Origin of the sequence: Rhizobium hidalgonense (assembly GCF_002914525.1) — a bacterium.
GTDB lineage: Bacteria > Pseudomonadota > Alphaproteobacteria > Rhizobiales > Rhizobiaceae > Rhizobium > Rhizobium hidalgonense.
The window spans coordinates 111476-168604 of the sequence record NZ_LODW01000042.1; the positions used below are offsets into that span (position 1 = coordinate 111476).

Annotated in this window: 49 protein-coding genes and 1 pseudogene (1 of these 50 running past the window's edge); 27 read left to right on the forward strand and 23 right to left on the reverse strand. The window is 61.5% G+C overall.

All coding sequences use genetic code 11. From position 1 onward, the window contains the following. Positions 1-265 (reverse strand): annotated as a pseudogene (locus ATY29_RS05210) (DMT family transporter) (it extends 625 nt beyond the left edge of the window). 96 nt (positions 266-361) lie between these two features. Between ATY29_RS05210 and ATY29_RS05215 the strand changes: the two are divergent. Further along, positions 362-835, forward strand: a complete 474-nt coding sequence (locus ATY29_RS05215) for a DUF3052 domain-containing protein (protein WP_097535426.1) — start codon at positions 362-364, stop codon at positions 833-835. 4 nt (positions 836-839) lie between these two features. Here the strand turns inward: ATY29_RS05215 and ATY29_RS05220 are convergent, their stop codons facing one another. From ATY29_RS05220 to ATY29_RS05235, 4 genes are all read right to left on the reverse strand, one after another. Beyond that, entirely contained in the window at positions 840-1982 is a 1143-nt protein-coding gene (locus tag ATY29_RS05220) for a PQQ-dependent sugar dehydrogenase (protein ID WP_025416725.1), read from the reverse strand. A gap of 58 nt (positions 1983-2040) precedes the next feature. Next, the gene (locus ATY29_RS05225; RefSeq protein ID WP_097535428.1) at positions 2041-2814 is read right to left on the reverse strand and encodes a class GN sortase; all 774 of its coding nucleotides are present in this window, start codon (positions 2812-2814) and stop codon (positions 2041-2043) included. Then, positions 2804-5194 (reverse strand): marine proteobacterial sortase target protein, encoded by a 2391-nt coding sequence (locus ATY29_RS05230; protein ID WP_510766817.1) that lies wholly within the window; start codon positions 5192-5194, stop codon positions 2804-2806. Before ATY29_RS05230 ends, ATY29_RS05225 begins: the two co-directional genes overlap by 11 nt. Before the next feature lie 232 nt (positions 5195-5426). Further along, positions 5427-7100, reverse strand: coding sequence for an ArnT family glycosyltransferase (locus ATY29_RS05235; RefSeq protein WP_097535430.1), 1674 nt, complete (start codon positions 7098-7100; stop codon positions 5427-5429). Between the two features lie 233 nt (positions 7101-7333). Between ATY29_RS05235 and ATY29_RS05240 the strand changes: the two genes are divergently transcribed. The 4 genes from ATY29_RS05240 (at position 7334) to ATY29_RS05255 (ending at position 11414) form a co-directional block, all read left to right on the forward strand. After that, the gene (locus ATY29_RS05240) at positions 7334-8536 is read left to right on the forward strand and encodes a pyridoxal phosphate-dependent aminotransferase (RefSeq protein ID WP_025416721.1); all 1203 of its coding nucleotides are present in this window, start codon (positions 7334-7336) and stop codon (positions 8534-8536) included. A gap of 283 nt (positions 8537-8819) precedes the next feature. Continuing rightward, on the forward strand, positions 8820-9725 hold the full coding sequence (locus ATY29_RS05245; protein ID WP_037091469.1) for a glycosyltransferase family 8 protein: 906 nt from the start codon (positions 8820-8822) through the stop codon (positions 9723-9725). Positions 9726-9772: 47 nt separating this feature from the next. Beyond that, positions 9773-10630, forward strand: coding sequence for a hypothetical protein (locus ATY29_RS05250; RefSeq protein WP_003565444.1), 858 nt, complete (start codon positions 9773-9775; stop codon positions 10628-10630). A gap of 94 nt (positions 10631-10724) precedes the next feature. After that, positions 10725-11414 carry a glycosyltransferase family protein gene (locus ATY29_RS05255; RefSeq protein WP_003565442.1) on the forward strand — a complete coding sequence of 230 codons (690 nt, stop codon included), beginning with the start codon at positions 10725-10727 and terminating at the stop codon, positions 11412-11414. A gap of 40 nt (positions 11415-11454) precedes the next feature. Here the strand turns inward: ATY29_RS05255 and ATY29_RS05260 are convergent, their stop codons facing one another. After that, positions 11455-12552 carry a calcium:cation antiporter gene (locus ATY29_RS05260; protein ID WP_097535432.1) on the reverse strand — a complete coding sequence of 366 codons (1098 nt, stop codon included), beginning with the start codon at positions 12550-12552 and terminating at the stop codon, positions 11455-11457. A 232-nt stretch (positions 12553-12784) separates the two neighbouring features. On the opposite strand from ATY29_RS05260, the gene ATY29_RS05265 reads away from it, so the two are divergent. After that, positions 12785-13066 carry a DUF2188 domain-containing protein gene (locus tag ATY29_RS05265; RefSeq protein WP_097535434.1) on the forward strand — a complete coding sequence of 94 codons (282 nt, stop codon included), beginning with the start codon at positions 12785-12787 and terminating at the stop codon, positions 13064-13066. A 2-nt stretch (positions 13067-13068) separates the two neighbouring features. On the opposite strand, the gene ATY29_RS05270 is transcribed toward ATY29_RS05265, so the two are convergent. Together ATY29_RS05270 and ATY29_RS05275 are read right to left on the reverse strand one after the other, a co-directional pair. After that, positions 13069-13584, reverse strand: a complete 516-nt coding sequence (locus tag ATY29_RS05270) for a GrpB family protein (RefSeq protein WP_025416718.1) — start codon at positions 13582-13584, stop codon at positions 13069-13071. Between the two features lie 106 nt (positions 13585-13690). Continuing rightward, the gene (locus tag ATY29_RS05275) at positions 13691-14590 is read right to left on the reverse strand and encodes a LysR family transcriptional regulator (protein ID WP_097535436.1); all 900 of its coding nucleotides are present in this window, start codon (positions 14588-14590) and stop codon (positions 13691-13693) included. Positions 14591-14684: 94 nt separating this feature from the next. Between ATY29_RS05275 and ATY29_RS05280 the strand changes: the two genes are divergently transcribed. Next, a complete protein-coding gene (locus ATY29_RS05280; RefSeq protein ID WP_097535438.1) occupies positions 14685-15707 on the forward strand; it encodes an NAD(P)H-binding protein in 1023 nt (340 codons plus the stop codon). Here the strand turns inward: ATY29_RS05280 and ATY29_RS05285 are convergent. The 6 genes from ATY29_RS05285 to trxB all read right to left on the reverse strand — a co-directional run bounded on the left by ATY29_RS05285 (position 15704) and on the right by trxB (position 21638). Then, positions 15704-16504: an aminoglycoside phosphotransferase family protein gene (locus ATY29_RS05285; protein WP_097535440.1), complete on the reverse strand. Its 801-nt coding sequence runs from the start codon at positions 16502-16504 to the stop codon at positions 15704-15706. The genes ATY29_RS05280 and ATY29_RS05285 overlap by 4 nt on opposite strands. A gap of 78 nt (positions 16505-16582) precedes the next feature. Continuing rightward, a complete protein-coding gene (locus ATY29_RS05290) occupies positions 16583-17707 on the reverse strand; it encodes an alkene reductase (protein ID WP_097535442.1) in 1125 nt (374 codons plus the stop codon). A 24-nt stretch (positions 17708-17731) separates the two neighbouring features. Then, positions 17732-18898, reverse strand: coding sequence for an MFS transporter (locus ATY29_RS05295; protein WP_097535444.1), 1167 nt, complete (start codon positions 18896-18898; stop codon positions 17732-17734). A gap of 1 nt (position 18899) precedes the next feature. Beyond that, positions 18900-19193, reverse strand: coding sequence for an ArsR/SmtB family transcription factor (locus ATY29_RS05300; protein WP_003565423.1), 294 nt, complete (start codon positions 19191-19193; stop codon positions 18900-18902). A 551-nt stretch (positions 19194-19744) separates the two neighbouring features. After that, positions 19745-20641 carry a LysR family transcriptional regulator VtlR gene (locus tag ATY29_RS05305; protein WP_003565421.1) on the reverse strand — a complete coding sequence of 299 codons (897 nt, stop codon included), beginning with the start codon at positions 20639-20641 and terminating at the stop codon, positions 19745-19747. A 22-nt stretch (positions 20642-20663) separates the two neighbouring features. Then, a complete protein-coding gene (gene trxB / locus ATY29_RS05310) occupies positions 20664-21638 on the reverse strand; it encodes a thioredoxin-disulfide reductase (protein ID WP_003565420.1) in 975 nt (324 codons plus the stop codon). Positions 21639-21867: 229 nt separating this feature from the next. On the opposite strand from trxB, the gene ATY29_RS05315 reads away from it, so the two are divergent. Next, positions 21868-22335: an Lrp/AsnC family transcriptional regulator gene (locus ATY29_RS05315; RefSeq protein WP_003565418.1), complete on the forward strand. Its 468-nt coding sequence runs from the start codon at positions 21868-21870 to the stop codon at positions 22333-22335. A gap of 6 nt (positions 22336-22341) precedes the next feature. Here the strand turns inward: ATY29_RS05315 and ATY29_RS05320 are convergent, their stop codons facing one another. Both ATY29_RS05320 and ATY29_RS05325 read right to left on the reverse strand, forming a co-directional pair. Next, positions 22342-23688 carry a sigma-54-dependent transcriptional regulator gene (locus ATY29_RS05320; RefSeq protein WP_097535446.1) on the reverse strand — a complete coding sequence of 449 codons (1347 nt, stop codon included), beginning with the start codon at positions 23686-23688 and terminating at the stop codon, positions 22342-22344. Positions 23689-23692: 4 nt separating this feature from the next. Then, positions 23693-25564, reverse strand: coding sequence for a sensor histidine kinase (locus ATY29_RS05325; protein ID WP_097535448.1), 1872 nt, complete (start codon positions 25562-25564; stop codon positions 23693-23695). Between the two features lie 225 nt (positions 25565-25789). Here ATY29_RS05325 and ATY29_RS05330 point away from each other — a divergent pair, with 225 nt between their 5' ends. Next, positions 25790-27124 carry a dicarboxylate/amino acid:cation symporter gene (locus ATY29_RS05330; protein WP_003565412.1) on the forward strand — a complete coding sequence of 445 codons (1335 nt, stop codon included), beginning with the start codon at positions 25790-25792 and terminating at the stop codon, positions 27122-27124. Between the two features lie 72 nt (positions 27125-27196). Here the strand turns inward: ATY29_RS05330 and ATY29_RS05335 are convergent, their stop codons facing one another. Together ATY29_RS05335 and greA are read right to left on the reverse strand one after the other, a co-directional pair. Further along, positions 27197-28255, reverse strand: coding sequence for a glycosyltransferase family 4 protein (locus ATY29_RS05335; protein ID WP_003565410.1), 1059 nt, complete (start codon positions 28253-28255; stop codon positions 27197-27199). A gap of 22 nt (positions 28256-28277) precedes the next feature. Continuing rightward, positions 28278-28754 carry a transcription elongation factor GreA gene (greA, locus tag ATY29_RS05340; RefSeq protein WP_003565408.1) on the reverse strand — a complete coding sequence of 159 codons (477 nt, stop codon included), beginning with the start codon at positions 28752-28754 and terminating at the stop codon, positions 28278-28280. Positions 28755-29007: 253 nt separating this feature from the next. On the opposite strand from greA, the gene ATY29_RS05345 reads away from it, so the two are divergent. After that, a complete protein-coding gene (locus tag ATY29_RS05345; RefSeq protein ID WP_037091464.1) occupies positions 29008-30240 on the forward strand; it encodes a putative DNA modification/repair radical SAM protein in 1233 nt (410 codons plus the stop codon). Then, complete coding sequence (locus ATY29_RS05350; protein WP_003565404.1) at positions 30240-31694, forward strand: UdgX family uracil-DNA binding protein; 1455 nt, start codon at positions 30240-30242, stop codon at positions 31692-31694. Before ATY29_RS05345 ends, ATY29_RS05350 begins: the two co-directional genes overlap by 1 nt. Before the next feature lie 83 nt (positions 31695-31777). On the opposite strand, the gene carB is transcribed toward ATY29_RS05350, so the two are convergent. Then, positions 31778-35266, reverse strand: coding sequence for a carbamoyl-phosphate synthase large subunit (gene carB, locus ATY29_RS05355; RefSeq protein ID WP_003565402.1), 3489 nt, complete (start codon positions 35264-35266; stop codon positions 31778-31780). 389 nt (positions 35267-35655) lie between these two features. On the opposite strand from carB, the gene ATY29_RS36340 reads away from it, so the two are divergent. Both ATY29_RS36340 and ypfJ read left to right on the forward strand, forming a co-directional pair. Next, positions 35656-35955, forward strand: a complete 300-nt coding sequence (locus ATY29_RS36340) for a hypothetical protein (protein WP_133118181.1) — start codon at positions 35656-35658, stop codon at positions 35953-35955. A 332-nt stretch (positions 35956-36287) separates the two neighbouring features. Next, positions 36288-37208 (forward strand): KPN_02809 family neutral zinc metallopeptidase, encoded by a 921-nt coding sequence (ypfJ, locus tag ATY29_RS05360; RefSeq protein WP_003565398.1) that lies wholly within the window; start codon positions 36288-36290, stop codon positions 37206-37208. A 41-nt stretch (positions 37209-37249) separates the two neighbouring features. On the opposite strand, the gene ATY29_RS05365 is transcribed toward ypfJ, so the two are convergent. Further along, the gene (locus tag ATY29_RS05365; protein ID WP_097535450.1) at positions 37250-38242 is read right to left on the reverse strand and encodes an aldo/keto reductase; all 993 of its coding nucleotides are present in this window, start codon (positions 38240-38242) and stop codon (positions 37250-37252) included. 118 nt (positions 38243-38360) lie between these two features. On the opposite strand from ATY29_RS05365, the gene ATY29_RS05370 reads away from it, so the two are divergent. From ATY29_RS05370 to ATY29_RS05380, 3 genes are all read left to right on the forward strand, one after another. Beyond that, the gene (locus ATY29_RS05370; RefSeq protein WP_025416706.1) at positions 38361-38615 is read left to right on the forward strand and encodes a hypothetical protein; all 255 of its coding nucleotides are present in this window, start codon (positions 38361-38363) and stop codon (positions 38613-38615) included. Then, the gene (locus tag ATY29_RS05375) at positions 38608-39852 is read left to right on the forward strand and encodes a TCR/Tet family MFS transporter (protein WP_003565395.1); all 1245 of its coding nucleotides are present in this window, start codon (positions 38608-38610) and stop codon (positions 39850-39852) included. Before ATY29_RS05370 ends, ATY29_RS05375 begins: the two co-directional genes overlap by 8 nt. A 142-nt stretch (positions 39853-39994) precedes the next feature. Beyond that, on the forward strand, positions 39995-41398 hold the full coding sequence (locus ATY29_RS05380; RefSeq protein ID WP_003565393.1) for an MATE family efflux transporter: 1404 nt from the start codon (positions 39995-39997) through the stop codon (positions 41396-41398). A gap of 16 nt (positions 41399-41414) precedes the next feature. Here the strand turns inward: ATY29_RS05380 and ATY29_RS05385 are convergent, their stop codons facing one another. Together ATY29_RS05385 and carA are read right to left on the reverse strand one after the other, a co-directional pair. Continuing rightward, complete coding sequence (locus tag ATY29_RS05385; RefSeq protein WP_003565391.1) at positions 41415-41735, reverse strand: hypothetical protein; 321 nt, start codon at positions 41733-41735, stop codon at positions 41415-41417. 125 nt (positions 41736-41860) lie between these two features. After that, positions 41861-43066, reverse strand: coding sequence for a glutamine-hydrolyzing carbamoyl-phosphate synthase small subunit (gene carA, locus ATY29_RS05390; RefSeq protein ID WP_025416705.1), 1206 nt, complete (start codon positions 43064-43066; stop codon positions 41861-41863). Between the two features lie 270 nt (positions 43067-43336). Here carA and ATY29_RS05395 point away from each other — a divergent pair, with 270 nt between their 5' ends. Beyond that, on the forward strand, positions 43337-43789 hold the full coding sequence (locus ATY29_RS05395) for a GatB/YqeY domain-containing protein (protein ID WP_025416704.1): 453 nt from the start codon (positions 43337-43339) through the stop codon (positions 43787-43789). A 7-nt stretch (positions 43790-43796) separates the two neighbouring features. Here the strand turns inward: ATY29_RS05395 and ATY29_RS05400 are convergent, their stop codons facing one another. Further along, positions 43797-44684, reverse strand: a complete 888-nt coding sequence (locus tag ATY29_RS05400; protein ID WP_003565383.1) for a hypothetical protein — start codon at positions 44682-44684, stop codon at positions 43797-43799. 672 nt (positions 44685-45356) lie between these two features. Between ATY29_RS05400 and dnaG the strand changes: the two genes are divergently transcribed. From dnaG to ATY29_RS05450, 10 genes are all read left to right on the forward strand, one after another. Then, entirely contained in the window at positions 45357-47363 is a 2007-nt protein-coding gene (gene dnaG, locus ATY29_RS05410; protein WP_003565382.1) for a DNA primase, read from the forward strand. Next, complete coding sequence (gene recQ / locus ATY29_RS05415; RefSeq protein WP_097535452.1) at positions 47363-49231, forward strand: DNA helicase RecQ; 1869 nt, start codon at positions 47363-47365, stop codon at positions 49229-49231. Before dnaG ends, recQ begins: the two co-directional genes overlap by 1 nt. A gap of 93 nt (positions 49232-49324) precedes the next feature. Beyond that, the gene (locus tag ATY29_RS05420; RefSeq protein WP_097535455.1) at positions 49325-50512 is read left to right on the forward strand and encodes a glycine C-acetyltransferase; all 1188 of its coding nucleotides are present in this window, start codon (positions 49325-49327) and stop codon (positions 50510-50512) included. Between the two features lie 59 nt (positions 50513-50571). Beyond that, complete coding sequence (tdh, locus tag ATY29_RS05425) at positions 50572-51609, forward strand: L-threonine 3-dehydrogenase (RefSeq protein ID WP_097535457.1); 1038 nt, start codon at positions 50572-50574, stop codon at positions 51607-51609. 10 nt (positions 51610-51619) lie between these two features. Continuing rightward, a complete protein-coding gene (locus ATY29_RS05430) occupies positions 51620-51967 on the forward strand; it encodes a GFA family protein (RefSeq protein WP_097535459.1) in 348 nt (115 codons plus the stop codon). Positions 51968-52186: 219 nt separating this feature from the next. Next, positions 52187-52345 carry a hypothetical protein gene (locus ATY29_RS36715; protein WP_155256637.1) on the forward strand — a complete coding sequence of 53 codons (159 nt, stop codon included), beginning with the start codon at positions 52187-52189 and terminating at the stop codon, positions 52343-52345. A gap of 89 nt (positions 52346-52434) precedes the next feature. Then, positions 52435-54492, forward strand: a complete 2058-nt coding sequence (rpoD, locus tag ATY29_RS05435) for an RNA polymerase sigma factor RpoD (RefSeq protein ID WP_003565372.1) — start codon at positions 52435-52437, stop codon at positions 54490-54492. A gap of 206 nt (positions 54493-54698) precedes the next feature. After that, positions 54699-54992: a GYD domain-containing protein gene (locus ATY29_RS05440; RefSeq protein ID WP_003565370.1), complete on the forward strand. Its 294-nt coding sequence runs from the start codon at positions 54699-54701 to the stop codon at positions 54990-54992. A 177-nt stretch (positions 54993-55169) separates the two neighbouring features. Then, a complete protein-coding gene (locus ATY29_RS05445; protein WP_097535461.1) occupies positions 55170-55907 on the forward strand; it encodes a DUF930 domain-containing protein in 738 nt (245 codons plus the stop codon). 87 nt (positions 55908-55994) lie between these two features. Then, on the forward strand, positions 55995-57050 hold the full coding sequence (locus ATY29_RS05450) for a DUF930 domain-containing protein (protein WP_097535463.1): 1056 nt from the start codon (positions 55995-55997) through the stop codon (positions 57048-57050). Positions 57051-57129: the final 79 nt, after the last annotated feature.

A 57129-nucleotide genomic window follows, 5' to 3' on the forward strand; every position in this document is an offset into this window, starting at 1 on the left:
GCCCGACCTGCTGCGTGGCTGCGCCGCTGAAAAGGGCAAGGCCGGTGAGGATATAGAGTTTCGCATGGCGGGCGCCTGTCTTCGCCTTGGCTTTGCGCGCTTCAAGAACGACGAAAGGCAGCACGGCCAATGTGGCTACGACAAAACGTAGCGCGATGAACCAGAAGGGCCCGATCGCCTTCATCGCCGTCGATTGCGCAACGAAGCCGCCGCCCCAGATGGCGGCTGCGAGCAATAGCAGGAGGTTCGCCTGAGCGCGCGTCATGTCGTCCTCGATGGGAAGGGGTGGCACAAGCGGTTAGCAGTTGTCTTTTCTCTAGGCAAGGCTCAAGACTTCATAGCTGACGATGGAGGTGCGGGCATGCAACGCGAAGAAGGCCGGCCGGCCGGCGACATGGTGGCGGCATCCGGGACGGCTGGCTATTCAGGCACGCCGCTGGCCACGAAGCTCGGCCTTATGCGCGGGCAGACGGCTGCGCTTCTCGGCGTTCCCGAAGCGATCGGTGCCATCCATGACTTCGGTGGTTTTGCCTCGGTTGCGCTTGCGCTTCCCGAAACGCCTCGGCGGGCGTTCGACTATATGCATCTGTTTGTGACTGAACGACAGGCGCTGGAGACTATCGCACCTACGCTCCTGCGTGTTCTCAAGCCGGACGGCATGCTCTGGATCTCCTGGCCGAAGAAGAGTTCGCGGGTGCCGACCGATGTGACCGAGGATGTATTGCGAGAGGTCCTCCTTCCCACCGGGCTTGTCGACGTCAAGGTCTGCGCCGTCGACGAAATCTGGTCCGGACTAAAATTCGTCATCCGCAAGGAGCTACGCGGCGCGTTGTGATCTTTCAGCCGTTATTGGCCTCGGCGCGCGAAACCCTGAGCAGCGCGCCGTCATCCTCATCCGTCACCATCAGCAGCGCACCATCGGGCGCGACGATGACATCGCGGATTCGGCCGTATTCGCCCTCGAACAAGCGCTCTTCGGCAACGAAAGCCCCGCTCTCGTCACGCTGCATGCGCGAGAGCAACTGGAATTTCAGCGCCGCGACGAGGAAATCCCCGTCCCATTCCGGGAACATGGCGCCGCGATAGACGGCGAGCGCACCGGGGGCGATCGACGGATCCCAGTAATGCAGCGGCTGTTCGAGCCCTTTCTTGGCGGTGCCTTCTCCGATCTCGGCGCCCGAATAATCACGGCCGTAGGTGATGATCGGCCAGCCGTAATTCTTGCCGGCCTCGGGCTGGTTGATCTCGTCGCCGCCGCGCGCGCCGTGTTCGACGGTATAGAGCTTGCCGTCCTTGGTATCGAAGGTGATACCCTGCGGGTTGCGGTGGCCTTTCGAGAAGATTTCCGGCAGCGCCTTGCCGCCGTCCTTGAACGGATTGTCGGCCGGGATGCTGCCATCGGCATTGATGTGGATGATCGAGCCGGCATCGTCCCGCCAGTCCTGCGAGCGGTCGCGGTCGCCGCGGTCGCCGACGCTGATGAACAGCGAACCATCACGGGCAATGGCAATGCGCGAGCCGTACTGGATGTTGCCAGCGGTGAAGCGCCGCATGGTGAAAACAGGCGTGACGGCATCGAGAGCCTTCTCGTCGGCGGAAAGTGTGGCGCTGAAGGCCTCGGTGCCGGAGCCCTGTCCATTGGCGACGGCAGCGGTGAAATAGAGCTTTCTCGACGTCGCAAAGTCCGGAGCGAGCGCCACGTCCATCAGGCCGCCCTGGCCACGGGCGCTGACCTTGGGCACGCCGCCGATCGGTTCAGAGACCTTGCCGTCGCGGACGATCCGCATGCGGCCCGGCCGCTCGGAGACGAGATAGGCGCCATCGGGCAACACCTCGACTGCCCAGGGGTGTTCGAGGCCATCGGCGAGTTTTTCGACACGGACGGTTGGACCCTGCGTATTGACGGTATCGGCTGCGCCAGCCGGGCCGGCACCCGCCAGGATCAGCGCTGTGGCGAAATGGATGGCGGATATTCTCTTCATCGTTGCTCCCGTCGTCTCTCATGCGGAACGTGGAGCGGGCAGGGGATGGGTTCAAGCCTCATTCGGCCTGGAATAACGGCTTTGTGTTTGCCGGTTGAACGGAACCGGTCGCATCATCGTCGACCAGTTCCGCCTCAAGAATATAGCGCAACGGCCCGCGTTCGGTCGCGTCGAAGGGCCAGCAGGTGGTCAGCGCGAGGTGACGGCCATCGGAGGCGGGATCGATGCCGCTGGCATCCCACGGGGCGATACGGCCTTCGCCGGCCTTGAAAGTCAATAGCTTGCCGTCACGGCGGGTGACCTCGATCGTATCGCCCGGCTTTACATATTGCAGCCAGCGGAAATGCGTGTCGCGATGAGCGGCGATCACCGAGGTGCCTTCCTCGCCCGGCTGCGGCGTATTGGCGAGCCAGGCCGGACCGAAGGCGAGAGCTTCGCCGGAGGCGCCGGCGAGCACGATCGCCTCCTTGCCGAGGCGCGGTGCGCGCACTTTGGCCTCCGTGGTGAAATCCGCCCAGGGCCAGGGTTTTGTCTCCTGGCCCTTGAGTTCCGCGGCGAAGGCGCGCTTCAGCAGGATCTGGGAGAGCTCGGCCTTCGCCTTCAGCAGGAAGCCGTCGCCGATCAGCGCCAAGCTGTAAAGGGCAAGACCGGCGATGGCGACGGCGATCGCTTTTTCGATCGAGGAAAGACGCCAGAGAAAGAAACCCTTCCTCTGGCGCACCTTGGGCCTGTCGTGGGCCGTGGCGGCGGCCATGGCGAGTTCCAGATAGGTCGGAAGCGGCTCGAATTCGGCCGCTTCCTCGTTCCGGCTTGCTGAGAGCCTAGAGACCATTTGGCTTGGCTCCGACCGCAATCATGCGCTTGATGCGCCGGCGCCAGACGGCCAGCCCGCTTGCCGCCGTCAGCGCCAGGAGCAGCATGGTAAGCCCGCGGATGATCTGCTCATCGGCGCGCGTCGCCGTTTGCGGCAGGTTCACGGTCGAGCTCTTCTGCGCGATCAGGGTGGCGGCCTTGGCGGTCGGGGCTGCGGCCATCATGTTTGCGATCTCAGGAGATGCAGCGAGATCCTGCGTTTCGGCCGCGGCTTGCTGCGGTCCGGCGCTTCCTGCAGGGGTAGCTGCGCCATGACGTTCTCCGCCGCCAGGAGGAACAACGTTTTCGCCGAAGACCTTATCGAAATCCCAACCCTCAGGCAGGTTGAGCGGCAGCTTCGCCGAGTCCAGCGGCTCGCCTGCCGGCCGCGACGGAGTGACGTCCACGGCGACCAGGCTGGTGAGGCGGGAGACGAGATGGTGGGCGAGCGCCACCGTCTCGATATCCTTGTCGAGCCCGGCCGGATCCTGGCGCTCATAGGCGCGGGCTTCGAAATCATCGATCTTGCGCCGCGCCCAGAGCTTGGAGATGCCGCTGCCGTCGGCGGCATTGGCGATATTCATTTCGACCCGCCAGGGCTGGTCGCCCGTCTTGCCGATGATTTCAAGCTTGCCGGCGGGCTTATCCTCAGGCAGTTCCGCGGTCAGAACGACAGGCTCGCCGCTATAAAGGTCCGGCATCGGGTTCGGCGTGATATCCTCGGCAGCAATGCCTTCGAAATTTGCGGCAATATCGGTCATGGCCGGGTTCTGCAGCTTGGCAAAAAGCTCGCCCATACGGCTTGCCACCTGATCGGTGGAGCCGATCTGAGTGAAGGTACCACGGCCGATTTCGGCGGCCTTGGTCATGAAATAGGTGTTCGGGGCCGAGCCGATGCCGACGGTGAAGACGCGGGCATCGCCGCGGTTTGCGGTGATTTCCTGGAACAGCTGCTGTTCGTTGCCGATCGCACCATCGGTCAGGAACACGATCTGCCGCAGTGCGCCGCTGGCGACCGACCCCTGATTGCGCAGCGCGTCCTCGAGCGCGGGCAGCATCTCCGTACCGCCGTCGGCGGTCAGGCCCCTGACATAGGCAATCGCCTTTTCGCGGTTGTCTGGGGTGGCAGGGACGAGACCCTTGAAATAGTCGGTCATCGTGTCGTCGAAACGGATGACGTTGAAGCGGTCGTCGGGATTCAGCCTCGAAATGGCGAGCGCCAGGCTCTGCCTTGCCTGCTCGATCGACGGGCCGGACATCGAGCCGGAATTGTCGATGACGAAGACCACTTCACGTTTTGCCAGGGGCGCTGCCGCATCCGGCGCCGTGGGCGGGGTGACGAAGGCGAGCAGATAGGTCTTGCCGTCCTTCACTTCGCGGAAGAGGCCAGCGCTCGGCAGCTTGCCGGGCGCGGGCTTCCAGGTGAGCTCGAAATCCTTGTCGGCGGGAACGGCTTCGCCCTTCAGGCTGATCGTTCTTGCCTGGTTGCCGTCTTGGCGGATATCGACCTCGTGGAAGGAGGATTTGACATCGCCGAGCAGGAAGCCGGCCTTGAGGTCGACGGTCAGGGAGACCGGATTGATCTTCGCGTTCTCGCGCGGATCGAGCACCGGGGCTTCGATCTTGTCGCGGTTTTCCACCGGGTCGCGCGGCGTGGCGAAACCGGCGCCATTGTTGAACTCGACGGTCTGGACGATCGGCGCCGGATTGTAGCGCGGGGCGACCACCATCGGGAAGCGCAGCGAGAACTCGCCACCAGACTGGTGGACGGTCTGCTGATATTCGACCTGCACGACGATCTCTTCGCCGGGGCCGATATTGGCGACCTGGTTGGTGAAGATGTTCGGCCGCTGCTGTTCGAGCAGCGCCGTCTTCTTGCCCTCGGCCTTGGCCTGTTCGTAAATTTCGCGGGCTTCCTGGCGCGGCTTGATCTGGCCTTCGATGAAGCGTTCGCCGATCTGCATCTTCAGCACATCGACGGCGGAATTGTCCGGCAGCGGGAAGACATAGGTACCCTCGACCCAGCCCTGGCTCGGGTTTCGGAAGCGCTGCGTCACCTTCACTCTGGCGATCGGGCCGGAAACATCGATTGCAACGTCGGTCTTCAGCCGCGGCGCTTCGACATAGAAGCCCGGCTCCTTCGACGGAAAGAGCAGCGAGCCGCTGTTGACGTCGTTCGGCCGGACGAGGGCCGCGAGCTGGCCGGAGGCCTGTCGCGCCTCGGCGCGGGCGCTGGAGGCAAGCCCCAGCATCGCCGTGACACAGGCGACAAAGGCGGTGATGGCGACAAGAAATGAAATGGAAATCCGGCGGGCGCGTATGCGCCCTATGGCATATTCGTCTTCCAGAAACATTGGCATACCCTCAATAACCAATTTTGGATAACGCAATGATGCGGCTTCGATCTCGGCGCGCTCGCGACCGAATTGCGGCGCGGCCCGGCATTTGTTGCGGCTTATTCGTGGCGACGACGAAATCCGACGATCTCTCTGATTTCAAAAGACATAGGGGAGGAAAAAGCGTGATCGTCGCTAGCGCGAAAGTGCCGGATGCCGTCGAGGCGTCACCGATCATTCGCCGCTGTCGCAGCTCTCACGGACGGGTGATCCGATAGACCAGGAAATCCGCCGAATCCACAAGCTTGGTTGCGGTCTTGTCCAGATATTTGATGACGCCAGCATGATGCTCGATGAACCGCAGATTCTGATGATCGGTGGCGTTCTTTGTCACGCCGAACAGATCCGCGCCTTGCGCGCGCAGTTCCTCGAACTGCGCGATCGCAGTGGCGTCATCCGCGACGAATGTCGACCAATCGGCGTCGCCTCCGCCGGGCGGGAACACCCAGCCGCGCGTCCTGCTGTAATAGACTGCGACGGGATCGCCGACGTCTGGCGCGGTGGCGACGACGAGATCGCCCGGTTTCGCCAACCGCGCCAGTTCCTCGCCAAGCAGCTTGCCGTTCATGGCGATTGGCTTCTTCATCGTCCTGACAAGGGGAAGGGTCGACCAGGCAAGCGCCACGGCTACGATGCAGACCGCGCGAAGCGCCACAGCCGGCTTAACAATGGCCCTCGATGAAAGCGTTGCCAGGAGAAGCGCGCCGTGGCCCGAGAACATCGCGACCGGCACATGGAAGATGTGGAAGTTCCACACATTGGCGGTGATCTCGCCCGCCGCCGCCAAATAGAGGATCGTGGCCGCTGCCAGCCAGACATACGGAATGGCCGAAAGTCTGCGTCGCTCCGGATCATCGGCAGGTCTGGGTGGTATCCATAAGCCGACCGCCAGCAGCATCAAGAATGGGTAGCCGTAGAACCACCAGACCGACGTGTTCCACGCCGATTTGATGTAGAACCTGTTCTTCACGTATGCCCAGAAGCCGCCATCCCAAATATAGCCGCCGCTGCCGGCGATATGAAACGGCGGATAATTGCGGCCGAGATAAATGGCCCAGCTGTAATAAGCGGCGACGATAGCCAAGCTCACAAGCCCCCATAGGAACACCCGGGTCGCCTGCTTCTGCTTCTTCTCCAGAACCCAGCAAACCATCAAATAGAAGATGACGGCGCCGGCGACGAGGCCTGGCGGCTTTGACAGTGCGCCGAGCGAGACGCTCGCCGTGGCGAGGGGCAAGAGCCAGCCGCTGCCGCCGGCCCAGTATTTGACGAACAGCCAGACGCCGAGAGTCACGAGGGCCAGCATCGCGGGATCTGGAAGAAACGAGCTGTCGATCATGATCGCCGCCGGCATCAGCGCATAGGCAAGCGCCGCCGCATGGGCGTGCATCTCGCTCCAGCATTGTGCCGCCAGCCTATGCAGCGAAAACACGGTCACCAGCCCGAAGAAGGCCGCAACCACGCGGCCGAACCAGTCGTGCCAGCCGAAGAGTTGGTAGAGCAGGGCAGTGAGATAGCTGACGATCTGGAACTCGCGGCCTTGATAGCTTGGCCCTGGCCCGGTCCAACTGACCTCCGGAAAGAAGATGTTCCAGCTGCGCTGATGGAAATTGTCGGCCATCATCGCGGTGCTTATCTCGCGCCAGCTGAAGCCATCGACCAGCGGCAAGGTGATCTTGTGGAACCTGAAGACGATCGCAATGATCAGGATCCCCAGTAGGATCGCCGTGTCGAGGTTCAGATAGTTGCGACGAGCCATGTTCCGGCCGATGGTCTGTTGCGGATATCGCTGATCTTCGGCCTGGTTCAAATCCGGACCGTCTGGCGCGATACGCAGCGGCGTGGAAGGCTGGCGGGGCAGCTTTGTCATGCCGGCAGTTCATCAGCAAAGTCTGAAAAAGCAATTCACCCAGATTGATTAGTGACTCCATCCCTCGTGCAAACGGACGGCTGGCCTGTTCACCGGTGCGGCAAAAGGATCAATAAGAATCATTGCCCCCATCACGCCTTTGCGCTTGAAATGCCGTGATACATTGGACATAGAGCTAACCGCAGAACTCCGGTCGCGGCTTTCTGCCCGTTTCAACCATTAGGACCGATATCATGGCCTTCCTTGCCGATGCTCTTTCCCGTGTGAAGCCTTCAGCCACCATCGCCGTTTCCCAAAAAGCGCGCGAGCTGAAAGCAAAAGGACGCGACGTCATCGGCCTCGGCGCCGGCGAGCCTGATTTCGATACGCCCGAGAATATCAAGAAGGCCGCCATCGACGCGATCAACCGCGGCGAGACGAAGTACACGCCGGTTTCCGGTATTCCTGAGCTGCGCAAGGCGATCGCCGCCAAGTTCAAGCGCGAGAACGGCCTGGAATATTCCTGGGAGCAGACGATCGTCGGCACCGGCGGCAAGCAGATCCTGTTCAACGCCTTCATGGCGACGCTGAATCCCGGCGATGAAGTCGTCGTCCCGGCGCCTTACTGGGTGTCCTATCCGGAAATGGTGGCGCTTTGCGGCGGCACGCCGGTTTTCGTTTCGGCCACGCAGGAGCACAATTTCAAGCTCCAAGCCGCCGATCTCGAAAAGGCGATCACTCCGAAGACCAAGTGGTTCATTTTCAACTCGCCGTCCAACCCGACGGGTGCGGCCTATACGCATGACGAGCTGAAGGCACTGACCGACGTGCTGGTCAAGCATCCGCATGTCTGGGTGCTGACCGACGACATGTACGAGCACCTGACCTATGGCGACTTCAAGTTCGTTACACCGGTTGAAGTCGAGCCCAGCCTCTACGACCGGACGCTGACGATGAACGGCGTCTCCAAGGCTTATGCGATGACCGGCTGGCGTATCGGTTATGCTGCCGGCCCGCTCCAGCTGATCAAGGCCATGGACATGATCCAGGGCCAGCAGACCTCGGGTGCGACCTCGATCGCCCAGTGGGCGGCTGTCGAAGCGCTGAACGGCACCCAGGACTTCATTCCTGCGAACAAGAAGATCTTCGAAGGCCGCCGCGATCTCGTCGTTTCCATGCTGAACCAGGCCAAGGGTATTGTCTGCCCGGTGCCGGAGGGCGCCTTCTACGTCTACCCCTCCTGCAAAGGCCTGATCGGCAAAACGGCTCCGTCGGGCAAGGTCATCGAGACGGACGAAGATTTCGTTTCCGAGCTACTGGAAACAGAAGGCGTCGCCGTCGTTCACGGCTCTGCCTTCGGCCTCGGCCCGAATTTCCGCATTTCCTATGCAACGTCGGAAGATCTGCTTGAGGAAGCCTGCCGCCGCATCCAGCGCTTCTGCGGCGCCTGCAAGTAAGCTGTTTGCCGTCATATCGATCCAAGGCCTGCCGGTGACGGCGGGCCTTTTCTTTGCCCGGCGTTGACGATGTGGCTGCATCCTCCGGCATTGCGACTATAGCTCACATCCCGATTCAAGGCGTTGCCGCATTGAATCTGCTTCGCCTCGCAAGTCGTTGAATTCCGATTCAAATCGTGACAGGGGAGTGCTGGTGGGGCGGGTGATCGGCGGTTGCGGGCGGACGCCAAACCAACTAGATATCCGGCATCAAGTTCAATTTGCCGCTTCGGGGGGCCGGATTTTGCAGCAGAGTGCCGTCATCGTCTGTTCGGATGTCAACATGCTGCCGGCCGCCTGCTGCACCCTGCTGTCCGTCAAGCGCAATTTGGCGAAGGCCGGTGTAGAATACCTCCTTCTAGGCATCGACCTCAAGCCGAACGAGGTCGCCGAGATCGACAATTTTGGGCGGCTTCACGGGATGGCGATCAGGGTACTGCCCTATAGGACGCCGGATGCCGGCCTCCAGGCGCGGGGCCGCTGGTCGGCCGCCACGCTGGCGCGGCTCTACATGGACCGGGATATACCCGACCATATCGAGCGCCTGCTTTACCTTGACGCCGACGTACTGGCGGTTGCATCAGTCGATGAACTCTTCACCCTTGATTTTCAAGGCAGGGCGCTTGCCGCCGTCGATGACTATGTCATGGCCTTTCCCGGGAAATCAGGCGCCCGGCAGCGCAAGATCGGCGTAGGCGAGGGCGGCCGCTACTTCAATGCCGGCGTGCTGCTGTTCGACTGGTCGGCCTGTCGGGCGAAGGGGCTTTTCGCCAGGACCCGCGACATCTTCGAGGAGCGGTCGCATCTGTTCGAGAACAACGACCAGGATGCGCTGAACGTCACTTTCGACGGCGACTGGCTGGTGCTCGATCCGCGCTGGAACACGCAGACGGGGCTGCTGCCTTTCGTCGCCCAGCCGGCAATCTTCCATTTCACCGGCCGGAAAAAACCGTGGCAGGCGACCGTTCCTTGGGTGCACCGGCGGATGGCCAAGCACTATGCCGAGGATCTTCACAATACGCCCTGGGCTTCCTTCTGCAGGCAGCCGTCGATGACGGGCCGGGTGGCGGGCTTCCTCGCGCATTTGGGAAAGCAGATCGGCGGGCTGGCGCGGCTGGCACGGATGCGCGCCTATTTCAGCAACAACTAGTCGCGCGGTCAGAGCGCATCGTCCTTGGAAAGTGCATGTGAGGCGATATGGAAGCAATCCCCAGCGATAACAAGGCTATGACCGGATTTAATTCCCTGACGCCGGACGCGTGGAGGGCACTGCTATCGCGCTATTCCCATATCGTGCTCGTAGCAAACAGCGAGGCGGTCGATCTTGAGCGGCTGCGAAGCGAATTGCCGGAGACGACACTCTACGTCTTCTTCAACAAGGTCTACAAGGTGCTCGACGAGCCATTTATCGGCCATTCGATGCTGGTTGCCCGCAGCGACGTGATGGGCGCCCATATCGTCCACCGGCGCGAGGTGGCGGATGTCCTGCGCTTCTTTGGCGGCGATGATTTCCTCGGCGTCGTCAACATTCGGGTATCCGCGGAGGAAAATCTCAGCGAAAGCGGCCGCTTCGAAGGCGCTCAGGTCCGTCACCTTGATCTAGCGCAAATGCTCGTCGGCCTCTATCCGATCGGTAAGATCGCGACGAGTGGCTTTGCGGTAGCGCTGTGGCTCGCCGATCTGCAACTGCCGGCCAAGATACTGCTTTCCGGCTTCTCCGCAAAACGGAGCGAGAAGTGGAAGGTCTTCGACGTTCACGACTGGACGTTCGAGCAGATCTTCCTGCGTCTCTTTGCGCGCATGGGTTCGATCTCGATGATGGGCGGCGTCGATGCCAGCCCCTATTCGGCGCTCGCCAAACGGTTTCCTGAGGTGCCGCCGATCGAGATCGCGATGACCGCGGCGGAGGTCTTGTCGGAGAGGCTCGACAATACGAACACGCAGATCGACAGACTGATGTCAGTTACCAAATTCATCCGGTCCATCGACAATTTCTTTCGACGGTTCAAACCAAAAACCCGCAAGGAGCGTTTTCTCGAAAAATCGAAGGAATGACTGTCGTAATCCGTTGCTTACAGGTGTGGTGGCCAAGAAAGGCGTTTCCGATACCAATCAATTCATCTCTCTGTACTGGCCTTGGAGGTGGACAATGCAACAACACAACGTCCGAATTTTCGTCGGCTTCGACCCTAAGGAAGTGGTTGCCTACCACGTTCTCGTGCAGAGCATCATCGAGAAGTCGTCAATCCCGGTCGAGTTCTCGCCCATTGCACTTTCCAATCTTGGCGGGATTTTCACCCGCGAACGCAATGCGCTGCAATCGACGGAATTTTCCTTCTCGCGCTTCCTAGCGCCCTATCTCAGCGATTACCGAGGCTGGAGCCTCTTCATGGATTGCGACATGCTGATGCGTGCCGATATCGCCGAGCTTTGGGCATTGCGAGACGACCGTTACGCCATCATGTGCGTCAAACACGATTACCAGCCGAAGATCGACACCAAGTTCCTCGGCCAGACGCAGACCAAGTACGAAAAGAAGAACTGGTCGAGCTTCATCCTCTTCAATAATGACGAATGCCGCGCGCTGACGCCCGACTACGTCAATACGGCGACGGGGCTGCAACTGCATCAGTTCAAGTGGCTGGAGAACGAAGACCTCATCGGCGAATTGCCGGTGACCTGGAATTACCTCGTCAATGAATACGACTACCGCGAAGACGCCAAGAACATCCATTTCACCGATGGCGGACCGTATTTCGAGGAATACAAGAACGACGATTACGCCGAGGAATGGTTCGCAGCCCGCGAACGCCTGCTTTTCGTCCAACCGCGCGCCTAACCAGCCTGTTCTTTGCCATTCTCTGCGGGGACGGGGGCGGTCAAAGCCCGAGCGCCGTCAGCATAACGAAGGTGGCGAAGAGGATGAAATGCGTCATGCCTTCGATGGCGTTGGTCTCGCCGTCGTTGAGGTTGATCGCGGCCGCAATCAAGGTGATTGTTACCATCACCGTCTGCACCGGGGTCATCGCCATGACGAAGGGCTGGCCGGTGAAGAGGGCGATCGCCTCCATGACCGGGACCGTCAGGATTACCGTCGACAGCGAGGCGCCCATGGCGATGTTGACCGTCGCCTGCATGCGATTCCTCAGTGCCGCCCTCAAGGCGGTCAATATCTCGGGGGCGGCTGAAATCGCTGCGACGACGACGGCGGTGACCGCGATCGGCGCACCGCTGTCAAGCAGACCCTCGGTCATGAAGGCGGCCATAAACTCGGCCAGCAGGCCGATGATGACGACGCCGACGAGAATGGTGGCGATCGACAGCGCGGCCGGCTCGTCTGAGCCATGCTTGTCCGGACTTTCTTTCTTCCGTTCGGAGCGCGGGTAGCTGTAGCTGAAGAAATAGCTGTGCTTGCCGACCTGCATGCGCAAGAAAAGGCCATAGAGCGCAATCATCGCGACGATGGTGAAGGCGGAATAATAGTGCCATTTATCATGAGGCACGAATTCCGGCACGATCATCGAGATACCCATGGCGGTGAGGATCATCACGCCGTAGGTCTTGCCCGAATTGTCGTTATAGGGCTGTTCTCCATGCTTGAGGCCGCCGAGCAGTGCGGCGAGACCCAGAATGCCGTTGATATCGAGCATCAACGCCGAATAGATCGTGTCGCGCACCAATGTCGGCGAACTTTCTCCGCTCATCATGATGGCTAGGATGATGACCTCGACGGCGACGGCCGACAGCGTCAGGATCATCGTGCCATAGGGGTCGCCGACCTTGAGGGCGAGCAGTTCGGCGTGATGAGCAACGCGGATCGAGGCGAGAACGATGGTGCCGACCAGGGCGGCGGCGGCGATCAGCGCGATGCCGCGCCCCATCCCGATCACCGCATGTTCCAAGAAATAGGCGGTCGCTGCAACGGCAAGTGCAGCGACCAGAAATTTCTCTTCTCTTAAGCGTGAGGCAATCGCCAAGTTTCAGCTCCTGTCCCGATTCATGCGTTTTATCTAAGCCGCTGATTTCGCATATCAAGGAAGCCGTGATCCGGTGCCATTTGCAGTCTTCGGCGTTTAATGGAATACTGAACACAATCGGGGCCGGAAAGCAGATCGCGGCGCCCTCGAATTCTCGTCACGCGGCCGCGATGATCCGGACCCTGTCCGGAAGCGTGCGAATGCGCAACAAGAAGGATGAGGAGACGGATGCATGATCAAGGTGGTCTATGAAGTCGTGCCGCATGACGGCGGCTGGGCCTACAGGCTGGGAGGCGTCTACTCCGAAGCATTCCCGACCCATGCCGAGGCGCTCGAAGCTGCGCGCATCGTCGCGGCCGAACAGCAGGTCGGCGGCGATTCCGCCGAGATCAGCTGGCAGGACGAAAACGGCAAGTGGCATGAGGAATATGCCGAGGGCGGCGATCGGCCGGAAACCGAGGTGGTGGACGGCCAGTGGAAGGGCCGCGCGGCCGAGGCCACGCAAGGCATTTGATGTTAGCGATCGTCCGCCAATTCCCGCGCGACGATCGCGTCGACGAATTCGCGCTTATGCGCGGTATAGCCGTCGCCGTCCATCCTGAATTCGCCCGCTAGTCTGCGTTTCAGTGCGGCATATTCGGCCGCAGCCTCGGGATGCCCGATGAGATGATCCCGGAAAGCCAGCCTGTTTCGATGCGTGCCATTGCCCGCAGGACAAAGGTAGACCCGCTCCCGCGGCACCAAACCTCTCGATAAAAACGCCCAGACCTCGTCGTCGTAACGATTGCCGCGCGGTTCGTAACCTTCTGCCAGAAGCACATCGGTGGCAGCCTCGATATGCCCGAGGCCGGGAAGAACGATGTCGATATCGATCAGCGGCTTGGCGGTCATCCCTGATATGGAGGTGCTGCCGATGTGATCGATGGAGAGCGCCTGCGGCAGCAAGAGGAGTAGCTTGTCGCGGATGCGCCGGAACGCGTGCGGCCATTGCGGATCGTAGGGCACGAGTTCAACCGGATCGTGGCTCATCATTTTCTTCCGCTGCAGCGCCGCGCATCCGACAGGACAGGTTTCGGATGCTCTCTTGCGCTGAAATTTGCGCATGATTCGCTTCGAAAATCGATTGCGGATTTCGAAGTTAAGCGCTGGTCGAATATCGGTGATAGTCCTGAAGCCCCTTGACCAGTGCGTCGAAGGCGGCGCGGCAGCGCGGCGAGGTCTTCAGGCTCTCATGCATCGCCACCCACGTGCCGAGCGGGATCCTGAACGCGTCGGGCAGAAGATGAACCAGGTCGGGATCCTGCCGCGCCAGCCCTGTCTGGCAGATGCCGATGCCGATGCCGGCGCGGATCGCCGAAAGCTGGGCAAGATTGCTATCGGTTCTATAGGAGAAGTTGATGCCCGGCACTTCATAGCGTTTCGTTACCATGCGGACATAGGCCGTCTGCCGGTCGAAGCCGATGAGCCGGTGGTTTGCGATCTCAGCCAGGGTTTGCGGAATGCCATGTTGTTCGAGATAGCGGCGGTGAGCGTGGAAACCGAGCGGGATATCGCCGATGCGGCGCACGACGAGCGCACCTTGCTTCGGCTCGGCCATGCGCACGGCGATATCGGCCTCGCGGTTCACCAGATCCTCAATCGCATCGGAAGCCGAGAGCTCGATCTGGAGTTCGGGATAGGTCTCCTGCAACGGTCCGAGAATTCCGGGCAGCACTTCGACGGCGATGACCTCGCTGGCGCTGACCCTGACGGTTCCGGCGACGCGCTGGCGCTCACCGGATGCGGTGCGCAAAAGAGCGGCGGTCGTTGCCGCCAGCGTCTCGGCATAGGGCTTCAGCGCCAATGCGGCGTCGGTCGGCAGCAACCCGTTCGGGGATCGGGTGAAGAGTTCGGCGCCGATTGCCATTTCCAGTGCGTCGACATGTCGGCCTATCGTCGGCTGCGTCAACCCCAACTCGCGGGCGGCGGCCGAAAGCGACCCTTGCTGGAGCACGGTCAGGAAACTGCGGTAGAAATCCCAGTTCGGTTCAATGTTCATATATTTTTGTATAGCTGATGCATTTATTTCGTCAATTTTGTTTATTCCGGGCCGGTGGCATAGTCCCTCCAGTCAAGCGAAGGAGATGATTGTCATGAGCAGCGAAATGAAGACGACGGCGCTCGTTCTTGGCGCCACGGGCGGTATCGGCGGCGCAGTTGCCCGCAAGCTCTCGGCGCGTGGCTGGCGCATCCGGGCGCTCAACCGTGATGCGCTCAAGGCGTCGAGGTCCGAGCCGGCATTCGAATGGGTGCAGGGCGATGCGATGAATGCCGGTGACGTGTTGAGGGCGGCTGAAGGCGTCAACTTGATCGTCCACGCCGTCAATCCGCCCGGCTACCGCAATTGGGAAACGCTGGTGCTGCCGATGTTGGACAATAGCATCGCCGCTGCCAGAACCGTCGGCGCGCGCATCGTACTGCCTGGAAACGTCTACAATTTCGGCCCCGATGCCCTGCCGGCGCTGACGGAGGAAAGCCCGCAGCATCCGCTGACGAAGAAGGGGGCGGTCCGCGTCGAGATGGAGAAACGGCTGGAGGCGGGGTCGCAGGCCGGTGTTGGCGCGATCATCCTCAGGGCCGGAGATTTCTTCGGCCCGGGTGCAACGGCCAATAGCTGGTTCTCATCGGGGTTGGTGACGCCGGGCAAGCCGATCGGCACAATCAAGAATCCGGGGCGGCGCGGCATCGGCCATCAATGGACCTATCTGCCCGATATGGCGGAAACCGTTGCCCAGCTTATCGACCGGGCTGAGCGGCTGCCATCCTTTGCCGTCTATCATATGGATGGTTTCTGGGATGCGGATGGCATGCAGATGGCGGAAGCAATCAAGCGCGTTGCCGGCGGTAAGGCGAAGATCGGGCGATTTCCCTGGTGGATCGTGCCGCTCGCCGCGCCTTTCGTTCCGATCATGCGGGAGCTCAAGGAAATGCGCTATCTCTGGAAGGTCCCGCTCAGAATGAGCAACGCCAAGCTTGTGAGCGAACTCGGCAAGGAACCGCAGACGCCGATCGACGAGGCGGTCAGGGCTTCGCTTGTGGCGCTCGGCTGCCTGCCCGAACAGCATCGCGACGCGGCGGTTGCCTTCATCGGTCATTCGCTGCAGAAGGCGCGTTAAGCGGCAAGTTCGGCGAGTGCCATCCGGGCAACCGTCAAGGCCGTCTCGGCCTGCTCGACGTTCGGATCGCCGAGGAACCACGCGGCGGAAAGGCCGGAATAGGCGGCGATCCATTGCAGCAGCTGCCTCGGTTCCAGCCGGGCCTCGGCAGAGACGACGGCGAGTTGGCGGCGGAAGCGGGTGGGGTCGGTAATTGTCGGCAGTTCCTCATTGGCGAAGATGTTTGCGAAGTCGAAACCGCGCTCGCCATGGAGCCGCTTCGGATCTATCGCCAGCCAGCCGCGCTCCTCGAAATCGAGAATGTTGCCGTGGTGGATGTCGCCGTGGAGGACGGAGGGGTCCTGTGGATCGGCAAGGAGCGCATTGGCGACCGCCGAGCAGTCGGCAAGCGTGCCGCCATGTTTTTTGGCTTCTGGTTCCAGATCGCGAAACCAGCGGCTGAGGGGTATGGGATCGGGAAGCGGTTTTTCGCGCGGCGCATGCAGCCGTGCAGCCGTCCGGCAGAGGATGCGGCTTGCCTCATCGTCTTCGCCGTTCATCGCCATGGCAAGCAGCGAGCGTTCTCCCATCGCCCGTTCCAGGAGCACCGCGTCGCCCTCATGGGCGTAGACATGGGCTGCGCCGTCGCCATCCCACCATTGCATCAACAGCGCCCCATATCGTTCGTCGATATCGGCGGCGACTTTCAGCATGGCGGGCTTGTCCTGCCAGAGAACCGGAAGCAGGTGGCTCGAATGGGTGATGATGGGCTCGCCGTCTGATATGAGCGACCAGCGATCGAAATAGGGAGCGAACATTGAGCACAGCCTACAAAGATGCGAGGGAAATGGAAATCCCGCCTTTCGGCGGGATTTCGCGGCTCGCATCCGAAAGGCTCAGGCGACCTTTTCGAGGACGGGATAGTCGAGATAACCCTTGGCGGTGCCGCCATAGAAGGTCGATTGGTCGGGCGTGTTAAGCGGCAGGTTCTTCGCCAGCCGTTCGACGAGATCGGGATTGGCAATGAAGGGTTTGCCGAAGGCGACGAGGTCAGCACGGCCGCTTTCGACAGCGTCGATCGCGAGATCGCGGTCGTAACCGTTATTGACCATCCAGTTGGCTTTGCCGCCGGCCTTTTCATAGGCCTGGCGCAGCGCCCTGTAATCGAAGGAGGGGTTGTCGCCATGGCGGTAGTCACGCTCACCGCCGGTCTGGCCTTCAATCACGTGGAGATAAGCGAGGCCGTATCTGGCCAGTCCCTCGACGACATGGGTAAAGGTCGCCTGCGGATTGGAATCATAGCTTTCACCCGACGGCGTCACCGGTGAGATGCGGATCGCGGTGCGGCCTGCGCCGACCTCCTTAACAATGGCATCGACGACTTCGAAGGTCAGGCGGGTGCGGTTTTCGACCGAGCCGCCATATTGGTCGGTGCGGTCGTTGACGCCATCGCGAATGAACTGATCGAGCAGATAGCCGTTGGCGCCGTGGATTTCGACACCGTCGAAGCCGGCATCAATGGCGGCGCGGGCAGCCTTGCGGTAATCCTCGATAATGCCGGGGATTTCAGCGGTTTCGAGCGCGCGCGGCTCTGAAGTGTCGGCAAAGCTGCCGCTGCCGTCGCCATTGACCAGATAGGTTTTGGCCTTGGCAACCCGGTCGGTCGAGGAGACCGGCTTGCCGCCATCCGGCTGCAGCGTCGTGTGCGAGATGCGGCCGACATGCCACATCTGGACGACGATCCTGCCGCCGGCTGCGTGGACGGCGTCGGTCACGCGCTTCCAGCCGTCGAGAGCCTCTTTGCTGTAGAGGCCGGGCACGTCGGCATAACCCTGGCCCTGATGGGTGATCGCTGTCGCTTCGGTGATGATCAGGCCTGCCGTGGCGCGCTGGCGGTAATATTCGACATTGAGGTCGTTCGGGATCGCGCCCGGCGAACGGTTGCGGGTAAGCGGCGCCATGACGATGCGGTTCTTGACTGCGATGTCGCCGATCTTGGTGGGTTCGAAAAGCTTGGCCATGATGGTCCTTTCTTTGCGGGAGGATCACTCGGCGGGGGCAAGCGCGGCTCGGCCCCTGGCAGAGAGATAGGTGAGCGTTGTCGCGCCAAGGCCGATGAGAGCCATCAGGGCTGCGGCGAGCGGAACGCGGGTGAGATCGAAGCCGGCTTCGATGACCAGGCCGCCCGCCCAGGCGCCGAGTGCATTGCCGGTGTTGAAGGCGCCGATGTTGATTGTTGAAACCAGGTTCGGGGCGTCCTTTCCGAAGCCGACGACGCCGACTTGGAGCGCCGGCACGGCGGCAAAGTTTGCGAGTGCCCAGAGGAAAAGCGTGATTTCCGCCGGGATGAAGAAGCGGCTCGTAAAGCTGAAGGCAATCGAGGTGAGGGCGATCGCGACGAAGACGCCGGCAAGCGTTGCGCCAAGGCGCCAGTCTGCCAGTTTGCCGCCGACGAGATTGCCGATGGTCAGGCCGAGGCCGATCAGGAACAGCGTCCAGGTGACGCCTTCCGGCGAAACGCCGGTGACGTCACGCAAGAGCGGAGCAATATAAGTGAAGAGCGCAAACATCGAAGCGGCGAAGAAGACGGTGGTGGACAGCGCCAGCCACAGGCCGCCGTTTCTGAGTGCCGCGATCTCGCGCAAGATTCTGCCGTTTTCCTGCTGCTTATCCCGGGGCAGGATGGCAATCAGGCCGAGAATGGTCACGACGCCGATGACGGTGACGACGCCAAAGGTGGCGCGCCAGCCATAGGCCTGGCCGATCGCCGTGCCAATCGGCACGCCGAGGACATTGGCCAGTGTCAGGCCGGTGAACATCAGTGCGACGGCCCGGGCCTTGCGGTCTTCGGTGACGAGGCCGGAGGCGACGACCGAACCAATGCCGAAGAAGGCGCCATGACACAGCGCGGTCACGACACGGGCGATCATCAGCACCCAATAGTCGCTCGCCAGAGCGCACAGCAGGTTGCCGGCGATGAAGAAGGCCATCAGCGCAATCAGCGCGGTCCGGCGCTTCAGCTTCGCGGTCGATATGGCCATTAACGGGGCGCCGATCGCGACCGCCAGCGCATAACCGGTCACCAGCCAGCCGGCTTGCGGGATGGTGACCGAGAGGTCGGCGGCGACCTCCGGCAGCAGACCCATGATGACGAATTCCGTTGTGCCTATCGCAAAAGAGCTCAAGGCAAGGACGAGAAGGGCGAGGGGCATTCTAGAGATCCTGTGTCAGCTGCTTGAGGAAAGCAGCAATCATTTCTTCGTTGCGCTTGTAGAAGATCCATTGGCCGACGCGTTTGGTGGTGACGAGGCCGGCGCGCTGCAGGGTTCCGAGATGGGCAGAGACGGTGGACTGCGATAGGCCGCAGCGCTCGAACTGGCTGGCGCAGACGCCCATCTCGAAGGGATGCTCCTGCGTGGGGAAATGTTCTTCGGGATTTTTCAGCCAGCTCAAAATGTCCATCCGGGTGGGATGGGCGAGGGCCTTCATGATCTCGTCTTTGTCCATCGTTGTTTACCGAACTATAAATCGTGTTTTGTCGATATATTGATCGCCGGATGGCGATATGCAAATCACGGAGACGTGAGGCCGCGGCTTTTGGCGATTGGGCAAATTTTGGGCAAAAAAAGAGGGCCACTGGAAAACCAGGGCCCTTTGAATTGTGAAGGTCAAAACCTCCAGAGGGGAACAGCTAATGCGGTGGTACTGGGAGAGAAACCACGAAATGCATCAGCTGGATTGGATATGGTGCTTCCTTAGGCAGGTTTCAATGCTTTTTTGTGCATGCCTGCTATGCGCCGCACAATTTTTTTGCGGTGCGGCATTTCCCGTCGACCCAAGGCAAAAAAAGAGGGCCGCTGGAAAACCAGGGCCCTTTTAAGTGTGAAGGTCAAAAACCTCCAGAGGGGAACAGCTAATGCGGTGGAACTGGGAGGAAAAGCCACCATGTGCATCAGCTATGTGCGATATGGTGGTTTAATGGGCAAACGGCAACCCTCATTTGTGCATGCCAGTCATGCACTCACCGCATAGTATGGAAAGCATTCCATAAAACTGGCTTAAAAATTCCAGTTTCTCGCCTTGCTGACGATGAAATCACGAAAAGCTTTCAGCTTGGCGGCGTTCTTGATCTCGTCCGGATAGCAAAAATAGGTGTCGAAAGAGGGGACGTCGGCATTGATCGCCAGCTGAATCAGGCCTGGATCGCGGCCGACGATGTAATCCGGCAGGCAGGCGACGCCGATTCCGAGCAGCGCGGCGCGCTTGATCGAAGTCTGGCTGTTGATCTGCAGATGCGGGATGCGTTTGTTGTCCGATGAGCGGCCGGCGACCTCAAGCCAGTTAACATCGAGCAGATAGCTCGGCGCCGGCTCGCCGAAGGTGATGATTCGATGACTGTCGAGATCCTCTATCTTCTGTGGCTCGCCATGGCGGTTGATGTAGGAGGGAGCGGCATAGACGTGCATGTGCACGGTGAAGAGCTTGCGCTGGATGAGGTCGGACTGCTGCGGCTGGCGCAGTCGGATTGCGCAGTCGGCATGGCGCATGTTCACATCCACTTCCTCATTGTCGAGGATCAGCTGGATCTGCACATCGGGATAAAGCTGGAGGAATTCCTGGATCTTGTCGGTCAGCCAGCCCTGGCCGAGGCCGACCGTGGTGGTGACGCGCAGCTTGCCGGACGGCGTCTCATTCGTCTCGGTGAGCTGCATCTTCACGGTTTCGAGCTTTAGCAGCACGTCATGGGCGGTGCGGTAAAGCAGTTCGCCCTGTTCCGTCAGGATCAGGCCGCGCGCGTGGCGGTGAAACAGCTTGGTGCCGACATCCTGCTCCAGCGCGCTGACCTGGCGGCTGATGGCGGATTGGGACAGATGCAGTTTGTCCGCCGCATGCGTAAACGAGCCCGCCTCGGCAGCTGCGTGAAAGATGCGCAGCTTGTCCCAATCCAATGGCATTCCCCCACCCCTCATGCCGATCTTACTCCGCGGCCACGGCGACGGGCATGTGGCCCGTCAGGTATCGCTCGGCTTCAAGCGCTGCCATGCACCCCAGGCCGGCGGCAGTGATCGCCTGGCGGAATGTATCGTCGGTCACGTCGCCGGCGGCATAGACCCCCTCCAGACTGGTCGCGGTCGAATCCGGCGCCGTCCAAAGATAGCCATTGTCCTTCAGCTTCAATTTGTCCTTGAATAGCTCGGTGGCCGGCGCATGGCCGATGGCGACGAAGACGCCGTCGATCGGCATCTCGGTGATCGCCCCGGTTCTGACGTCGCGCAGGCGCGCGCCAGTCACGGATTGCGGCATTGGCGGCTTGGCCGGCGTGCCGGTGATTTCGGCAATTTCGCTGTTCCACAGCAGCTTGACGTTTTCCTTGGCGAACAGGCGCTCCTGCAGGATCTTCTCAGCCCGGAAGAAATCGCGGCGATGCACCAATGTGACCGACTTGGCGATGTTGGAGAGATAGAGGGCTTCCTCGACGGCGCTGTTGCCACCGCCGACCACGATCACATCCTTGTTGCGATAGAAGAAACCGTCGCAGGTGGCGCAGGCCGAAACGCCAAAACCCTGGAAATGCTGCTCGCTCTCGATGCCGAGCCACTTGGCCTTGGCGCCGGTAGCGATGATCAGCGTATCAGCGGTCCAGACCTGGCCGCTGTCGGTGCGGGCGACGAAGGGACGCTGGTTCATGTCGACTTCGGTCACGAGGTCGTTGACGATCTCAGCGCCGACATGTTTGGCCTGCTGCAGCATCTGTTCCATCAGCCAGGGACCCTGGATCGGATCGGCAAAGCCCGGATAATTTTCGACATCGGTGGTAATCATCAACTGGCCGCCCTGTTCGAGACCGGCGATCAGAACCGGCTTCAGCATGGCGCGCGCGGCATAGACCGCGGCGGTATAGCCTGCGGGTCCGGAACCGATGATGAGCACCTTGGTGTGGCGGGCGGGCATGTCATTTCCTTTCGACTGGGCAGGAGGCGGCGGCTCAGTGGCGATTGCGCCGTTCGCGGTCCACGCGCCATTTATGAACGTCCAATGCTTTTATTCAAGGGCAGCCTTGCGTTACCAACAAGGCAAATCACCCGGATGTGCAAGAATCCGTCATCGGCGTGAAACATTCTTGCGTATTCCGCGGCTTTATATAGAAGCTCCCCGCGGAGAATTAAAGAAAGGCAATGATGTGGGTCGCGCCGAGCTCGACGTCATCGACATAAAGATCCTCCGGGAGCTGCAGGCCGACGGCCGCATGACCAATGTGGAGCTTGCCGATCGCGTCGGCATCTCGGCGCCGCCCTGCCTGCGCCGGGTGCGAAAGCTCGAGGAAGCCGGCATCATCGAGGGCTACCACGCGATGCTGAACAGCCCGAGGCTGGGCTTCGATCTGGTCGCTTTCTGCATGGTCGGCCTCAAACACCAGTCGGAAGGCAATCTCAAATCATTCGCCGCCGCCACCACCGAGTGGCCGCTGGTGCGCCAGGCCTGGATGGTCTCGGGCGACAGCGATTTCCTGTTGCATTGCGTGGCCGAAAATCTCACCCACTTCCAGGATTTCGTCATCGAGGTGCTGACGGCGAACGAACATGTCGATACCGTGCGCACCATGCTGACGATCCGCCAGGTGAAGAAGCTCGGATTGGTGGAAGTTTAAAGCCGGTTACTTTCGCTGAATATAGCCGCCGCGGTTGATGCCGTGGCGCTGGAGCTTGTCGTAAAAGGTCTTTCTCGGAATGCCGAGCGCCTCGATCGTGCGGCGCACGTCGCCGTCATTGGCCGCCAGCGCATCGCGAATGATCTCTGCCTCGTAGCTTTCCAGCCGTTCGGGCAGCGTACCGCCCATCGGCTGCGGGGGAAGGGAGGCCGCTCCGCCGCCTTCCACACCCAGCACCACGCGTTCGGCATAATGAGAGAGTTCGCGGACATTGCCCGGCCATGCATGCGAGGCAAGGTGGCGGCGCACCTCGGGCGAAAGCTCAGGCACATCGCGGCGGAACCGCTCGGCGGCGCGGGCTGCGAAGTGGGAAAACAGCAGCGGAATATCGTCGCGTCGCTCCCGAAGCGGCGGAATGGAGATCGTCACCACATTCAGCCGGTAATAGAGATCCTCGCGAAAATCACCGCGCAGTTCGGGATCGCCGAGGTCGATCTTGGCGGCTGCGACGACGCGAAGATCGACCGGGCGTACCTCGTTGGTGCCAAGCGGGGTGATTTCACGCATTTCCAGCACCCTTAGCATCTTGACCTGGGTGGCGACAGGCATGCTCTCGATCTCGTCAAGGAAAAGCGTGCCGCCGCTAGCATGTTCGATGCGGCCGGTGCGGCGCTTCTGGGCGCCGGTAAACGCGCCGGCCTCGTGGCCGAATAACTCACTTTCGATCACGGTTTCGGGGAGCGCCCCGCAGTTCAGCGCCACGAAATTGCCCTTCCGGCGATGGCTCCATTGATGCAGGATCTGCGCGACCACTTCCTTGCCGCTGCCGGTTTCGCCGGCAACGAGCACGTCCACGTCGGTATCGGCGATGTGGCGAAGAATGTTTCTCAAGTTTTCCATGACCGGCGTCTGGCCGATCAGCGGCGAATTTTCTTGCGCGTCTTCGGCAGCTTTGCGCAGCATGCGGTTTTCCAGGATGAGCTGCCGCTTCTCGCTGGCGCGACGCACGCTCTGGACGAGCCGATCAGCCGCAAAGGGTTTGGCGATGAAATCATAGGCGCCGTCCTGGATGGCCCGGACGGCCATTGGGATATCACCGTGGCCGGTCATCAGGATCACCGGCAGGTCGGCATCCATGCCCTTGAGCGTGGCGAACAACTGCAACCCGTCGATCTCCGGCATGCGGATATCGGTGACGACGGGGCCGGCAAAGTCCATCGGCAGGTCGGCCAGCGCGGCCTTGGCGCAGTCATAGGCCGACACCGAAAATCCGGCGAGTTCGAGCGTCTGGGCCGTGGCGCGGCGCAAATCCTTGTCGTCGTCGATCAGCGCAACGGGCATCGGAGTGGCCATGATCTCAAACTTTCTTCAGATGAACCATGAATCGGGTACCCCTGTCGTCGCTCTCAACCTCCATCCGGCCGCCGTAGTCGCCGACGATATCCTTGGAGATGACCAGCCCCAGGCCGAGACCGCTTTCCTTCGAAGTGTTGAACGGCGTGAATAGGCCCTTGCGGATCTCGGGGGAAATGCCCGGGCCGTTGTCGGCGACCGTCAGGGTCACCATCTCCACATCGATTGATATCCTGACCTCGACGCGCGCCTCATCGGCCTTCGGCGCCACCGCTTCGAGCGCATTCTGAAGCAGATTGATGAGCACCTGCTCGAGACGGATCCGGTTTCCCATGACCTGCAGTTCGGCCGGCGGCAGGGCGATGTCGAGCGTATCCATGCGGCCGGCAAACCGGCTGCGCAACAGCATCACCGCGCCTTCGATGACGTCTTTCAATCCCGTCGGTTCGGCGTTGCCGCGGCCCTTTCGGGCAAAGGTCTTCAACTCCTCGGTGATCGAGCCGATGCGTTCTGTCAGCGCCGCGATGCTTTCGAGATTTTCACCGGCAGGCGCCGTCTGGCCGCGATCGAGGAAGGTGCGGGCATTATCCGCATAGGCGCGGATGGTTGCGACCGGCTGATTGATCTCATGGGCGACGCCGGCGGCCACCTGACCGAGGATTGCCAGCCGGTTGGCCTGCACAAGATCCTGCTGCACCGCCTGCAGCTTCTGCTCCGTGCTTCTGTGACCCGTGATTTCCGCCTGCAGCCGGTCGCGGGCCTGGCTGAGATCCAGGGTCCGCTCGGCCACGCGCCGTTCCAGTTCCTCTCGCGCCTGCTGTTGCCTGAAAATTTTGAGGGTGACCACCTGGCGGCGGCGCAATAGGAAGGCTGCGACTGACAACAGGGGCAGAAGCATGAGCAATGCCAGCATTCGGGCTTCGCGAATGCCGGCATCAACGGACGGCCCCAGCGCCACTAGGTGCTGCAAATGCCATGCTGTGGCGGGAACCGGCATCCCGACATCGAGAAACCTGGTTTTCCCGGCGCCGCCCGGCATGACGATCTCGACGACATCGAGCCTGTCGCCGAGGCTCCGGACCGTATCGAGCGGCAGCGGCTGAAGCGGCGCATCGCCGAATTGCAGGCTTTCGCGGATCGCCGTCAGCCGGTCGTCGGCGATCCGGCCGATCGTCATGAACCGCCACGAGGGAATGCTGGTGATGAGGACGATGCCGCGATCGTCGATGACGTAGGACGGCGCGTCCGAGGCATTCCAATCCGCCTCGACGTCGTCGAATTCAACCTTGACCACGACGACGCCCAGCAGCCCGCTGCTGCCTGATATCCGCTCGGAAATATAGAGGCCGGGTTTCTTGCTGACGGTGCCGAGCGCGAAGTGCTCGGCCTGTCCTTGCGCGACCGCCCCCTGAAAATATTCCCGGAAGCGGTAGTCATTGCCGACGAAGCTCGTCGGTTCGTGCCAGTTGCTGGCCGAAACCGCCATGCCGTCCTTGTCGATGACATAGATGACCGCAGCCTTCGTACCCGCCGCCAGCGTCTCCAGCTTCTGACTGAGGCGCTCGAAGGTCCCCGCATCGTTTCCCGCCAGTGCCGCGGTGAGTGCCGCGTCCTGCGACAGCACGAAGGGCAGCGCCCGGTATTTTTCGAGAACTGTGCGCAGCAATGCCGCATTCAGCCTTGCATCCGTGCGCGCCTGCTCTTCGAGGGCGGTCTCGGCCCGGTAGCGGCCGATTTCGCCGCCGGCCCACAGGCTTGCTGCGACGGCGACAAGCGCGATTGCCGCAAAGGCCCACCACATCCGGCGGATGCGGTGCTGCAGGGGCAGGGAAGACCACAGCGGCGATAGGGACAAGGACATGGCGGATTTGTGCATTTTTCTGCACGGTATGCAAATGGATTTGTGCGGATTTCCGCATTCCTCAGCGAGCTGCTGACGACGTCTGAAGGTTTTTATTTAGTAAAATCAATTGTTTAATGTGGATCGCCGAAACTGGCACGGTGATTGCGGGGGAGATGGCAACAACGGCTGAGCTGTTGGAGTGAAGCGAACGGCTCGGGAGGCCGGAGTTCTTTCCGGACGGGCCCTTAGGAGGATAACATGATCGCAGCACCATTCGATGCAGTCGCAGACAGCAAGGGCAAGAAGCCCTTTTATTCCCATCTTTACGTCCAGGTTCTCGCGGCCATCGCCGCCGGCATCCTGCTCGGCCATTTCTACCCCGAACTCGGCGCGCAATTGAAGCCGCTCGGCGATGCCTTCATCAAGCTCGTCAAGATGATCATTGCGCCGGTCATCTTCCTGACGGTTGCGACCGGCATTGCCGGCATGAGCGACCTGAAAAAGGTCGGCCGCGTCGCCGGCAAGGCGATGCTTTACTTCCTGACCTTCTCGACGCTGGCGCTCGTCATCGGCATGATCGTCGCCAATGTCGTTCAGCCCGGCGCCGGCATGAATATCGATCCGGCTTCGCTCGATCCTACCGCGGTGGCCAGCTATGCCTCGAAGGCTCATGAGCAGAGCATCGTCGGCTTCCTCACCAACATCATCCCGACGACGATCGTCGGCGCCTTTGCCGATGGCGACATTCTGCAGGTGCTGTTCTTCTCGGTGCTGTTCGGCATCGCGCTCGCCATGGTCGGCGAAAAGGGCGAACAGGTGGTCGGCTTCCTCAATGCCCTGACGGCTCCGGTCTTCAAGCTGGTCGCCATCCTGATGAAAGCCGCCCCGATCGGCGCTTTCGGCGCCATGGCCTTCACCATCGGCAAGTATGGCATCGGATCAATTGCCAATCTCGCCATGCTGATCGGCACCTTCTACATCACTTCGCTGCTCTTCGTCCTCGTCGTTCTCGGCGCCGTCGCCCGCTACAACGGCTTCTCGATCCTGGCGCTGCTGCGCTACATCAAGGAAGAGCTGCTCCTGGTTCTCGGCACCTCGTCTTCGGAGGCCGCACTTCCCGGGCTGATGAACAAGATGGAAAAGGCCGGCTGCAAACGCTCGGTCGTTGGCCTCGTCATCCCCACAGGCTATTCCTTCAATCTCGACGGCACCAACATCTACATGACGCTGGCGGCGCTGTTCATTGCCCAAGCAACCGGCATCAATCTCTCCTGGGGCGACCAAATCCTGCTGCTGCTGGTGGCGATGCTGAGCTCCAAGGGTGCCGCTGGCATCACCGGCGCTGGCTTCATCACGCTGGCCGCAACGCTCTCCGTCGTGCCCTCTGTGCCGGTCGCCGGCATGGCGCTCATCCTCGGCATCGACCGCTTCATGTCGGAATGCCGGGCGCTGACCAACCTCGTCGGCAATGCGGTCGCGACGATCGTTGTCGCGCGCTGGGAAAACGAGCTGGATACGGCCCAGCTTGCCAGAGCGCTGGGCGGCCAGGCAGAAGAGGGCGCTCCGGCTGCCGGGCTTCAGCCGGCGGAGTAATCGGCCGGATTGGTCATCATTAAGAAATCTTGCGGCGGCTCGTTCCGAAACGGGCCGCTTCTCTTTTCGGCGTTAGCCGCGGTTGTCGCTGAGAAGCCTGGTGTAAACGGCGCCGATCGCGTTTGCTTCTTTTTCCAGCGCAAAATTTGCCCTGACATGCCGCAGCGCATTCTCGCCATGCGCAATCGCCAGCGCGGGCTCTGCGATATAGGGGGCGATTGCCCGCGTCAGCGCCTCGCCGTCGCCGGCGACGACGACCGCGCCGGTCTCGCCCTCGGCGATCAGTTCGGCATAGGCCCCCGCATCCGATGCCACCACGGCGGTCCGCGAGGCCATGGCTTCGAGTGGCGTCAGGCCGAAACCCTCGTTACGGGAAGGGGCGACGTAAAGCGTCAGGCGGCGATACCAGACCTTGATATCGGGCACTTCGCCAAGGAAGACGATACGGTCACCGAGCCCGGCGGCGGCGACATCGGCCTTGAGCTTTTCGCCGAAGGCAGCGTGCTCGGCCGTCACGCGGCCGGAGACGACCGCCGTCCATTCCGGGTGCTGCGGCAGCAATTCGATCATTGCTTGGACGAAAAGATCGGTGCCCTTCTGATGGCGTACGCGGCCGAAACAGCCGACGAGATAGCGGCCGGGCAGACCGCTGGCGGCAATGCCGTCCTCTGCGGTTTCCGGTGGGTGGAACAGGGAAAGGTCGACGCCGTGCTGGATGACCGTATGCGGCACCTCAAGGAACGAACCGGAACGGTCGCTGGTTGCGATCACCGCGTCCATGCGGCGGATCAGCCATTTCGTATAGGCAGTGTGGCGGCGTTGCGCGGCCGAGGTGAAAAGCAGCTTTAATGGCATGCGCAGGAGATGGCGAAGCAGGATGCCGACGGCCATCTCATTGTTGCGGCGGGCGTGCCAGACACGCTGGCGCCGGCGCGCCGGCGGACGCCAGAGGCCGGCGAGCTGCGGCCACTTCAGTTCCGGCAGACCCTGCGGCAAGCCGGGGCCAAGCGTGGCGATCCTGAAACCGAGGCGGACCTGGCATGGGATGAGCTGGATGATGGTCGACGTGACGCCGGAGAGCCGGCGCTTGAAATTGGGCGCGATGATCTCGACGTCACGAATGTCCGGCAATGGATGGATCTCTGGTGGGCGATCAGCCCCAGGAAACCTGGAGGATTTCGTAGGCCTTGGAACCACCGGGCGCATTGACCTCGATGGAATCGCCAACTTCCTTGCCGATCAGCGCGCGGGCGATCGGCGAGGAAATGGAGATGCGGCCGGCCTTGACGTCGGCTTCCTGGTCGCCGACGATCTGATAGGTCTTTTCTTCCTCGGTGTCCTCGTCGACAAGCTTCACCTTGGCGCCGAACTTGATCTTGTCGCCCGACATCTTGGTGAGATCGATGACCTCGGCGCGCGCCGTCAGGTCTTCCAGCTCGCTGATGCGGCCTTCATTGTGGCTCTGGGCTTCCTTGGCGGCGTGGTATTCGGCGTTTTCGGAAAGGTCGCCATGAGCACGGGCTTCGGCGATCGCCTCGATGATTCGCGGGCGCTCCTCCTGCTGACGCCAGCGCAGTTCTTCCTGCAGCTTGACGAAACCACCCGGTGTCATCGGTACCTTTTCAACCATTTCTCTGTCCTTCACTCCTTATGTTCGCGCAATCAGGCGCGGACACAAAAGAAAACAGGTCCCGAAGGGGAGCTTCGGAACCGTGCCACAATTCTAGTTAAGTGCTTATAGCAGATCGGCAAGGCCGATTTCCAGAAAATTCGCATAGACGAAACGCAAGCCGCCGCAATAGCGGGTCGCGCGCCGTAAAAATGGGCAAAGGCGGGATCGCCGTGATTGACTTTGCGGTGCGGAACATATAGTGAACACACTAATGAAGAAGTCGCTAACAGAACGCTTGGCCATCCTTTCCGACGCCGCCAAATATGACGCTTCCTGCGCCTCCAGTGGCACGGTGAAACGTGATTCCGGCGCAAGCGGCGGGCTCGGCTCGACCGAGGGGTCCGGCATCTGTCATGCCTATGCGCCGGATGGGCGGTGCATTTCGCTTCTCAAAATATTGCTGACGAATTTCTGCATTTACGACTGCGCCTATTGCGTCAATCGTTCGTCGAGCAATGTCGAACGGGCGCGTTTTACGCCGGAAGAAGTGGTCTGGTTGACGCTGGAATTCTATCGCCGCAACTATATCGAAGGGCTGTTCCTATCCTCGGGCATTATTCGCTCGTCCGATTACACGATGGAAGAGATGGTCCGCATCGTCCGCGAATTGCGGGTGACGCATAATTTTCGCGGTTATATCCATCTCAAGTCGATCCCCGAGGCGTCGCCGCGTCTGATCGAGGAGGCGGGACTTTATGCAGACAGGCTGTCCCTCAATATCGAATTGCCGACGGATACCGGCATCAGCCGCTTCGCGCCGGAAAAGAAACCCGCCAATATCCGGCGATCGATGGGCGATCTGAGGCTAAAGATCGAGGCGGCCGGCGAACCGACGCTGCGGACCAAGAAGCGTCAGCGATTCGTGCCCGCCGGCCAAAGCACGCAGATGATCGTCGGCGCCGATGGCGCCAACGACGCGACGATCCTTGCCACTAGCGGACGGCTCTACAGCAGCTACGGCCTGAAGCGCATCTATTATTCCGCCTTCAGCCCGATCCCGGATTCGTCGAAAAACCTGCCGCTGATCAAGCCGCCGCTGATGCGCGAACACCGGCTCTATCAGGCCGACTGGCTCTATCGCTTCTACGGTTTCGGCATCGACGAGATCACCGCCAACCAGACGGGCGGCATGCTCGATCTGAACCTCGATCCGAAACTTGCCTGGGCGCTTTCCAACCGCGCCGAGTTTCCCGTCGATATCAACAGGGCGGAGCGTGAACGGTTGCTGCGTGTGCCCGGTCTCGGCACCAAGACGGTCAAAGCGATCGTTTCGGCCCGCCGATTTCACCGCCTGCGGCTCGACGATCTCTCGCGGCTCGGCATTTCGATCAGGAAAGTCCAATCCTTCATCTCAGCGGAAGGCTGGTCGCCGCGCCGGCTGATCGACCGGCCGGACCTTCGCGCCATGTTCGAACCGCAACCCGAACAATTGTCGTTACTGTGATGCGCCGGGTCGTACTTGCCGGGCGGGGCGATCTTGCCGAGTGGCGCGACGCCGCGCGTGCGCTTGCGGCCGCCGGCATCCTGCCCGAGGAGATCGACTGGCGGGAAAAAAGCCCCGAGGCCGATCTTTCATTCCAACGCGACGCCATGCCGCCGGCACCCGCGGCGACACGCAGGCCGATGACGGTGCCGCCCGTCTTTGTCGAGCTGGCTGAGACGGTTCTCTGCCATTCCGATCCGGTGCGGTTTTCCCTGCTTTATCGCCTCCTCTGGCGGCTGCAACTCGACCGGCAACTGCTCGAAGTGGCCTCCGACGAGGATGTCGTGCGTGCCCGGCTGATGGCGAAAAATGTCCGGCGCGACGCGCACAAGATGACGGCCTTCGTCCGCTTTAAGGAGACTGGTGCGGCTGCCGCAGGGCGTCGAAAATTCATTGCCTGGTTCGAGCCGGACCACCATATCGTCAGGCGTACGGCGCCCTTCTTCCAGCGGCGCTTCACTGACATGGATTGGCTGATTGCAACGCCCAAGGGCTCTGCCGCCTGGGACGGCGAGCGGCTGACGATCAAGGACGAGCCGTGCGAAAAGCCCAATCTCAGCGATGTCACAGATGAACTCTGGCGCACCTATTACGCCAGCATCTTCAATCCGGCGCGATTGAAGGTGAAGGCGATGCAGGCGGAGATGCCGAAAAAATACTGGAAGAACCTGCCGGAGGCCGATCTCATTCCAGGGCTGATTGCATCGGCCGAGAGCAAGGTGCGTGAGATGGCGGCGCGCGAGGCGACGCAATCGCTGCCTTTTCACGACCGCTTACAGCAGGCCGCGCGCCATCTTCCTACAGAAGCTGCGGCTCCCGCCGGCACACTCGATGCACTGCGCGCGGAGGCCGCGATCTGCACGCGCTGTCCACTTCACGCCAATGCGACCCAGACAGTCTTCGGGGAGGGGCCGCCCGATGCGCAGGTGATGTTCGTCGGCGAGCAGCCGGGCGATCAGGAGGATATTGCCGGGCGACCCTTCGTCGGCCCGGCTGGCAGGCTGCTCGATCAGGTGATCGCGGAAGCGGGCATCGACCGCTCGAAGCTCTACATCACCAATGCCGTCAAGCATTTCAAATATGAGCCGCGCGGCAAGCGCCGGATCCACCAGAAGCCCAATATGGGCGAGGTGAAACATTGCCGCTGGTGGCTGAACCTGGAGATGCAACTGGTCAAACCGAAGCTGATCGTTGCCATGGGAGCGACGGCGCTTGCGGCGCTGACCGATGCGAAGCAGCGTCTCCAGGATATCAGGGGGCAGGCGATGGCGATGGAAGGCGGGCGGACGCTGTTTGTGACAGTGCATCCGTCCTATCTGCTGCGCATTCCAGACGAGCGGTTGAAGGCGGAGGAATTCGCGCGATTTCGCGACGATATGCTGAATATACAGCAGCTTATGACAGCGATTGGATAGTTTGATTCCGGACTGTGGCACTTCGGTCAGAACGACCGGTGCCATCGCTCATCGAGCGATGGCACCGTTGATCGCGCGCTGTCTCAGGTGAAGTAGCTCTGCAGCGGCCGCACTTCGAGATTGCCCGCCTTCAGCGCCTTGATCGCCTGGGCGGCGGCTTCGGCGCCGGCCATCGTCGTGTAGTAGGGCACCTTCTGCATCAGCGTGGCGCGGCGCAGCGACTTCGAATCCGAGATCGCCTTGTTGCCGTCGGTGGTGTTGATGACGAGCTGGACCTGGCGGTTGCGGATCGCGTCCTCGATATGCGGACGGCCTTCCAGCACCTTGTTGATCTTGGTGGCGGTGATGCCGTTTTCGCCGAGGAAGCGGGCGGTGCCGCCGGTTGCCAGCACCTTGAAGCCCTGTTCGACGAGGATGCGGATCGCCGGCAGCACGCGCGACTTGTCTTCATCGCGTACGGAGACGAAGACCGTGCCGTCACGCGGCAGCTCAACGCCAGCGCCGAGCTGTGATTTGGCGAAGGCCAGGGCGAAATCGGTATCGAGGCCGATGACTTCGCCGGTCGAGCGCATTTCCGGGCCAAGCAGCGTGTCGACGCCGGGGAAGCGGGCGAAGGGGAAGACCGCTTCCTTGACGGCGATGTGCTTCAGCCGGCGCGGATCGGGCTTTTCACCATAGGCGGCGAAGGTCGCATCGAGCTTCTCGCCGGCCATCACCCGGGCGGCGATCTTGGCGATCGGCGCGCCGATGGTCTTGGCGACGAAGGGCACGGTGCGCGAGGCGCGCGGATTGACTTCGAGAACGTAGACGGTGCCATCCTTGATGGCGAACTGGACGTTCATCAGGCCGCCGACATTGAGCGCCTTGGCCATTGCCTTTGCCTGGCGCTCCAACTCGTCGAGCAGTTCGACGGGCAGCGAGCGCGGCGGCAGCGAGCAGGCGCTATCGCCGGAATGGATGCCGGCTTCCTCGATATGTTCCATGATGCCGGCGACATAGACGTCGGTGCCGTCGGAGAGGCAGTCGACGTCGACTTCGATGGCATGGCTGAGGTAGCTGTCGAAGAGCAGCGGGTTCTTGCCGAGCAGGGTGTTGATCTGGCCGGTCTTGTCGTTGGGATAACGCTGCTTGATGTCCTCCGGCACCAGTTCCGGAACTGTGTCGAGCAGGTAGGTCTGCAACTGGCCTTCCGAATGCAGGATCTGCATGGCGCGGCCGCCGAGCACGTATGAGGGACGCACGACCAGCGGGAAGCCGATTTCCGCGGCGACCAGGCGGGCCTGCTCGACCGAATAGGCGATGCCGTTGTTCGGCTGGTTGAGATCGAGCTTCATCAACAGCTTCTGGAAGCGGTCGCGATCTTCGGCGAGATCGATCATATCGGGCGCGGTGCCGAGGATCGGAATGCCGTTCTTTTCGAGCGCCTCGGCGAGCTTCAGCGGCGTCTGTCCGCCGAACTGGACGATGACGCCGACGACTTCGCCCTTTTCCTGCTCAGCGCGGAGGATCTCGATCACGTCTTCGGCCGTCAGCGGCTCGAAGTAGAGGCGGTCTGATGTGTCGTAATCGGTCGAGACGGTTTCCGGATTGCAGTTGATCATGATCGCTTCATAACCAGCATCCTTCAGGGCGAAGGCGGCATGGCAGCAGCAATAATCGAACTCGATGCCCTGGCCGATGCGGTTCGGGCCGCCGCCGAGGATGACGACCTTCTTGCGGTCGGACACTTCGGCCTCGGAGCGGGCAGCGCCGACGAAGGGCGTCTCATAGGTCGAATACATGTAGGCGGTCGGCGAGGCGAATTCGGCAGCACAAGTATCGATCCGCTTGAAGACCGGGCGGACGTTCAGGCTGTTACGGAATTCGGCGACCTGCTTGGGGCGCTTGCCGGTCAGCGTCGCCAGGCGGGCGTCGGAAAAGCCCATAGCCTTTAGCATCCGCAGGTTGGCGGCATCTTCAGGCAGGCCGTGCTCGCGGATGCGGGCTTCAGTGTCGATAATGTTCTTGAGCTCAGCGATGAACCACGGATCGATCTTGCAGCCCTCATGCACCTCTTCGATGCTGAGGCCCATGCGCAGTGCCTGGGCGACCATGCGCAGGCGATCCGGCGTCGGCGTGCCGATGGCGGCGCGGATGGCGTTGTGGCTGGATTCGCCTTCCTCGGAGTCGGGGATCTCGATCTCGTCGAGGCCGGTCAGGCCGGTTTCGAGGCCGCGCAGCGCCTTTTGCAGCGATTCGGCGAAGGTGCGGCCGATCGCCATGACTTCGCCGACGGATTTCATTGCTGTCGTCAGCACCGGCGAGGCGCCGGGGAATTTCTCGAAGGCGAAACGCGGGATCTTGGTGACGACATAGTCGATCGACGGTTCGAAGGAGGCCGGCGTGGCGCCGCCGGTAATGTCGTTGTCCAATTCGTCGAGCGTATAACCGATGGCGAGCTTGGCGGCGATCTTGGCGATCGGGAAGCCGGTGGCCTTTGAGGCCAGCGCCGACGAACGCGACACACGCGGGTTCATTTCGATGACGACGAGACGGCCGTCTTTCGGATTGACGGCGAACTGGACGTTCGAGCCGCCGGTCTCCACCCCGATCTCGCGCAGCACCGCGATCGAGGCGTTGCGCATGATCTGGTATTCCTTGTCGGTCAGCGTCAGCGCCGGGGCGACGGTGATCGAATCGCCGGTGTGGACGCCCATCGGGTCGATGTTTTCGATCGAGCAGATGATGATGCAGTTGTCCGCCTTGTCGCGGACCACCTCCATCTCATACTCCTTCCAGCCGAGCACCGATTCTTCGATCAGCACTTCGGTGGTCGGCGACGCGTCGAGGCCGCCGCCGACGATCTCGAAGAATTCCGAGCGGTTGTAGGCAATGCCGCCGCCGGTGCCGCCGAGGGTGAAGGAGGGGCGGATGATGGCGGGCAGGCCGACATGGTCGAGCGCCTGGGCGGCGATCGCCACGGCATGGTTCATGTAGCGCTGCTTGCGGTCGCTCTCGCCGAGGTTCCACTGGTTTTCCAGCTCGTCGAGCGCCTTGTCGAGGTCGGATCCGGAGAGGCTTTCGCGCAACTTGTTGCGCTCGGCCTCGTGCGTCTTGCGATCGAGGTCCTTGATGTCGGTGGCGTTCGCCAGCATCGAGCGCGGCGTTTCCAGCCCGATGCGGACCATCGCCTCGCGAAACAGCGCCCGGTCCTCGGCCATGTCGATGGCGGCAGGTTTGGCGCCGATCATCTCGACATTGTAGCGGTCGAGCACGCCCATGCGCTTCAGGGAGAGGGCGGTATTCAAAGCCGTCTGGCCGCCCATAGTCGGCAGCAGCGCGTCCGGGCGCTCCTTGGCGATGATCTTGGCGACGACCTCAGGGGTGATCGGCTCCACATAGGTGGCGTCGGCGAGGCCCGGGTCGGTCATGATCGTTGCCGGGTTGGAATTGACGAGGATGACGCGGTAGCCTTCCTCCTTCAGCGCCTTGCAGGCCTGGGTGCCGGAATAATCGAACTCGCAAGCCTGGCCAATGACGATCGGTCCCGCGCCGATGATGAGGATCGATTTGATGTCTTGGCGCTTCGGCATGAGTGCTTCCGTTTTCTGGCTGCGCAGAAAGCCGGCCAAGGTGGGGAGATCACCGGGTCGGGTCGCGCGTGCTGGGTCTTTTCAGGCTAGAAGCGGCTTATAGGCAAATGTATTTGCAAACGGAACCCCATAAATCGCGGAATCGACAGGAATCCAACATACCGCGGCAGGCTATTTTCCGTCAGGCCCGATCAGCACCCGCATTTTGCTGCCACGCGCCGGATTGGCGATGGCGGCCTTGGCGCCGAATGATGAAGGTGCGGTCGGTCTTGGTCTTTACCCGGCAAACCATTTTTGGGCTCTTGCTACGACCAGCGCTGTTCGCGATTTACGCCCACTTTACAAGCTGATAGTCGATGCTCTGGGTGTAAGGTGCTGGGGGGCGCAAGGTGTCATATTCACAGGAAATCGATAAGCTTTTGATCGCCATCGCCGCACAGGGAGGTCGCGTGACCGGTGTTGGCCTTGCAGAAGATGATGTAGTCAAAGCGGCGGAAGATCTCGGCTTGGTCGATGTTGCTATCGGTGATGCGTGGACCCTTGTCGATACCGTGTCGCTCGCGCCTCAACAGCGATTGAAAATGGGTCTGCCCCCGGTCATTCGGAAACCCTCCGTACTGGCGTCGGCGGCAAACGCGATCATGTTGACAGTGAGCAAAGCCTTCGGAAAACACAGCCGGCAACGCTGAATCCTGCATTCGCAGTTGATGATAACGTGGCGACAGGCTTAGGCCGCAAATCCCGCCGTCGCGAGCCAGGGGCATTCTGCCGGCAGGGATGAAGGCCAGCGCCTCTGGTTATTGGGGCACACCCAACCGTCGCTCTGTCCGGCACCTCGCGCGACAATGCCGAGATCAGGCGTCGCGTCCAGCGTGTCGTTTCGCCGTGAAAGGCGCTGCAACGGTCCATGGTGCTCGCGCGGCAGGGGGCCGATTGTCCGATGAAGTCGCTGGAATTCCGCCCGTCGACGGATATATAGATTCCTAAAGTGCAAGCACAGGCATTGCCGGGGAGAACGAAGATGGAATGGAGAGGCCGGCGTCAGTCCGACAATGTCGAGGATCGCCGCGGCGATCCCACAGGCGGCGGTTTCGGCCGCGGCGGTGGCTTCAACTTTCCTTCGGGCGGCGGCGTTCGCCGCGCCGGCGGCGGCTTGAGCATCGGCACGATCATCTTCCTTGTCGTCATCTATTTCATCTTCAAGATGATGGGCGTCGATCTGCTGCAGGTCCTCGAAGGCGGCGGCATGACGAGCGGCCCCGGCTACGAGCAGAGCCAGTCCGAAGGCACGCGCACACCGGCCAATGACGAGATGACCGCCTTCATGCGCACGGTGCTTGCCGAGACCGAGGATACCTGGCAGGGCATCTTCCAGGCGCAGGGCCGGACTTACGAAGAGCCGCGCCTCGTGCTGTTTTCTGGCTCGACGGCATCGGCCTGCGGCTCGGCGTCGGCGGCCACTGGGCCATTTTACTGCCCCGGCGACCACAAGCTCTATCTCGACACCCAATTCTTCCAGGAACTTTCCAACCGGTTCGGCGCCTCGGGTGATTTCGCCGAGGCCTATGTCGTCGCCCACGAGGTCGGTCATCACGTGCAGAACCTGCTCGGCATCCTGCCGAAGTTCAACCAGGCCCGCCAGCGCATGAGCGAGGAAGAGGCCAACAAGATGTCTGTGCGGGTCGAGCTGCAGGCCGATTGCTTCGCCGGCATCTGGGGCAAGTATACCCAGCAGAAAGGTATCCTGGAGGCCGGCGACCTAGAGGAGGCGCTGAACGCCGCCCAGCAGATCGGCGATGATACGCTGCAGAAGCGCTCGCAGGGCTACGTGGTCCCTGAGAGTTTCAATCACGGGACCTCCCAACAGCGCGTCAGATGGTTCAAGCGCGGGTTCGACAGCGGACAGTTGTCGGCTTGCGATACGTTTTCGGGGCCGGTTTGAGGGGCTGCACGGCAGAACGTTTCGGCCCCTTTGACCCAACTTTATTTCTCACTATCCATATGCTGCAGCATATGCTCGGGATAACGTCCGCCGGCGGCTGCGTCCTTCGGCACGGCACGTTCGATGGCGGCGAAGTCCTCCGGCGACAGGTCGACCGCGCGTGAGCCGAGCGCCTCGGTCAACCGGTCGCGGCGGCGGGCGCCGATGATCGGGACGATATCCCCGCCCTTGGCAGCGACCCAGGCGATGGCGATCTGGGCGACCGAGGCACTTTTTGCCACGGCAATTTCGCGCAGCTTTTCCACCAGAGCGAGGTTCTGATCGACATTGCCTTCCTGGAAGCGGGGGCTGTGGGCACGGAAGTCGCCGGCCGCGGCCTGGCCCTTTTGCCAGTGGCCGCTGATCAGGCCACGCGAGAGCACGCCGTAAGCGGTGATCGAGATGCCGAGTTCGCGTGTCGCAGGCAGGATCTTCTCTTCGATGCCGCGCGAGATCAGCGAATACTCGATCTGGAGGTCGACGATCGGGGCGACCGCTGCGGCGCGGCGGATGGTGTCTGCGCCGACCTCGGACAGGCCGATATGCCTGACATAGCCTGCCTTTACCATGTCGGCGATGGTGCCGACCGTGTCCTCGATCGGCACGTTCGGATCGAGGCGGGCCGGGCGGTAGATATCGATATAGGCGACGCCGAGGCGCTGCAGCGTATAAGCGAGGAAGTTCTTCACCGTGGCTGGACGGGCATCGACGCCGCTCCAGCCGCCGGCGGGATCGCGGAGGGCGCCGAACTTGACGCTGATGACGGCATCCTCGCGCTTGAGGCCCTTCAAGGCCTCGCCGATCAGCATCTCGTTATGGCCCATGCCGTAGAAATCGCCGGTATCGAGCAGGTTGATGCCGGCACCGAGCGTGGCATGGATGGTCGCGATGCTTTCGGCGCGGTCGGAGGGGCCGTACATGCCAGACATGCCCATGCAGCCGAGGCCGATGGCCGAGACTTCGGGTCCGGTCTTTCCCAAACGATAGGTCTGCATTGTCTTCTCCTTCGTCCGCGCGGCGCGCCCCCGAGCGGCGCTGCCAATGTCGTTCTACCGCTTTCGCATCTCGCCGATAATCGGACGGCATCGAACAGGCTGTGCGGGGAAATACACAATGAGCGATCTTGCCTCAGTGATCTGGATGCCGTCGCGGCAATTGCAAGGTGACGTGCGGCATGGCGATCGCTGGGCTCGATCTGCTGAGGAGCGCTCCCTGCGGTTGAGGTCTTGCGTAAATTTCCCGTACAGCAGCATCAAAAACTTTGAAATGTTCACGGATTGTTTCGGTCTCTTTTCTGAGCTATGTCACTTTCTCGGCGACGAGATCGTCTTTTCAGAACCAACCGCTGTAGAGATGCCTCATGCTTGACCCTAAATTCGTCCGTCGTGGCCTCTTCCTGGTCTTCATCATCCTCTTCCTCGACATTATCGGCATCGCCATCATCATGCCGGTGCTGCCGGCCTATCTGGAGCAGCTGACCGGCGGCGGCATCAGCGATGCGGCGATCGATGGCGGCTGGCTGATGCTCGTCTATGCCGGCATGCAGTTCCTGTTTGCGCCGCTGCTCGGGAACCTCTCCGATCGGTTTGGCCGCCGGCCGATCCTTCTGCTGTCGGTACTGACCTTTGCGATCGACAATTTCATCTGCGGCATCGCCACCAGCTTCTGGATGCTGTTCGTCGGCCGCGTACTAGCCGGCATCAGCGGCGGCAGCTTCGCCACCTGCTCGGCCTATATCGCCGATATCAGCACCGAGGAGAACCGGGCGAAGAATTTCGGTCTGATCGGTATCGCCTTCGGCGTCGGCTTCACCATCGGTCCCGTCATCGGCGGTGTCCTTGGCGAATTCGGCCCGCGTGTGCCGTTCCTCGGCGCGGCAGCACTCTCGCTTGTCAATTTCATCGCCGCCTGCTTCCTGCTGCCGGAAACGCTGGAGGCGAAGAACCGCCGCCGCTTCGAGTGGAAGCGCGCCAATCCGCTCGGCGCGCTGCGGCAGATGCGCCATTATCCCGGCATCGGCTGGGTCAGCCTTGTCATGTTCCTGTTCTTCCTGGCCCATGCCGTCTATCCCTCGGTCTGGTCGTTCGTCTCGACCTATCGCTACGGCTGGAGCGAGGGGCAGATCGGCCTGTCGCTCGGCATTTACGGCATCGGCGCGGCGCTGGTGATGGGACTGGTATTGCCGCGTGTCGTGCCTCTGCTCGGCGAATGGAAGACAGCGCTTCTCGGCCTCTGTTTTTCGGCGGCAGGGCTGACCGGCTATGCCTTCGCCTGGGAGGGCTGGGTGGTCTATGTGGTGATCGTTGCGACAGTGATGGAAAACGTTGCCGATCCGCCGCTGCGCAGCATCGCCGCCGGCAAGGTGCCACCCTCGGCGCAGGGCGAGCTGCAAGGCGCGCTGACCAGCCTCAGCAGCATCACGACCATAGTCGGGCCGCTGATCTTCACGCAGTTGTTCAGCTATTTCACCCGGCCGGAGGCGCCGGTCACCTTTGCCGGCGCGCCCTATCTGACCGCCGCTTTGTTCATCCTGGTGGCCGCCGGCGTGTTCCTCGTGCGGGTCCGGGTCCGTCAGCCGGCCGAGGCGCTGGAAGCCGCGGAGTGATCGATCAGGAATGCTGATGTGATGATGAATTTTTCATCATCTGCCTGTTTTGGGGTAGTTCTTCGCCGGGCTTTGATCTAAGCCCGGCATGATATTTTGCCGCGAGCTGCGGCGATGCGATTTCAATCACAGGACTAGTGTCATGGACACGCCGATCGACGCGCGCAGGCTTGCGCCGAAAACCGATAATCGTTGGGGCGCACATTTCCGTGCCACGCTGGCGCTCGGCATTCCGCTGATCGGCGCGCAGCTCGCCCAGCTCGGTATCAACACCACCGACGTGATGATCGTCGGCCGCCTCGGCGCCGAACATCTGGCGGCGATGGTGCTGTCGGCCCAGTTCCTGTTCACGATCCTGATCTTCGGCTCGGGTTTTGCCATCGCCGTCATTCCGATGGTGGCGCAGGCCTATGGCCGCGGTGACGTCGTCTCCGCGCGCCGGGCGCTGCGCATGGGTCTGTGGGTGGTGATTGCCTACTGGCTCATCATGCAGCCGGCCTTCTTCAATTCGGAGCAGATCCTTCTCTTCGCGCAGCAGAAGCCGGAGGTCGCCAGGCTCGCCCACGGCTACATCAGGATCGGCCAGTTCGGCGTGCTGCCGGCCCTGCTTTTCAACGTCATGCGCGCGCTGGTCAGCGCCATCGGCAAGGCGGGCATCATCCTCAACGTCACCATTGCCACGCTGGCGCTGAACGCGATCTTCGCCTATGCCCTGGTGCTCGGCCATTTCGGCTTTCCTGCGATGGGGCTGGAGGGCGCGGCGATCGTTTCGGTCGTCGTGCAGACGGCCGGCTTCCTCTTCATCCTCGCTTTCGTTCAGGGGCGGGAGGAGACACGGCGCTACGAGATCTTCGTGCGGTTCTGGAAGCCCGACTGGCATGCGCTGCTGGAGGTCATCCGGCTCGGTTTTCCGATCAGCGTCACCATCCTTGCCGAGGTCAGCCTGTTCACGGTGGCCTCGCTGCTGATGGGCTATATTGGCACCATCGAGCTTGCCGCCCACGGCATTGCCCTGCAATGGGCCTCGATCGCCTTCATGATCCCGCTCGGCCTCAGCCAAGCGGCGACGGTGCGCGTCGGCGTTGCCCATGGGCAGGGCGATTATGATGGTCTGGTGCGGGCTTCGCTCATGGTGCTCATCCTTGCCTGCGCCATTTCGGCGGTGGGCTCGGTGCTCTTTGCTACCATGCCGCAATTCCTCGGCAGCTGGTTCCTCGACGTCAACTCGCCGGAGGCGCCCGCGGTGCTTGCCTATGCCGGACCGCTGATCGTCGTTGCCGGGCTTTTCCAGCTCGTCGACGGGTTGCAGGTCGTCGCCAACGGATTGCTGCGCGGCCTCAAGGACGCACGTGTGCCGATGATCATGGCGTTGATTGCTTATTGGCCGATCGGCTTCTTCCTTGCCTGGGCCTTTGCCTTCCCGCTGGGCTTCGGCGGCATCGGCATCTGGTTCGGGTTCCTCGTCGGACTGGCGGCGGCGGCCGTCATGCTCTGCTGGCGGTTCTATCTTCTGCTTCGTCGGGAAGGAGCGATGGCCGGCGCCTGAGCCGGCCGTCTTGCCCTCAGGCCGAGACAGGTTTGTAGCTGGCGATATCGGCGCGAATGCCGAGACGGCTAAACATTTCCTGCGGATCGAAATTGGCAGCCTCGTGGGCAGCCGCGACGGCTACCCGTACGCGCTCGACGACCTCGGCATTTTCCCATTCGGCAATGGTGACGAAATTGAATTCGCCGGGACCGGCGACCTGCTCCAGCACCCTGTGATCGACGAAACCTTCCTGCGCCTCCAGCAGCTTGTGTGTCATCATCACTTTGACGAGAAATTCCTCACGCGCCGCGGCCGGCACGACGAACTTATCGACACGAAAGAAGGCTCCGCTCATCCATTTTCTCCTACATGAGATTTGCAGGCAATTCTGTAATTCCTCAAGTTAAGTTGAGGTCAATAGGCGAAGCACAGAAAAAGGCCCGGTTGATGGGGCCTTTTCGAAATCGGTATTCCTTAAGATCAGCGTTCAGCGAGCGCCGGTTCGCCCTTCTTCTCGCGCACCATGTTGATGAAGCGGCGGAAGAGGTAGTGGCTGTCCTGCGGGCCGGGAGAGGCTTCGGGATGGTGCTGGACAGAGAAAACCTGCTTGCCGAGGACGCGCAAGCCGCAATTGGTGCCGTCGAAAAGGGAAATATGGGTCTCTTCAACGCCATCGGGCAGCGACTTCGAGTCGACCGCGAAGCCATGGTTCATCGAGACGATCTCGACCTTGCCGGTCGTATGATCCTTGACGGGATGGTTGGCGCCGTGATGGCCCTGATGCATCTTCTCGGTCTTGGCGCCGAGGGCAAGGCCCAGCATCTGATGGCCGAGACAGATGCCGAAGACCGGGATATCGGTTTTAACCAGCGTCTTGATCACCGGGACGGCGTATTCGCCGGTCGCCGCCGGGTCGCCCGGGCCGTTCGACAGGAAAATGCCGTCCGGCTGCATGGCGAGCACGTCTTCGGCGCTGGTTGCGGCCGGCACGACCGTCACCTTGCAATCCAGACCGGCAAACAGCCGCAGGATGTTGCGCTTGACGCCGTAATCGAGGCAGACGACGTGGTATTTGGCATCCGCCGCGCCGAGTTGACCGTAACCTTCGTTCCAAACCCACGGGGTCTCGGTCCATTGCGAGGACTGGCCCGACGAGGCGACCTTGGCAAGGTCGAGACCTTCGAGGCCGCTCCAGGCTTTGGCTTCGGCCTTCAGGGTCTCGATATCGAAGACGCCGTTCGGGTCGTGGGCGATCACCGCGTTCGGGGCACCGTTCTCGCGGATCCAGGCGGTCAGTGCGCGCGTGTCGATGCCGCAGAGACCGATGACGCCGCGCGCCTTCAGCCAATGGTCGAGATGCTTGGCGGCGCGATAGTTCGAGGGGTCGGTGATATCGGCCTTGAAGATGACGCCGACCGCGCCGTGGCGGGCGGCAGGCGTCAGATCCTCGATGTCTTCATCATTGGCGCCGATATTGCCGATATGCGGAAAGGTGAAGGTGACGATCTGGCCGAGATAGGAGGGGTCGGTCATGATCTCTTCATAGCCGGTCAGCGCGGTGTTGAAGACCACTTCGGCCTGGACCTTGCCGGTGGCGCCGATGCCCTTGCCTTCGATGATCGTGCCGTCGGCAAGAACGAGCAGGGCGGTCGGCTTTTCGATTGTCCAGGGTGCTGTCGCGGTCATCTTCATCCCGTTTCCGGCGGTCGGTGCGCGTTGCCGCGCTCGTCGCCATTTGATCTCGCAGGCGTGTGGACACGGCAATGCCGCGCGCTTCAGGCCTGATCACGAATTTTGGTGCAGGTGGCGGTAAATAGCCACGCAATCGCTTAGCGTCAATCTTTCTAGCCGAGATTGCCGCTGTTTTCCTGCGCTTTATCGCGGCGACCGCGCAATTTATTTGATCCGCCACATCAGCGTGGTTTATGAAGCGGCATCAAAACAGGAGTGAAGACCATGCTGCGCGATCAACTCGCCACCCAGCTGAAAGAGGCGATGAAGGCCAAGAACGCGGAGCGGCTTTCCACCGTCCGGCTGATTCAGGCTGCGGTCAAGGACCGCGATATCGCCAATCGCGGCACCGGCAAAGAGCAGGCGAGCGACGATGAGATCCTGCAGATCCTCGCCAAGATGGTGAAGCAGCGCGACGAATCGGCCAAGATCTACGAGGAGAATTCCCGCCCGGAGCTTGCCGCCAAGGAGCGCGCCGAAATCACCGTCATTCAGGATTTCATGCCGAACCAGCTTTCGGACAGTGAGGTACGCGCCAACATCTCGGCGATCATCGCCGAGACCGGTGCTGCCGGCGCCAAGGACATGGGCAAGGTCATGGCAGCGCTCAAGGAGCGTTATGCCGGGCAGATGGATTTCGCCAAGGCGTCGGCGACCGTCAAGGAACTTCTAAACTGATGCGTCTTTAGACCACGCGTCTTGCCTGCGGTTCTTCCTGAACCGCAGGCCCGAGCACCGCTTCAGCGGCAGCATCGATGATGGCGAATTTCGCCGCCTGATAATTCCAATATTCCATGATGAAGCGGCCCGACAGCCAGAAGTCTCCCTTGCGGGAGGGTTCGGTCCAGCCGACGCTTTCCATGGTCGCTGCCTGCGTCAGAAGCCGCTTCAGGTGAGTGTTGGAAATCATGAACTGTTCGCGGATTTCCCGGAGCGACAGCGGGCCAATCACGACACGTTCGGCCGTGCGGGGAAATTCCGGAAGGCGTGAGATCAGGTAGTCCATCACCAGGCCGCCGGTATTTGCCCAGTTGAAGAGGTTGAAGGTGGGGCCGGGGTTGCGCACCGCTTCGCTCCCGATGATCGCCTTGGCGATCCGCGGCTGGATCGCTGCCATCATCGCCGAGGGATCGGCGGTGACCTTGCCGGCGCGTTCACCGCCGTCGAGGCTGTCGAGGATCATCAGATGGGCGACGAGCCAACGAGTGAAATGCTGCTCGGCGGTTTCCGTGGGCTCCAGGTAGCGTGTGCGCCTGTCGGGGCCGGGAACCGGCCGCAGGAAACGATAGGCCAGCATTTCCTGCATGAAGGCTGCGGCCGTGTTGCGGCTGGCGATATCGTTCCTGATCGCGAAATCGATGAAGCGGCCGGAATAGAGACCGCTCCTGCCATCGTCGGGGTGACCGTAGTGAAGCGCAAAGCCGGCATGTGCCATCAGCCAGCGCTGCTGTGCGGCGAAAATCGAGGCGATGCGCGGGCTCTCACGATAGATCGAGAGCATCTGATCGGCGCAATGCAGGATCGCAGCGAGAAAGCGATCGTCTGCTGCAAGAGTTTCAGCGGTAAAAGCCATGTGGAAGCGGTCCAGGGAATTCGGCGCATACTTCTTTCACGCAAGCGCTGCCTGTCAACGACTTTGTCAATAATCGGTTAATTTCAAAAGGGAATTTGTATCAGGGGAAGCCAAAATTTAAGAAGGCAGGAGCTGGGGGCGCTCCTGCCTTCTTGCTCTTTGCTTCCGCCGGCCAACGCAGGGCCGAGGCCCAAGCCGGAGGGTATTTGCAAAGGCACCCTTGCGAAGCGGCGCCGGGGGTAGGGATGGTGCTTCGCTCGGGGATCGCTTTGTTGAGATCGAACCTATTGCGGGATGGCGGCTTATTCAAATTACAAAAAAATAATGATTGCCGAAAACGTCGGTTTTGGAGGCGTCGAAGCGAAGGCTCGGGTGGCCGCGCCGGGATAAGGTTGCGCCATCGAAGCGGGTGATAAGTATATGTTTCAAAACGGTTTACCTCTGCCACAACAAGGGCCGGCACCTTTGCCAAGACTTTTGCGGAGGGGGGAATTTCAGTGCTCGAAGGACAATAGTGTCGCACCCTGTCGCAGGGGGCGATAACGTGTTTTTGATTGGATAACCGAGCCGCTGATGACGGGTGCACTTGCCTGTGAATAGCGGGTTTTCATGACAAGTTTCGTGGCATGGGGCGGCAAAGCAGCTTATATGGAGGCTGGCCAAGAGGTTTAGATGCGCTTTTCCAACACCTTTCTCGATGATATTCGCGACCGCGTTCCGATTTCGAACGTGATTGCGCGCCGCGTCAGCTGGGATAAGCGCAAGACCAACGTGTCGCGCGGCGATTACTGGGCATGCTGCCCGTTCCACGGCGAGAAATCGCCGAGTTTCCACTGCGAGGACCGTAAGGGCCGCTATCATTGCTTCGGCTGCGGCGTCACCGGCGATCATTTTCGCTTCCTCACGGAGCTGGAAGGCTTGAGCTTTCCCGAGGCGGTGCAGCAGGTCGCCGATATGGCCGGCGTGCCGATGCCGCTTGCCGATCCTGTGATGGAGAAGCGCGAGAAGGAGCGCGGCTCGCTGATCGACGTCATGGAAATGGCGACACAATTTTTCCAGGATCAGTTGCAGACGGCGAATGGGGCGAGGGCGCGCGCCTATCTGCGCGACCGCGGGCTGACCGGACGCACCATCGAGACCTTCCGCCTCGGCTATGCGCCTGACAGCCGCAATGCGCTCAAGGAATTCCTCGCCGGCAAGGGTGTCTCCAAGGAGCAGATCGAGGCCTGCGGCCTGGTCGTTCATGAAAACGTGCCGGTGTCCTACGATCGTTTCCGCGATCGCATCATGTTCCCGATCCTTTCGTCGCGGGAAAAGGTGATCGCCTTCGGCGGCCGCGCCATGTCATCAGATGCACCGGCGAAATATCTGAACTCCAACGAGACGGAACTCTTCCACAAGGGCAATGTCCTCTACAATTTCGCCCGCGCGCGCCGCGCCATCCAGGGGCCTGGCCGCGGTGATCCCCAGGATGACAATGCGAGCGGCACCATTATCGCTGTCGAAGGCTATATGGATGTGATCGCGCTCTATCAGGCGGGTATCGAGAACGCCGTCGCGCCGCTCGGCACGGCGCTCACCGAAAACCAGCTCGAACTGCTCTGGAAGATGGTGCCGCAGCCGGTGCTCTGTTTCGACGGCGACGGCGCCGGCATTCGCGCCGCCAACCGCGCCGCCGAACTGGCGCTGCCGCATTTGAAGCCCGGCCGTTCCGTCCGCTTTGCGCTACTGCCCGATGGCAAGGACCCCGACGATCTGGTGCGCGATGACGGCCGTGCCCCCTTTGACAAGGTGATGAGCCAGGCAAAGCCTCTATCGGAGATGCTCTGGAGCCGGGAGATCAACACGGGCAAATTCGACACGCCCGAGGCACGCGCCGAGCTCGAGGCGCGGCTGAAGCAGCTGGTGGCGGTCATCGCCGACGAGAATGTCCGCCGCCATTATCAGCAGGATATACGCGACCGGCTGAACGCCTTCTTCCAGCCGCAGTTCCAGAACCGCAATAATGGCGAGCGCCGCGCCTTTAACGGCAACGGCAATTTCCGTGCGGGCCGCGACAATCCGTCCAAGGCAGGGCCGAAAAGCCCCAGCATCATTTCCGACCGGCTTGCCCGTTCGGGCCCCGTTCGCGGCCACCAGGCCAATACGGCGCTGCGCGAAAGCGTGCTGGCGCTCACCGTCGTCAACCATCCGGCCTTGATGATCGACGATTATGATGAGATCGCCGCAATCGAATATGACAGCCGCGAGCTGCAGCGGCTCTGGTCGGCGATGCTTGGGGCCGCCGCTGCCGTCGCCGGCCCGCATCTGACGCGCGAGTATCTGACCGAACGGTTGGAATTCGAAGGCTTCGGCCCGCTCATCAAGAGCCTCGACCAGCAGGTGCGCAATGCCCGGCTGTGGATCGCCACCGAAGAGGCGGCGATGGAGGATGCGCGTGAGGGATACCGGCAGGCGCTGGCCTCCCATAAACGGGCAAAAGCGCTGCGCCGGCAGAAGAACGAGCTCGAACGCGAGATCGCGCTGGCGACCGAAGCCGGCGACGGCGAGGCGATCGTTCAGCTGATGCGGGCGCAGCAGGAAGTGCATTTCGAAGGCGTGCGCCTTGAGAACCAGGAGGCGATCATCGACGGCTTCGGCGTGCTTTCCGGCCGCGTCAAAGGGGCGGCGAACCACTGATGCCGCTGACCGAACGGAACGAACCAGGCTTTTCCGCCGCCGATGCGCTGTTTTCCGCCGGCCGCGCGCCGCTCGATATTCTCAAGCAGGTCTACGGCTATTCCTCCTTCCGCGGCAAGCAGCAACAGGTGGTCGAGCATGTGGTCGCCGGCGGCGATGCCGTGGTGCTCTTCCCCACAGGTGCGGGCAAATCCCTGTGCTTCCAGATCCCGGCGCTCTGCCGTGACGGTGTCGGAATCGTCGTTTCGCCGCTGATTGCGCTGATGCGCGATCAGGTCGAGGCGATGAAGCAGCTCGGCATCCGCGCCGCCGCGCTCAATTCGTCGCTGTCACGCGAGGAGTTCATCGAGGTTCGCCGGGCGCTTTCGGCAGGCAAGCTCGACCTTCTCTACGTCACACCCGAGCGCATCCTGACCGACGGTTTCCGCGAGCTGATCGCCAACGAAAAGATCGCGCTGTTTGCGATCGACGAGGCCCATTGCGTCTCGCAATGGGGCCATGATTTCCGCCCGGAATATCGAGCGCTCGGCCAACTCGGCGAGCAATATCCCGGCGTGCCGAGGGTGGCGCTGACGGCAACCGCCGATCCGCATACGCGCGACGACATTATCGAGCGGCTGGGGCTCGACGCTGCCGAGATCTTCACCACCAGCTTCGACCGTCCGAACATCGCCTATGAAATCGTCGAGCGGGACCAGCCGCGTCAGCAGCTCCTGCGGTTCCTGTCCGGCCACAAGGGAAACAGCGGCATCGTCTATTGCCTGTCGCGCGCCAAGGTCGAGGATACGGCCGAGTGGTTGAACGGGCAGGGAGTGCGCGCGCTTGCCTACCATGCCGGTATGGACAGGGCGGTTCGCGACGCAAATCAGGATGCTTTCCTGAAAGAGGAAAACCTCTGCCTGGTCGCCACCGTCGCCTTCGGCATGGGCATCGACAAGCCGAATGTACGTTATGTCGCCCACCTCGACCTGCCGGGCTCGGTGGAAGCCTATTACCAGGAGACCGGGCGCGCCGGGCGCGACGGCCTGCCGTCGGAGGTCTGGATGGCCTATGGCATGGCCGATGTCATCCAGCGCGGCCGGATGATCGATGAGGGCGGTGCCGCCGCGGAGATCAAGCGGGTCGAGCGCGCCAAGCTCAATGCATTGCTGGCGATCTGCGAGACCGCCTCCTGCCGCCGCCAGGCGATCCTTGGCCATTTCGGCGAGGCGCATGCCGGCCAATGCGGCAATTGCGACACCTGCCTGAAGCCGGTCGAGACCTGGGAAGGCACGGAAGCGGCGATCAAGGCGCTGGCCGCGGTCTACCGCACCGGCGAGCGTTTCGGCGCCGGCCACGTCATCGATGTGCTTCTCGGCAACGTCAACGAAAAGACCGAGCGTTTCGGTCATGTCGATATGCCGGTGTTCGGCGCCGGCAAGGATATTCCATCGCGCACCTGGCAATCCGTCTACCGCCAACTGCTGGCCATGGGGCTGATCCGTGTCGATCATGAAGCCTATGGCGCGCTGAAGCTGGAGCCGGAGGCGCGCGCCGTCTTCAAGCAAGAGCGGCAGGTGTTCTTCCGCAAGGACCGACCGGCCTCGGAACGGCGCACGAAGAAGGCGGAACGCAGCGAGCGCAAATCAGGGCTTTCGGGGGCTGACGGCAGTCTGTTCGAGGCGCTGCGGGCCGAGCGCATGGCGATCGCCAAATCGCTCGGCGTGCCGCCCTATGTCGTCTTCCCCGATACGACGCTGATCGCCTTTGCTACGGAACGGCCGAGGAGCCGCAAGGAACTGCTTGCCATATCCGGCGTCGGGCAGGCGAAGCTCGAGCGCTATGGCGATGCCTTCCTGGAAATCATCCTGACGCAGGATAACGGCTGAACGAGGTCGGTTGATCTGTTCAGCACTGAACAAGACAATCCGGCGGCGGTATGCTAACCCGAGTGCTATAAAAAACGTCAGGAAGGGCCGCCCATGACCTCGCCATTTCTCTCCCATCTCCGAGCCGAGATTTCGGCGCTGAAGGATGCCGGGCTTTACAAATCCGAGCGCGTCATCAGCTCCAAACAAGCCGGCGAGATCGGAATTTCGACCGGCGAGCGGGTGCTGAATTTCTGCGCCAACAACTATCTCGGCCTTGCCGACAACGAGGAACTGGCCGAGGCCGGCAAGAGGGCGCTCGATCGCTACGGCTACGGCATGGCCTCGGTGCGCTTCATCTGCGGCACGCAGGAGGAGCATAAGCAACTCGAAGCGCGTATCTCCTCCTTCCTCGGCCTGGAAGACACGATCCTCTATTCCTCCTGCTTTGACGCCAATGGCGGCCTGTTCGAAACGCTGCTTTCGGAGGAGGACGCGATCATTTCGGACGCGCTCAACCACGCCTCGATCATCGACGGCGTCCGGCTTTCGAAGGCCAAACGCTTCCGCTACGCCAACAACGATATGGCGGCACTCGAAGAGGAACTGAAAAAGGCTGAAGGCAGCCGCTTCAAGCTGATCGCCACTGATGGCGTCTTCTCGATGGACGGTATCATCGCCAATCTCGGCGGCGTTTGCGATCTCGCCGAAAAATACGGCGCGATGGTGATGGTCGATGACAGCCACGCGGTCGGCTTCGTCGGCAAGAATGGCCGCGGCTCGCCGGAACATTGCGGGGTCGAAGGCCGAATCGACATCATCACCGGCACGCTCGGCAAGGCGCTCGGTGGCGCGTCCGGCGGTTATACATCTGCCAAGGCTGAAGTCGTCGAATGGCTGCGGCAGCGCTCGCGGCCCTATCTGTTCTCGAACACGCTGGCGCCGGTTATCGCCGCCGCCTCGCTCAAAGTGTTCGACCTCATTGAAAACGGCAATGCCTTGCGCCAGCACCTGTCCGACAATGCCGATCTCTTCCGCCGCGAGATGACCAAGCTCGGCTTCACGCTTGCCGGCGAAGGCCATCCGATCATCCCGGTCATGCTTGGCGATGCCAAGCTCGCCCAGGACATGGCGGGGCTGATGCTGAAGAAGGGCATCTATGTCATCGGCTTTTCCTTCCCGGTCGTGCCGAAGGGCCAGGCCCGCATCCGCACGCAGATGTCGGCGGCGCATTCCAGGGCGGATGTGGAGCGGGCGATTGCGGCCTTTGCCGAGGCTGGGCGGGATCTGAGCGTGATTTGAGACTGGGGCTGCCCCTCACCCTAACCCTGCGGGAATAGGCACTGGCCAAGGATATAGATATGTCGAACATGATGAAGGCGCTGGTCAAGTCGAAGCCGGAAGTCGGGCTCTGGATGGAGAATGTGCCGGTGCCGGAGGTCGGGCCGAACGATGTGCTGATCCGGGTGAGGAAATCGGCGATCTGCGGCACCGACGTCCATATCTGGAACTGGGATCAGTGGGCGCAGAAGAGCATCCCAGTGCCGATGGTCGTCGGCCATGAATTTTCCGGCGAGATTGCCGAGATCGGTTCGGCGGTTACCCGTTATCATGTCGGCGAGCGGGTTTCGGGCGAGGGGCATATCGTCTGCGGCAAGTGCCGCAACTGCCGGGCGGGCAGGGGGCATCTCTGCCGCAACACGCTCGGAGTCGGCGTCAACCGGCCGGGTTCCTTCGGCGAGTTCGTCTGCATTCCCGAAAGCAATGTCGTGGCGATCCCGGAGGATATTTCCGATGAGATCGCCGCGATTTTCGATCCGTTCGGCAATGCCGTGCACACGGCACTCTCCTTCGATCTCGTCGGCGAGGACGTGCTCGTCACCGGCGCCGGGCCGATCGGCATCATGGGGGCGCTGGTCGCCAAACGTTCGGGCGCCCGCAAGGTGGTGATCACCGATATCAACCCGCACCGGCTGGCGCTGGCGCGCAAGCTCGGCATCGACCACGTCGTCGACGCTTCGAGCGAAAACCTGGCCGACGTGATGAAGGCGATCGGCATGACGGAGGGTTTCGACGTCGGGCTCGAAATGTCGGGGGCCGCACCCGCCTTCCGCGACATGATCGACAAGATGAACAACGGCGGCAAGATCGCCATTCTCGGTATTGCGCCTGCCGGTTTCGAGATCGACTGGAACAAGGTGATCTTCAAGATGCTCAATCTCAAGGGCATCTACGGCCGCGAGATGTTCGAGACCTGGTACAAGATGATCGCCTTCGTCCAGGGCGGCCTCGACCTTTCGCCGATCATCACCCACCGCATCGGCATCGACGATTTCCGCGACGGCTTCGAGGCGATGCGGTCAGGCAATTCAGGCAAGGTCGTGATGGATTGGATGTGAGGAGGAAGACATGCTCCATGAAGGAAGCTGCCATTGCGGAAAAGTCGCTTTCGAAGTCGAAGGCGAATTCACCGAGGCGCTGGACTGCAACTGTTCGCTCTGCCGCCGGCGGGGCGGGCTCCTGGCCTTCGTGCCGCGCGACAAGCTGGTGCTGAAGACGCCCGAAGACGATCTCTCGACCTATACTTTCAACAGGCATGTCATCCGGCATCACTTCTGCGCCAATTGCGGCATCGCGCCGTTCGGCGAAGGCGTAGGACCGAATGGCGCGGCCATGGCGTCGGTCAATCTGCGCTGCATTCCTGCGGTCGATCTCGGCGCGCTGAAGGTGACGGCCTATGATGGTGAGGCAAAGTAGCCAGTATTGTCCGTACAGAGGCGAATAGACCAACGACAGGACGCAAAAAAGCCGCGAACAACTGGCACGGGGAGCAAAATCCGTGCTGCCCTTGTCTTTTGTTCGCCGCATCTTAAATAAGGGTTCGCAATCGCTGCCGCGGTTCAAAGCCTGTGGATAAGGCTTTTTCCGATATTTCGTGAGCTTTTTTTCTGGAAAAGCTTGACGAGAGCAAAAAATGTGGGAATCACCGTTCGACTTGTTGAAACGGTGAACTGGGTCAAGGCGGATCGCGCAACCATGGCCGGAAATCCAAAAGCAAAAAAGATTTGCTATCCGGTGCCGGCGATCGTGGTTAATCAGGCTTTAAATGTCATCCCGTTAGGTGGGCAAAGGTGATTCTAGGGCGACGCGTGCGGCGCGTCAGGCCCGGAGACGGCCCATTCACCGTAGCGAGATTGGATAGCGTCAGGAAGGCGACGATATAAATGGCAACCAAGGTCAAAGAGAACGAAGACGCGGAAGTCGAACGCGACGGCGCAAGCGACGGCCCTCTTCTCGATCTTTCCGACGACGCGGTCAAGAAGATGATCAAAGCCGCCAAGAAGCGCGGCTATGTGACGATGGACGAGCTCAACGCCGTCCTGCCGTCTGAAGAAGTGACGTCCGAGCAGATCGAAGACACGATGTCGATGTTGTCGGATATGGGCATCAACGTCATCGAAGATGAAGAGGCCGAGGAAGCCGGTGCTTCCGGCGGCGGCGATGACGACGATAGCGGCGGCGACGAAGAGAGCGAAGGCGGCGAACTCGCACCTTCGAGCGGCACGGCGCTCGCGACAGCCAAGAAGAAAGAGCCGACCGACCGCACCGACGATCCGGTGCGCATGTACCTGCGCGAAATGGGCTCGGTGGAGCTTCTCTCCCGCGAGGGCGAAATCGCCATCGCCAAGCGCATCGAGGCCGGCCGCGAAACGATGATCGCGGGCCTCTGCGAGAGCCCGCTGACCTTCCAGGCGCTGATCATCTGGCGCGACGAACTCAACGAAGGCACGACGCTGTTGCGCGAGATCATCGATCTCGAAACCACCTATTCCGGTCCCGAAGCCAAGGCTGCGCCGCAGTTCCAGAGCCCCGAGAAAATCGAGGCCGACCGCAAGGCGGCCGAGGAAAAGGAAAAGACCCGGCGCGCCCGCTCCGGCGACGACGACATCACCGATGTCGGCGGCGAAGGCCTGCCTCCCGAGGAGGAGGAAGAGGACGAGGACGAATCCAACCTTTCGCTGGCGGCAATGGAAGCCGAGCTTCGCCCGCAGGTGATGGAGACGCTGGATACGATCGCCGAGACCTACAAGAAGCTGCGCAAGCTGCAGGACCAGCAGGTCGAGCAGCGCCTGTCGGCATCCGGCACGCTGTCTTCAGCCCAGGAGCGCCGCTACAAGGAACTCAAGGACGAGTTGATCAAGGCCGTCAAGTCGCTGTCGCTCAACCAGAACCGCATCGACGCTCTGGTCGAGCAGCTCTACGACATCAACAAGCGCCTCGTTTCCAACGAAGGCCGCCTGCTGCGTCTCGCCGAATCCTACGGCGTCAAGCGCGATAGCTTCCTGGAACAATACCAGGGTGCCGAGCTCGATCCGAACTGGATGAAGTCGATCGGTAATCTGGCCGCCCGCGGCTGGAAGGAATTCGCCCGCGGCGAAAATACGACGATCCGCGATATCCGTCAGGAGATCCAGAATCTCGCCACCGAGACCGGCATTTCGATTTCGGAATTCCGCCGCATCGTGCACATGGTGCAGAAGGGCGAGCGCGAAGCCCGCATCGCCAAGAAGGAAATGGTCGAAGCGAACCTTCGCCTCGTCATCTCCATCGCCAAGAAATACACGAACCGCGGCCTGCAGTTCCTCGACCTCATTCAGGAAGGCAATATCGGCCTGATGAAGGCGGTCGACAAGTTCGAATACCGCCGCGGCTACAAGTTCTCGACCTATGCGACATGGTGGATCCGTCAGGCGATCACCCGTTCGATCGCCGACCAGGCCCGCACGATCCGCATTCCGGTGCACATGATCGAGACGATCAACAAGATCGTTCGTACCTCGCGCCAGATGCTGCACGAGATCGGCCGCGAGCCGACGCCGGAAGAACTGGCCGAAAAGCTCGCCATGCCGCTCGAAAAGGTCCGCAAGGTCTTGAAGATTGCCAAGGAGCCGATCTCGCTCGAAACCCCGGTGGGCGACGAAGAGGATTCGCATCTCGGCGATTTCATCGAGGACAAGAACGCGCTGCTGCCGATCGACGCTGCCATCCAGGCGAACCTGCGCGAGACGACGACCCGCGTTCTCGCCTCGCTGACGCCGCGCGAGGAACGTGTGCTGCGCATGCGCTTCGGGATTGGCATGAACACCGATCATACGCTCGAAGAAGTCGGCCAGCAGTTCTCGGTCACCCGCGAACGTATCCGCCAGATCGAGGCGAAGGCGCTGCGCAAGCTGAAGCATCCGAGCCGCTCCAGGAAGCTCAGAAGCTTCCTCGACAGCTGAGGTTTCGACGACGCCGATCATTGGAAAAGCCGGGCCTGCGCCCGGCTTTTGCTTTTGTAATTAACACCAATGATCGGGGCGATTTTCTTGTCCCCTCATGGTGACAGGGCTATAATCCGGCCACGGGGGAAGGGATCGATCGCGCGGCGCGAACCAAGGTCGACGCATACCTGCGTGGACTGGCTCCTCCGTTAAGGAGGTACGACATGACCACTTACATTCTTTTGATCGATTGGACGGATCAGGGCATCCGCAACGTTCGCGACTCGGCAAAGAGGCTGGACGCGGCGAAGAAATTGCTCGCCAGCGTGGGCGGTTCCTTCAACCAGTTCTTCCTGACAATGGGCGGGCATGACATGGTTGCCGTCTGCGAGGCGCCGGATGACGCGGTGATGGCGCATTTTACCCTCTCTCTTGCCATGGGCGGCAATGTCCGGACCGAGACGCTGAAAGCTTTTCCAGAGGCTGCCTACCGGGATCTGATAGGCTCGCTCGGCTAGGTGCAAATTATGGTTGTGTGATTTATATGTTGCAGAGCCTCGGCTGTGCTGGCAGTGTCGCGCCGTGCTTCAATTTCCGCGGCAGGTCTCCCGGCCTGATTTTCGGCAAGCTCCATGATCAAGGCGCTCCTCAGTTTCATCATCTCCGCCGATCATTCAACAGCTGCTTACTGACCGATGGAACTGGCGGCGGGCAAATGGGATGATGGGATCCAGCGCGGCGCTGCCGCGTCATTTGCGCTGCATGCCGTTGCAATCCTGCTTCTTCTGCTGCTGATGCCGAAGACCGAGCCGCCGCTGCCATTACCTGATGATGGTCTCTCTGTGGAGATTGTTCCGCAGTCTGTGGAGCCACTGAAACCGACCGAGCCGATCAAGGCGCCATCACCGGGACCGGCAAAACCTGAAGCCGCGCGGGCTCAAGCCGAAAGACCTGCGCCGGTTACCACTAACGCGCCCGCTGCGGCAATGCCGTCTGTGACGCCAGTCGCTCCGCCGGCACCGAGGCCGGCGGAATTCGTCGCGGCAAGCCAGCTGTTTTCCGACAAGGTGCTGGCCGATCCGCGCAGCCGGGGCGCCCGCGCAGCGCTGCGTGGCCTTGCCGGCAGTGAGCGCAATCTGCAGCTTTGCGACCTCGAGGCGCTGGAGCAGGTCCGCCGCGCGCGGCCGGATCTGCGGCCCGATACGCTCGCCCCCTACGCGATGGCGGCGGAGAAGGTCAGCGGCAACAATGTCGAGGTGAGGGGCGGCGCCTTCCGCAGCCAACGCAAGTGGTACAACATCCAGTTCAAATGCGGGCTCGATGCCGGCTCCGGCAAGGTCGTGTCCTTCGCCTTCCTCGTCGGCGATGCCATTCCAGAGGGTGAATGGCAGGCGCACGATCTGGTGGCGGACGACGGTGCCGCCGACCAATGACCACCACGATCACGAGGTTTTTTTGTTTCGTGGCTTGATGCTGCCGGCTTTAACAGCCACATCGCTGCTGTGACAGACGACGTGGAAATGACAGAGACGAATCACGCAACGGCAAAACAGCGGCCCGAATTCCGCTGGGGTGTTGCCGTGTCGGTGCTTCTGCATGTGCCCATCGTCGCGCTGCTCATTTTCGGGCTGCCGAAGATCGAGCCGAAGCCGCCCGAAGACGAGAGCGTGAAAGTAGAACTCGTCCCGCCGCCGGAGGAGAAGAAGCCGGAGGAAAAGCCCAAGGAAAAGCCACCGGAGCCGAAGCCCCCGGAACAGGCCAAGAAACAACCGCCGCCGCCACCGCCACCACCGCCTCCGCCACCACCGCCGCGCCCCGTTGAAAATAAGCAGGCAGAGCAAGCCAAGCCCGCGGCCCCCATCCCCAGCCTGAATCCTGTCGTCGAGTTCGGAGACAGGGATAGCGGACCGAAAAAATCGCCAGCGGGGAATTCTTCTCAGGGTGAGGTAAAGCCTGCGACGACGGCGCCCCAGCACGGAGCGAAGCCGGAACAGGCGCCTGCAGAGGTTTCGGCAGAAAAGCCGCAGACGGAGACGCCTCCGGCAAGGCCAGTTCCTGACGATGTGCAACTTCCAGAGGTCGCGACGGCCGACGTTTCTCCTGAGCGCAACGCGCCTCTTGCGGAAGCGACCGGTGAAGCCAAGACAGATATCCAGGTGGTCAAGCCGCCAGAACGGAAGCCTCCTGAGACAACGAAGACGGACGCAGAAAAGGACGATCTCGTAAAGGCCAAGACCTTGTTTTCGCAGTCAGCCGATGACGATCCTGTGGCGAAAATCGCGATGAATGGCGTGCCGCGCCGTAAACGTGTTGCCCAGCTGTGTAGAAGCGAACTCCAGCAACAGCTGATCCACGCTTCGCCAAGCTTTCAGCCAATTATTGTACCCAGTCAGGGTTTGTCACAGGGCACCGTTCTGGATCTCCGAGCCGCCTTCCGCACGGCTGAGGGCTGGTACGACGTCCACTTTCGTTGTGAAGTGGATGATGACGCTATGAAGGTTGTCTCTTTTGCATTTGATGTCAGCGGAGAAATTCCGCGCAGCCAATGGAAACGTCGGGGGCTTCCTGACAATTGAATTTGGAATCTGGATGTCAACAAGCCACACACAAGGAACCGCATCTAGCCTCTCCTCACGGCCGTAATGATACGGTGAA

Coding starts and splice junctions, on each gene's coding strand:
- carB (WP_003565402.1), bottom strand. CDS start 35,266: ATGCCGAAGCGCCAAGACATCAAATCGATCCTCATCATCGGCGCGGGA.
- carA (WP_025416705.1), bottom strand. CDS start 43,066: ATGACCGCGACAGCACCCTGGACAATCGAAAAGCCGACCGCCCTGCTC.
- ATY29_RS05250 (WP_003565444.1), top strand. CDS start 9,773: ATGGAAGCAATCCCCAGCGATAACAAGGCTATGACCGGATTTAATTCC.
- ATY29_RS05280 (WP_097535438.1), top strand. CDS start 14,685: ATGAGCAGCGAAATGAAGACGACGGCGCTCGTTCTTGGCGCCACGGGC.
- ATY29_RS05385 (WP_003565391.1), bottom strand. CDS start 41,735: ATGAGCGGAGCCTTCTTTCGTGTCGATAAGTTCGTCGTGCCGGCCGCG.
- ATY29_RS05370 (WP_025416706.1), top strand. CDS start 38,361: ATGAGCGATCTTGCCTCAGTGATCTGGATGCCGTCGCGGCAATTGCAA.
- dnaG (WP_003565382.1), top strand. CDS start 45,357: ATGCGCTTTTCCAACACCTTTCTCGATGATATTCGCGACCGCGTTCCG.
- ATY29_RS05220 (WP_025416725.1), bottom strand. CDS start 1,982: ATGAAGAGAATATCCGCCATCCATTTCGCCACAGCGCTGATCCTGGCG.
- ATY29_RS05305 (WP_003565421.1), bottom strand. CDS start 20,641: ATGCCATTGGATTGGGACAAGCTGCGCATCTTTCACGCAGCTGCCGAG.
- ATY29_RS05300 (WP_003565423.1), bottom strand. CDS start 19,193: ATGGACAAAGACGAGATCATGAAGGCCCTCGCCCATCCCACCCGGATG.
- ATY29_RS05330 (WP_003565412.1), top strand. CDS start 25,790: ATGATCGCAGCACCATTCGATGCAGTCGCAGACAGCAAGGGCAAGAAG.
- ATY29_RS05320 (WP_097535446.1), bottom strand. CDS start 23,688: ATGGCCACTCCGATGCCCGTTGCGCTGATCGACGACGACAAGGATTTG.
- ATY29_RS05380 (WP_003565393.1), top strand. CDS start 39,995: ATGGACACGCCGATCGACGCGCGCAGGCTTGCGCCGAAAACCGATAAT.
- ATY29_RS05265 (WP_097535434.1), top strand. CDS start 12,785: ATGATCAAGGTGGTCTATGAAGTCGTGCCGCATGACGGCGGCTGGGCC.
- ATY29_RS05270 (WP_025416718.1), bottom strand. CDS start 13,584: ATGATGAGCCACGATCCGGTTGAACTCGTGCCCTACGATCCGCAATGG.
- ATY29_RS05375 (WP_003565395.1), top strand. CDS start 38,608: ATGCTTGACCCTAAATTCGTCCGTCGTGGCCTCTTCCTGGTCTTCATC.
- ATY29_RS05440 (WP_003565370.1), top strand. CDS start 54,699: ATGACCACTTACATTCTTTTGATCGATTGGACGGATCAGGGCATCCGC.
- ATY29_RS05430 (WP_097535459.1), top strand. CDS start 51,620: ATGCTCCATGAAGGAAGCTGCCATTGCGGAAAAGTCGCTTTCGAAGTC.
- ATY29_RS05290 (WP_097535442.1), bottom strand. CDS start 17,707: ATGGCCAAGCTTTTCGAACCCACCAAGATCGGCGACATCGCAGTCAAG.
- ATY29_RS05445 (WP_097535461.1), top strand. CDS start 55,170: ATGGAACTGGCGGCGGGCAAATGGGATGATGGGATCCAGCGCGGCGCT.
- rpoD (WP_003565372.1), top strand. CDS start 52,435: ATGGCAACCAAGGTCAAAGAGAACGAAGACGCGGAAGTCGAACGCGAC.
- ATY29_RS05350 (WP_003565404.1), top strand. CDS start 30,240: ATGCGCCGGGTCGTACTTGCCGGGCGGGGCGATCTTGCCGAGTGGCGC.
- tdh (WP_097535457.1), top strand. CDS start 50,572: ATGTCGAACATGATGAAGGCGCTGGTCAAGTCGAAGCCGGAAGTCGGG.
- recQ (WP_097535452.1), top strand. CDS start 47,363: ATGCCGCTGACCGAACGGAACGAACCAGGCTTTTCCGCCGCCGATGCG.
- ATY29_RS05450 (WP_097535463.1), top strand. CDS start 55,995: ATGACAGAGACGAATCACGCAACGGCAAAACAGCGGCCCGAATTCCGC.
- ATY29_RS05395 (WP_025416704.1), top strand. CDS start 43,337: ATGCTGCGCGATCAACTCGCCACCCAGCTGAAAGAGGCGATGAAGGCC.
- ATY29_RS05285 (WP_097535440.1), bottom strand. CDS start 16,504: ATGTTCGCTCCCTATTTCGATCGCTGGTCGCTCATATCAGACGGCGAG.
- ypfJ (WP_003565398.1), top strand. CDS start 36,288: ATGGAATGGAGAGGCCGGCGTCAGTCCGACAATGTCGAGGATCGCCGC.
- ATY29_RS05325 (WP_097535448.1), bottom strand. CDS start 25,564: ATGCACAAATCCGCCATGTCCTTGTCCCTATCGCCGCTGTGGTCTTCC.
- ATY29_RS05400 (WP_003565383.1), bottom strand. CDS start 44,684: ATGGCTTTTACCGCTGAAACTCTTGCAGCAGACGATCGCTTTCTCGCT.
- ATY29_RS05295 (WP_097535444.1), bottom strand. CDS start 18,898: ATGCCCCTCGCCCTTCTCGTCCTTGCCTTGAGCTCTTTTGCGATAGGC.
- greA (WP_003565408.1), bottom strand. CDS start 28,754: ATGGTTGAAAAGGTACCGATGACACCGGGTGGTTTCGTCAAGCTGCAG.
- ATY29_RS05235 (WP_097535430.1), bottom strand. CDS start 7,100: ATGACAAAGCTGCCCCGCCAGCCTTCCACGCCGCTGCGTATCGCGCCA.
- ATY29_RS05215 (WP_097535426.1), top strand. CDS start 362: ATGCAACGCGAAGAAGGCCGGCCGGCCGGCGACATGGTGGCGGCATCC.
- trxB (WP_003565420.1), bottom strand. CDS start 21,638: ATGCCCGCCCGCCACACCAAGGTGCTCATCATCGGTTCCGGACCCGCA.
- ATY29_RS05275 (WP_097535436.1), bottom strand. CDS start 14,590: ATGAACATTGAACCGAACTGGGATTTCTACCGCAGTTTCCTGACCGTG.
- ATY29_RS05420 (WP_097535455.1), top strand. CDS start 49,325: ATGACCTCGCCATTTCTCTCCCATCTCCGAGCCGAGATTTCGGCGCTG.
- ATY29_RS05225 (WP_097535428.1), bottom strand. CDS start 2,814: ATGGTCTCTAGGCTCTCAGCAAGCCGGAACGAGGAAGCGGCCGAATTC.
- ATY29_RS05230 (WP_510766817.1), bottom strand. CDS start 5,194: ATGCCAATGTTTCTGGAAGACGAATATGCCATAGGGCGCATACGCGCC.
- ATY29_RS05255 (WP_003565442.1), top strand. CDS start 10,725: ATGCAACAACACAACGTCCGAATTTTCGTCGGCTTCGACCCTAAGGAA.
- ATY29_RS05345 (WP_037091464.1), top strand. CDS start 29,008: ATGAAGAAGTCGCTAACAGAACGCTTGGCCATCCTTTCCGACGCCGCC.
- ATY29_RS05240 (WP_025416721.1), top strand. CDS start 7,334: ATGGCCTTCCTTGCCGATGCTCTTTCCCGTGTGAAGCCTTCAGCCACC.
- ATY29_RS05365 (WP_097535450.1), bottom strand. CDS start 38,242: ATGCAGACCTATCGTTTGGGAAAGACCGGACCCGAAGTCTCGGCCATC.